We start from the raw sequence: 55,468 nt of genomic DNA, 5'->3' as shown, positions 1-55,468 counted from the left end.
TGCGGTTTAATTTCAGGAACCCCCCCACCATTAGTTGTCCTTAGCCGCAGCAGAAATCTGCCACATCACACCAAATTTATCACTAACCTGCCCATATAACGGGCTCCAAAAAGTCTCCTGGAGCGGCATGTCCACTTTCCCTCCATCCTGAAGCTTAGCGAATATCCCCTTCGTCTGCTCTAATTCATCTGCGATAAGAGCAATCGTCACCTGGGAACCAATTTGGTAAGGCTGGCCAGGAAATGTGTCAGAAAGCATTAAATCCATATTCCCTACCTTCAGGTGAGCGTTCAGTACTCGGTCCTTTACTTCAGGCGGGGAAGGGAATTCCGGGTTGTCAGGCATATCGCCAAACGTCTGGACGGAAACCACTTCTGCATTTAAAGCATCTTTGTAAAAACTCACTGCCTCTTGACCATTCCCGTTCATTACTAAGTACGGATACATCGACTTAATCATCCTCACACCTCTTCACCTAAATTTAATTGGCAGAATCACCATTCTTATATTTCAATAGACTGTTGAAAATACCTTCCTAAAAATTGTTCATTTTAAGAAAGGTATTTCTCCCAAAGCAAATGCTCTATATCTTCCACTCCGCTCACTTCTTTCCTGAACCATTCCATATTTCCAGCAAACTTCGACGAACAAGAAAATTCAATTCTTGCTGCACGATTTCCCTGGATACATCTGATTGTCCCTCTGTAACCGGGCGGCTCCTTCAGACTTTCCTTGTATGTCCCGACACAGGTTACCATTTCATATTGATAGTCGATAGCAAGTGAATCAAAATACTTCTTAGATACAACCTCTTTTATTTGCCTGTATGTAAACTCATCCAATCCCCATCGGATTACACTGTCACCATCAGGAAGCTCTACCTTCAATTTAAGGTATCTTCCAATGTGGTCCTTTGACACATCAAGAATCTGAAAGTTATCTAAGTTCATAAGCAGGGCCGTACCTCCTTCTGCATAATGATTGTTTAAATGGGAAAAATATACTTTCTACTTATTTATTGTCAGCCCAGCCATTGCTGATTGTATGCCACGATTCCAAGTATCACCCCAACACCTGCACCCAATGCTAAACCGATCCCTGCCCACATAACTTCTGTTTTCTTTTTATTAGGATCCAACCCAACTTCCTATCTTTATTTACTTTAGGTAAAAATCAGAATACATTTTCACCAGAACTATAGCGGAGGTGTATCTTACGCATCAAGCCATAACTGAATATATTCCTGGATGATCCGATTCTTATCCCAATTCTTTTGGAAAAAAGGAAAGATTTCATTTTGATAGACAGCCAAGCCAAATAATGGCGCAATTCTTTGAACGTTCAGGTACTCTTTGCGCAGGTCTTCCTCTAAACCCCACTCTGCCCAGCAGCTTAAGTACGCTTCCAGCAATTCATCCGCGAACTCTTCAGAAAAAAGTTCGGCTGCCTCATTTAAAAACACAGTGACGCTTAAGAAAGGATGTGACAAAGAGCTGTCTGACCAGTCATAGATAATGGGCAGCCCTTCCTCCAGTATGACGTTTCCTCCAAAAAAGTCTCCGTGCTCCAGCGACAATGGCACCAGCGGAGTTTGTAGCATGCTGCAAATCAAGTTTGCTTCAGAGGTACTTTCCGCCAGCCTTGAAAATTGGCCATCTGAAATGGTGCCGTCTTTTAAAAGTGATTCAACAGCCGTCCTTAGCCCGCTAATCACAACAGAGGCAAGCGGACGAACAGGGATACCTGCTTCCCTAAGCCGCCCTGCCTCTTTGACAGACAGCTTTTGAACCCCGGCCAGGGCAAGGAGCGCCTCCCTCCAATCCTGCTCTTTTCCAGCTCTGCCTAGAAGCTCTCCCTGTATCTCCTTTATAAGCAGCCAGCCTTCGCTGTCATCTGCAGCAATTACGGCCGGAATATATTTTATGCCGGCTTCCCAAAGAAATGTGCTGACGTTCACTTCATGCCTGAAGATCTTTGGCACCGCTTTAAAATAATAATTTTCCTCACCGGTGATTATTTTAAAAAGAACTGAACGTTCCCAGCTTCTGATCTGCTGGAAGTCTATTCTCTCAGTCCGCAGCTTGTTTCTGACCCACCGCTCCATTCCCTCCCGCCAGTCCGGAGAAAACCATGGTACAGAGCGGTCTGCCTGGAGGCTCTTCCATTCGTTTAAAAAATGAGCGTCCTTTGCAGAAAGCAGACTGGCTGCTTCGTGATAAGAAGCCCAGTAAATATCATTTTCCAAGCCTGATTCAAGGATGGACACTGAGTAGACCCTCATACCCCCTTCATCATGGACACACTGCAGGACATTGGCCTTAACCCCAAACTTCTCCTGTAAAAAAGCAGCAATCTCCCCCGTCTCTGCCAGATGTGTCCGGTTAGGACTGAAGCAGGGCAAGGCGAGCCCATGTTTAAAGGTTTCGAGCAATAACCGATCCTGCCAGAAGGCAATTATTTTGTATTGCATATGTTCACTCCCTGCATTTATCGAGCCAAGGGGACAGGTCCCTTGGCCCAGATCCACTAAAAGAAGGATTTTCCCAGCTTTCAGTACCATTTACAAACCTGGGACAGGCCCCTAATTTAGAGTGCTTTTTGAAAAAGAGCTACTTCTCTTGAACCGTTTTATCAGTACTATCGTGTATTTTTTTCAGCGTATTATTGATGTTATTCAGGCTCAACAATATAAAACCAAGCATGATAAAAGTTACAATCTCCCGCGTGAAAAAAGACACAACTCCTAAAATTACGAAATATAAACTATACCACCAGTTGCTCATTAGAAAGCCTCCTCATTTTTGAGCCGAGGGGACAGGTCCCTTGGCTCAGCCCACAGACCTGCACCATATCTCCTGTTGTAATGATTCCTCAGCTTATTAAAGACGCTGCTCCTCAATCAAATCAATATTCCTCTTATGTATGGCATAATCCTGAATTTGCTTTCCTATGTTTGCATAGAGCTGAATATCTCCAAGCCGCGATAATGCTATCCACTTTACGCCCGTCTGATTAGGGTCTGGCTGTTCTGGAAGCCTTGCAGCCGAGCCGCTCAGTTTAGTACATTCAAACATCATCACCAGGGTATGGACCGGCCCATATTTTTCGCCATTCAAATGCGGTGCATATTCATAGACAAAGGCCAATGGGCCGACCTCCACTTCTATGCACGCTTCTTCTTTAGCTTCTCTTTTAACAGCATCTGTTATAGTCTCGCCAGGCTCCACACCTCCTGCAGGAAAATCATACAAGATACCCCTGTTTGGATCGCTATATTCTGTCAGCAGAATTTTGTCCTGCTCGATAATGACTGCACCTGCTTTAACTCTTATATGATAGGACAATCTCTCTGTCTCCTTCCCTTAAACTACCGCACTTCCCCTTGAAAGACATAGGGAGCTGACTGACCCAGCAAATACCTGATCCCATTTTTATGATATGGCATCATTTCATCAGCAGTTTCTAAACTTACCCATCTTACTTCTGCTATCGTTTCAGTATCTTGTATACTGATCTCGCCGCTTATGACTCTTGCTTTGAATGTAATAAAAACGGCATGTTGATCATGATTTATCATCATCGCTTCATTTACAGAAATTATGTCATCAACCTCAATCATCAGGCCTGTTTCTTCTTTAGCTTCCCGAATAGCTGCTTGCGATAGAGTTTCTCCTGCTTCAACCGAACCGCCCGGCAAAGACCAGTTATCATATTTAGAATTCTTAACAACCAATACCTTCTCCTGTTTTTCGTCAAAGATAAATGAATAGACTACATCTACTCTTTCCATGAACACACTCCTTTTTTCTGCCTTACATACCTTCTCTAACACGCAGAACAATTCCTTCTTTTACCAGCTGGCTCCTCTTTCTGGATAAAAGCACAAAGTATGTTATACTTATTATCAATTATTTAAATATGTTGGGAACTACGAGACTTTACTTAGTCACCTCCCCCCATAGTGGAAGGAGGCTGAGACTATATGTCTTTAGATCACATGAGAACAATGTTAACTACCATACAGGAATACCCTAACTGTGAAATTTCATTAACTTTCAATGATGACAACCAGCAGCCGGTATTGTATGTATGCTATAAAGAAAACCTATTTGAAGTCACACATGCCCATACACAGGCTGTTGACACATTTTATACGATAGAATCAACACTCAAAGCGATTGACAAAGAATTGAATTCTGAATTGCAAAAAAACCTCTGATTCAGAGGTTTTTTTGTTTGCCTGCGGGTCGGATAGCCAGTTTTCCTTGTACCCGCCCTTTATAAATGGAACAGTAAAACTGTCCCATTATCTCTTTTTTATATACCCAAAACAATGAAAGCCCTGCCTCTCTTTCATCCTTACGGCTCCGTGTCCGTGCCAGTGTGAATCAGGATTTGCCAAAAACTTTAGGGACAATTTTATCGAGTTGTATGGAGATACTTTGTCGTAGAAATATGAATGATTGAAATGGATGACGGCAGAAATAACAAAAGAGGTTAATTTTCTAATGGTGAGTTGGAGAAGTTGAGTGTCTTGGCAGCCTTACTTTGATTAAGGATATTTTAAGGCTGCTTTAACAGAAACTTTTTATTTGGTTTTCAGTGATTCCTTTCATTAATCCCAGTTCACTGATCAAAATTTCATGTGCGTTATTCAACATTTGTCTTTCGCTTGTGTTAAGTGCTTTTTCTTTCTTCATACGCATTAAATCGCGTACAACTTCCGTACATTCCTGAATTTTCCCTGTTTTTATTTTATCCGTATTCACTTTAAATCGCTGCTTCCAGGGCAGTAATCTATCTGTTTCCCCATTCTGGAAAATATTCATAAGTTGCTTTAATGCAATGATGTCAGTAACAGGACGTATACCTGAATTCACTATCTTACCTGCAGGAATCATAACTTCCATATTGCAGACCAACATTTTAATGACATAATATTGTTGTTTTTCCCCTAAAACTTCCTTTTCTTCTATCGCTTTAATGATCCCTACCCCATGCATCGGATAAACAACATTATCGTCAATTTGAAACAAATAATCCCCTCCATATCGCAACTTCCTTAATCTTATCACATATGTATATTTTAATCAAATTTTTAATAATACCACAAATTATTTTTCACTGTCAATAACTTACCCTTCTAAAATTAAAAAAAGCCAAGGGGACAGGTCCCTTGGCCCATTCCTTTAAAACAGGGACAGCAGACCTGCCCTTATGCCTATAAGCAGGGAGCAGCTTTTACTCAAACTGTATACTTAAATAAAAGCTCTCCATTCTGAGGATCTATTTCGTTCATATCCTCAAAACCGATACTTTTGTATAAACGATAAGCTGTCCTGTTTTCTTCTTTGATACTTAAGTAGATAACATTTACATCATATTGTCTTGAAGCGATATCAATCAGTTTTAACATCGCCAATTTCCCCAGGCCTTTGCCCTGATATCTTTCATCGATCATGATTCTGTCAATCCATGTATCTTTGTTGGGTCCAAAAGAGCCGTACATGGCAAAACCAATCACTTCTTCATCACTATATATAACCACTGGCTGCCATTCACTGTATGTACCTGCTTCTTCCAAACACTCATCAACAGTTTCAATGAATTTTTCCTGTCCGGGCTTTAGTTTGATCTTCCTGACTTCACATTCATTGGAAGCATCCATTTTTCTGATATGCACAATACTCATGAGTTAAGCTGAACCTCCACTCTTGGTAAAAAAAGCTCCCCTGGCTGCTGCTTAAATTCCGTTATTACAATAACATTTTGAGTGAAAGAAAAATGGTTAAAAGTGATATGGCTGTAATAGCATAAGCAAACGTGGATTTTTTGTTGTCTTTGAAGGCCTGGATGCCCAGAATGATCAGATTTAACGACAGTAAGATATAGGCGATGTATATCAGCTCTCTGTATCTATCATTGCTCAATGCGAATAAGACTAATAACACCCCTGGAAAAACGAGCATGGCCCTTAATTTTTTCTCCATCGTATCTCTCCCTCTTAAGATGCCCTTACTATAATATACCAATATTGACCAGACACCTGTACCTTTTCTGAAACAAGAAAAGCCGCCTGGATGGCAGCTGCTTCTGCTTTCAAGTATTCAGACCGGATCAAAATGACTGTATGTAAAGAAGTGTGATTCGTCACATATTCCTCTCGCTATATTTGACACCAATGCCATCTAACCATTCTCTAAGCTTCATTCTGGGCATATATTCTTTTAATGTATAGATAAACGTGTCATTTTCACTTTCAAACTCCAGCTGTTCGGGCTCGCCCTTATCAAGGACGATGACAACCTGATTAATATCATTCCAGCGAGTTACTTTTTCTTTAAATCCCTCCAGCGGTGCAGTGTGAATCCCAGGTTGAATCAATATAGGTGTATGTATGAAGGGCACCAAATATAAGCACAAATGCAATCAATATGGCAAGCACACACCAATAGCCTTTATCCACAATTTCTCAAGCAAGAAAAGCAGAACACCTGCTGTTATAAGCAGACCGCCCACTATATTTACCATATAAGCTTTACTCGGCGTATCCTGAAAATAAACAGTATCCGGGAATACATTTATTTTTTGATAAAACATCAAGACTAAAAAGCCCAGAGGAAGCCAACCTAATCCAAAGATTAACCCTAAAGTAAATATCTTCGGCCTGTTTGAAAATTTAATTTCCAACTATATCCCCCCTAAAAATGTAAATCGCAGACAGAAAAGCTCCCGTCCTAACATGGCGATTAGTATGTATTGGCTCTTATATATGAATATACGAATGAGGCAAGACCAAAGTAACAGTATTTGGTAAAAACAGTCGAGTTTGCGTTAGTAGTTTAACTGACTGCCATAGTAAAGAATGTTAGCCTATACATGAAAGGTGTGTTATGGTTTTAATGAAGGACAAGAGACCTTTCTTAGTCACTCTTTATTAAGGGGGCGAAATTTGAAAAAAATCAATGTATTCTTAGATGACTACAGGAAACCGCCGGATGGATTCGTATATGTGAATACAATTGTGGAATGTTTAGAACTTCTCCGCACCTATGAAATTGGCCATTTATCACTGGACCATGACCTGGAAAGCAAAAGAGAAAACGGTATGCTTCTGGTCAAAATTATGGTCAGGGAAAAACTCTCTGCAGACCAAATAACCGTTCATTCAGCAAATGCGGTTGGCGGAAAAGCTATGTATAAATGCCTTAAGCTGGCACAAAGCAGCCATATTTACTCCTATGACACAACCCTCTCTTTAAGACCCCTGCCCTTGGATTCCTATACTCCCATGATGCTGAAACATTACCAGTAATATAGATTGGCCAAGGGATATGATTCTCTTGGCTTATTATTTTTTCCAGATATTTATAGCAAAAAATTCCCAGACATTACATCATTTCAAGCAATAACGTAATGAGGAGAGACTGTCCAAAACAGATGACTATGTCATTTTGCCAATACGTTTTAGCAAACAAGCTCCAGCTGCCGCCAAATAAACTAAACAGCCTTGCAAACATGAAGGTGAAGATCCATATGCTCATGAATGTAATGAGTAAACCCATTCTATCCCTCCTATAGGTCGCGGATTGCAGTTGGTTTTGAAGATTGCACCAGCTGTCTTAATCTCTTACATCTACAATCTGCTCCCTCATCTGAACGATCCGGTAATACCCCCTGCAGAACACTGCGCCTTTCGGCTTGATTGCTATTAAGAAAGAATTAATGATATCTGCAGCTGAAATGATGAAATTAATCCAGCTTACAAATAAGAAAAGTGTTTGCATTTCTCTTGATACGAAAAGAGCCACTATGGCCGGCACCACTGACAATCCTATAAACGGCAGGCTCATAAAGACCAGGAATCTTCTTTTTGATAGTATGGTATTGGTATTCAGCCAAAAAAATGTTCCGCTGAATGTCAGGCTTATATCACCTTCTTTATATACGGTGATAATATGCAGAAGTTCATGAACAATAAAGACAGCAATTCCAATTAGAATGAGCATATATAGGGGTAATTCAGTAAACAGCCCTCCCATGAGGCCAGGCACCAAAAACATAACAATCTGAAGTAAATAAGCAAATTTCATAAAATGTTCCCGGAACCAGCTGTTCTGTATGAAAGGGGTCCATTCAGAGGAATTCATATGTAATTGGGGCAAGTGGCGGAACCAATGAATCATAGGGGTGCTCCTTTAATTTTTCAGGTTGTCTTCGCAAAAAAAGAGGGTCAATATAGCCTTCCTGCCAAGTTATAAGGATCCATTTCCCAAGTCTCATAAGGAACGATATTCTTCGCTTTCATCGCATCCAGTGTCCGTGATTTCATGTGAGGCCGGGTTATGTATTGGCCAATATTATGTTCATTTAAAAGCACAAACCTGGCTTCGCTTATCTCTTCAGGCGGGATTTTGATTTCCCCTTTGATGTGCCATGCTTTAAAAACAACAGATAATATCTGCTTGGTCGAATTATAATAAACACCTGTGATGCCAACGGGCTTGATATGCAGTCCGGTTTCCTCAAGAACTTCCCTTACGACTGCCTGATCAAGCGGCTCCCCAAGCTCCACCTGGCCCCCGGGCATTTCCCAGGTATCCTTTCTCCATTGGACCTTAACCAGCAGCACTTCATTCTTTTCGTTTTCAATAAGCGCCGAAACCGCAATAATGTGTTTAGGTATTGTGTGCATATCAGGTGCTCCTATAGTTGATTTATATATAGATTCTAGAGAGAATATGAGAATTCCTTTTTTATCCAAATATTGCTGCGGTAAAAAGCTGAAGCTGCTCAGCTTACTTAACGGAACTAACCTGATTGTATATCACTGTTCATAGCGTTTTATAAACGCCAATGTCTTTTCGAACAGCTTCGGCTGGATTTCAGGATAAGTAAGGTTTACGGGTAAATCCTCAAACAGTTTGATCTCATCAATTTCTGAAGCAGGCAGCTGGCCCAATTCCCTTATTACTCCAAGGTATAGCCTTCCGTATTTTTTAACAGCCGTATCGCCTAATGAATAGTCACATATTGGGATCAACTCGCCATCTATACAGCCCGTTTCTTCACATAACTCTCTTTGGGCCGTTCCCTCCATGTTTTCTCCAAATTCTCTATGTCCTCCTGCAATTTCCCATGTGGTTCTATCCTTATGCCTGACATACACCCATTTTCCTTTGTAGATGGCGCTTATTACTGCAAACTTTAACTGCCTCTGGTCCACTATATCCAGTTGGTAAAAGTCAAGTTTCATATAATCGCCTCAGCAGCTTCCGTCCCCTTGACCTGCACTCGCACCTCACTCAAACACCTGCCTAAGTTCAATTTGCCCTTCCCCATTTCCCTGCGGGTCCGGCATCCGCTTAGCCCAACCGATGGCTTCTTCCTTTGACTTCACATCAATCAAAATGAATCCGGCGATCAATTCATTCGTTTCAGCAAATGGACCTTCTGTAATCACCGGATCTTCTCCCGGTTTCGGAAAAGAAATGCGCATCCCATCTGAACTGGGATGAAGGCCTTTCGCCATAACCCTTACACCTGCCTTAACTAGGTCCTCATTGTACTTCGTCATGGCTTCCATTAGTTCAGGGCTGGGAAGATTACGTCCTTCCGAATTCTTTGAGGCTTTGACGATGAGCATAAAGAGCATGAAAACCTCCTCCTTTTTCTCAAATTAGATTTGTCTTTTTTACATTCGACTCCGATAAAAACTAACTATGCCTCCAACTGCCCTGCAGCTTCCGTACATAGACAATCTGCCCAATATGATACGCATTGTGCGTGCATAGATTTCCAATAATAGCCCACCATTCTGCCGATTCAGGAAACCCTTCCACTTCACTTTCCAGCTTTTCCTCGGAAAGCAGATCCTGCCACTGAAATAGCACCTCTAACAGCCGCTCCTTTAAATCACTGAATGTTTTATTTTCCGGTATCCCAAAGCTTTCATCATTGCTCCCAATTGGCGCAACTGCATTGACGTGACCCTTTTGATACCTCTTTTGCCAGGTTTCATTCCAATAAATAAGATGCTGGACCAATTCGGCGATGCTGTTGCTCTCCTCATTCGGCTTCCAAAAAGCATCTTTTTCTGATAAGTCTTCAACAGCTTCTGAAAAAGGAACATACCAGCTCGGATCATTCGCATTTGCTGACAACTGGTCGGCCAGCAGATCAATAGCATGAGGCATACTTGCCACACTCCTTTGATAAGATAATGACTAATTCGCCGCAATTTCCTGACTTCCTGCCTTATGATAAACGAGCATAACAGAAACCTTGATCAGAACACCATTCATTATTTTCCAGTAAAATACATAAACAGAAGTATATGCAGGCAACAAATGTTAATATATAGAAAAAGGAGGTGGGCGTAATGCCTTTATGGATCATATTGCTGGCAATCGGAGCCTTTTTCTTAGGTTTGGGGAAATTAATTGATTTTCACTACAGCAGGGAAGGGCGCAGTATAAACACCTCAGCATTAAAGGAAAGTACGAAGGATAATTTAGGCGGGAGCGTTTATTTTCAATAAATAAATTTCAGGCGGCCACACCCTGGAAGGCAATTGAAAAAGAATAAAAAGGGGCTGAGACATATGGGAACGATGCACACTGAATATCAAGGCATAAAAATAACAGCCCCTGCAGATTGTGGAAATGCACCTAAAAAGAAGTTTCTATATGATTTCATAATGGCTGCTGCTACTAACGATTTTCATTTTATTTCTGAACACGCAAGTGACGATATTTGCTGGAATATAGTAAATGATAATTCAATACAAGGTCTTGAAGAGCTCGCTAACACTTTGAAGGCTGCTCCAAAAATAACTGAGGTGGAAATATTAAATATCATTACACATGGTAAAACAGCATCCGTTAATGGAACTGTGAAATTTGAAGATCATCATACAGACTCTTTTTGTAACGTTTACACTTTTGTTAGTGCTGGAAATAACACAATAAAAGAGATTATTTCCTATATAATCAAAATGGATTAATCCAAATTGCCCTTGGCTGCTTTAGGGCAGCACCTATTCACCTTGCATGTCTGCTTCTCGACTAATATGCTTTATTCAATTGTTTGCACGCATAAAAAGAACCCTAATATTGATTAGGGTCCCAGTAATTTTATATATTATCATTCAGGCCGCTCAATCGTAAAAACTTCCCCAATCTTAGCATAATCATTCCCAGCCAGTCTGCTGACGGCAGCAAGCCCCTTCTGGTCGATACGTCCCTTGTCATATAGATCTTCTTCTATATGGAATTGTACAACCTTGCCGATGATAAAGTCGGTACCAGGTAAGTCTGTACCGCCTAACTCCAGGGCATGTTCCAGCACGCACTCCATCCGGATTTTTGCTTCCTTTACGCCAGGTACTGCTATTTTTTCGCTTGCCTCTGCTGTAAAACCTGCTGCCTCTATTTCGCTCTGGTCAGGAGGAAGGCTGGCCGCTGTCTGATTGACCTTTTCGACATTGAGCTCATCAACGATGTGAACCACAAATTCCTTTGACTCGAGAATGTTTCTGGCTGTATCCTTCTGCCTTCCCTGCGCACGCTGGATGGATAGGGATATCATGGGCGGGTTGGCCGAGACAATGTTGAAATAGCTGAATGGTGCACCGTTCACCACATCATCCTTTGAGAGGGTAGTCACAAAAGCAATGGGCCTAGGGATGATGCTGCCGATGAGAAATTTGTAATTCTCTCTTTCCGGCAGGCTGACAGGATCGATGGAAAGCATTTGAATCATTCCTTTGCAAGTTAATCTAATTCTCTTACACTAATCGGGATTAGACTATGTTCTAACTGCTCTCTGAACTGCTCATACTTCTCGGGAAGCATCAGCTTCTCTCCCATTGTAGCCTGTGATTCATCATGTGCAAAGCCTGGAGGATCTGTCGCTATCTCAAATAAAATTTCCCCATGCTCCCTGAAGTAAATCGCGTTGAAATAATTTCGGTCTTTTACTGGGGTGACAGCATATCCATTCTCAGCAATATAATTTCTCCAGCTCAGCTGATCTTCGTCATCACTTGCCCGCCAGGCGATATGGTGCACCGTTCCGACACCCATCTGGCCGCGGCCGGCCGGAGTCAATTTCAGGTCGATGATATTGCCGATATCAGCGGAAGAGCGGAAGCGGGCAATATCCTCTTCCACACCAACTCTTTCAAGCCCCATAACATTCTCCAGGAGGTCAGCAGTTTTTGCAGGCTCCGCCGATAACAGCGTCGCGCCCCCAAAGCCCTTGATCGCCACTTCAGGAGTAATGCCGCCGAATTCCCATGTATTCGCTTCCCCTTCTTCTCTTTCCACAATTTCAAGATGCAGCCCATGAGGGTCATCAAATGCCAAGTATTGCTCACCAAAGCGCTCAATTTTTGTGAAAGGAACTTCAAACTTCTGGAGCCTTTCTGCCCAGAACCTCATGGCACCCTTTGGAACCATATATGATGTCACACCAACCTGACCATCCCCAATAACCCCTTGGCGGGCACCGGCCCATGGGAAGAAGGTGATGATAGTCCCAGGTTTCCCGCCATCATCTCCAAAATAAAGATGATATGTGCCCGGATCGTCAAAATTCACTGTCTGTTTGACCAGGCGCAAGCCCAGCACCCCTGCGTAAAAATCTAGATTCTCCTGCGGATGCCCTACAATCGCCGTAATATGATGAATACCCATTGTCTCTTTTTTCATATATATTCTCCTTTCAGTTTGAGCCAGGGGGACAGGTCCCTCGGCCCACTTGGGCCATGGAACCTGTCCCCTTGGCTCCCCTTTGCGCCGTATAACTTCTGAGCACATCGATCAATTAACTTGATCAGGATCTGCTCAACCTTTATACCCCTTTTTTTATATTTAGGATATATACAGGTGCATGAAGCTGCACCTGTATATAATAGACTCTGCCGCCGCTTAGCGGATTGTGGAAAGAGCTGTTGACCAAGGGATCAGTTGATCCAGCATTTGATTGACTGAATCCTCTTGTACTTCTTTTGGTTTGAACTGATTGCCATTTTCAAAGTCTGTGAATAAAGACAGTGCCGGATGTACGCGGACATCAGCTACTGACAATTCACCCAGAATGCCGCGCAAGTGTTCTGCAGCTCGCGCCCCGCCTACTGAACCGTAAGAAACGATTCCGGCTGCTTTATTGTTCCACTCAACACGCAGGTAATCCAGTGCATTTTTCAGTGCGCCTGTGATAGAGTGGTTGTATTCCTGCACAATGAAAATGAATCCGTCCTGGGCAGCAACGATTTCTGACCATGCAGCAGCCCCAGAAGCATCTGCGCCCGCTTCGCCAAGCAATGGAAGCTTGTAGTCAGCGATATCAATGATGGTATAGTTCGCGTCACCGCGCTTGTCAGCTACTTCTTTCACCCACGCACCTACTTGCGGGCTTACCCGCCCTTCACGTGTAGAACCTAGAATGATACCAATGTTTAATTTTGTCATTGTTTCTTCCTCCTCTTTTTTTGTTCCAAATAGTTTATTTAGAAAACCCATAGAATAGCTCCCCTTCCAACATATCTCCAGAGCCTGGGGGACAGGTACCTCGGCTCATTTGGGCCAATATGTCTGTCCCCTTGGCTCAACATATCTCGAATTCGAGATATGTTTTCAAAAAAAAATTAAATGCGTTCTGCCCTGCAGCCAATTTTTTTCATTAAATCAATCGTTTGATTGACTTCATCCGCACTTAACTCATCGAACACCTCACCCATTTTGCTTTCATGCCGGGGAAAGACATGATCCATCAAAGCCTTCCCCTCAGCTGTCAGCACCGCATATATGACCCGGCGGTCTTCTGGGCACCCCTGGCGCCTCACATAATTTTTCTGCTCTAATTTATCCACCACATAAGTAATGCTGCTGCTCGAGATCAAAACTTTCCTGCCAATCATCTGAATAGGCTGATCACCCTTATGGTATAAGAGCTCAAGAACAGAGAATTCCGTAGGATTCAAGTCGTAGTTGGCTGCATCTTTGCGAATCGCTTCTTGAATGGCTTGGGAAGCACGTAGTATGACCGTTACAGCTTTCAACTTATCATTCATACGTTTTTCTCCTTTAACCGGCAGCTCTTCCATTTCAACTCTTAATTATGCTGCTGGATTTACTTCTAGTTCCACTTTGATTTTAATATCCTTGCCTACAAGTACGCCTCCAGTTTCAAGTGCTGCGTTCCAAGTCAGGCCGAATTCTTCACGGTTGATTTTTGCTGCTGCTTCAAAGCCGTATACTTCAACGCCCCAAGGGTTTGTTCCTTTGCCGCCGTATTCTACATCAAAAGTGACCGGCTTTGTCACGCCCTTGATAGTTAAATCGCCTGTTACTTTAAAATCATCGCCGTCTTTTACGATGTTTGTTGATTTGAAATCAATCGTCGGGTAGTTTTCAACATCAAAGAAATCAGCTGACTTCAGGTGGTTCTCACGGTCCTCGCTGCGTGTATTAATGCTTGCAACATCGAATGTGAATGCGATTGAAGCTGTTGTCAGATCTGTCAAATCTGCTGCTTCCACATCTGCTGTATAAGAATCAAAAGAACCCTTCACCTTTGAAACCATCATGTGCTTCACTTCAAAACCTACTGCTGAATGCGATTGATCTACTGTCCACTTTGCCATTTAAAATCTCCTCCAAAATATAATTTTTATTTATCTCGAATTCGAGACATGTTGTCAAAAAAATAAGCTGCGATGTTTATTCCGAAATAAATTATCTTTAATTCGAGATAAATTTATCATATATTGGGAATGGAAGTCAACAACTATTTAGAAGATTTTTTTTTGAGCCATGGGGACAGGTCCCTTGGCCCACTGTTAGCGCTGAGAAGGCCAGGTTCCTTGCATCTTCCTTAATTGAATAATCTGCCCGGTATGGTAAGCATCGTGCAGCATGATGTCTAAGAGTTTTTCTTCAAGGTCATTTTGTTCAAGCCTTTCAGGCGTAATCCGGATGATTGCTTTCCTTACGCTGTGATGGGCCAGTTCTGCCCGTTCTATGACTGCTTTCCATACCTTTTCATCATTTACTTGGCCGGTGAGAGAAAAAGTTTCATCACCATCAAGATTTCGAGTCCACTCCCGTCCCGCTAGATTTGCCGCAAGTCTCTCTTTGTAATAGATAAGATGGTTTACATTCTCCCATATGGATTTTACCGCAGCCCCTTCCGGCTTCCAGCTGGCCTGTTCAGCGGATAGCCCTTCTATGGCAGGCTTCAATGGCGCATACCAGTTCTCCTTGTTGAAGGTAGTATCAAGCATCCTTAACAGAAATTCAGTTCGGTTCATTCCTGTCCTCCTTTTAAAGGCTGATTCAGTATAGAATTTCACCAAAACGTTAATAAGTCCTGCTTAAATAGCAGACAAGGCGAAAGGTCACTTCCCTTGCTCCTCTTCATTTTCTTTTTTCTTTTCTGACATCAAGTAAGCAAATGTCACCCCTACCGCAATAAGGGAAACAATCACAGAATAGCGGAATATAGTAAAGAAGTATTCTGCGTATGGCGTTTCGATAGTTGAAGTGTATCCCTCCAAATTGGTTCTTTCATCTACCCTTTTCATAAAAGCCACCAATATAAAAAATGGAATAATAAATGAATAGATTCCTGTTTTCACTAAGATTTTTTCCATGGAAATCCCCTCTCTTTTGTTCTTTATTTCTCCCTAAGTTGACCGGCCGGCATGAAATTGTGATCACCTTTTGGCCCAGCAGCAGCCATGAACCTTAAGGCTGCTTCTTAATCCGCCTGCCTGCTTTCAATTTCAACATTCTGTTCAGCAAGCAGCGAATAAAAGGCGCTTCTCTTCACAATAAATTCACTTTGCAGGTCAAATTTGTATGTCCCGGCATCTTTTATATGAAACTCTAATCTGTAGGGAACTCCGTGTTTGCTTATTTGTGTGACTTTTTGAATGCTGTCCCATTCAAAGTTCTGTTCGCGGGCAAAAGGCGCCTTTACCTTTAACCCCTCCTCGGTCAGATAAGAATGGGTTTGAAAGGACTGCCAAAGGAAGAAGACTGCAATCGCAGATAAGAGGATATTGGATAGAATCAGCAGAGGCTTAAACTTTGAATCGGCTATACTTAAAAGTAAAGCCAGAATAACAAAGAGGATGGAATATCCGATGATAAACAGGAGATATGCTGTCTTAGGTGTACTGAAAAACAGATGATAATCAGGCTGAAAATAAAACTTCTGAATTGCATTAACGCCTAAAACACTGATTGGCAAACAACTGACGGCTAATATCAGGCCAAGAGCAAAATACTTCGGCTTTAAATCTTTTGTTTGTATAACTTCCAAAAAAATCACCCGCCTTTTTTCTTTTGACTAATTTATACGGACACAAGCTCTAAAGGTTTCCAATTTTTGGTTCATTTATTTTTCGGTATAAAAAAAAGCCGCCTTGCTGGCAGCAAATGGACAACCCGTAATTTCACCTTTTTTCGCTATCATAATTGCAATCGTCACCCATTGTTCTTCCTTGATTACCAAACAGGCCAATAGCAACAGCTACCCCGATTTCTACAGCATTATCTCGGCTAACCAGCTTATACACTCGCCCGTAAACCTGTTGGGACCTAATGGCCAATCGAATGCAGGATCTGTTTAATATTCATAAGCTCCAACGCAATCATTACACTGGATAAGGCGATAACTGCCAAACAAATTACTTTTATGAGATTGTAAAGTTTATCACTCAATAAATTTCTCTCCCTTCTTTAGACTAGATGCCACATGGATAGGGTTTCTCGGTTCTCAGCAAAATGGGCCACGGGACCTGTCCCCTTGGTTCAGAATGCCAGTTAATCTTTCTGAGCTTAGGAGCCAAGGGGAGCCAAGGGGACAGACCCCCCGGCCCAGTCTCAAAAAGGGCCAAGGGGTCTGTCCCCTTGGCTCATTAATACATATCCTTCTGAGTAAAGTTCCAGAATGCCACAGCCAGGCAGGCAGCCGTCCATACGGCAAGGATGATCAATGAAAATGGCAGTGTCATTCCTTCTATCGGCGGTGCCTGGCCTTCCAGATAGTTGATCAGATCAAAGTTCAGGTTCACCAGATACTTGGAGCTTGTCCAGCTCGACCCGATGGAACTCAACAGGGTGCCGGCGATTAACACCGCCATCATCGCGCCTATTCCAGTCGCTGTGTTTTTCACGAGCACAGAGATCATGAGGCTGATGGTTCCAACCACAGCAGTTACCACCCAGGCAAGCCCGACTGACATGAGCAAGTACTCCCACATCGGCAGGGTATGGATGAATTCTGTTGAAAATTCGCCAGTGGCCGAAACCTGGAATCCGGTTAATATTGGGGCTGTCCATCCGTCATAGCCAAGTATGAGTCCTGACACGGCATAACAGACAATCACCGTTGCCGCCATAAGCAGTGATGTATACAGCAAAACGGTCAGCCATTTGGCCATCAGGATTTTCCACCGTCTGACAGGCCGGGACAGCAAGGTTTTGATGGTGCCGTCATTGTACTCCCCGCTCACGATATCAGCCATGATGATAATAATGAATAATGGCAGGACAAGTGTAAGTCCCTGTGAGAAGAAGATTCGTATAAACGTAGGGGCCCCGGGATAGTTCGGGTTGATATCATTGTCGAGATAATATTGCTTTTGCTTGAGGTCAAATTCCAGGAACTGCCTGAACTCGTCCTGGATTCCGCTTGATGCCAGCCGGTTTTGCCGGTCGACAATCTCCTGCTGCAGGTCCACCCTCCAGTCCAGAGTGCCCTGCTTTTCAATTTTCTCCTGTATCTCCCGGTATTGTGCGTATGTAAACATGGAGACCAGAATGATCAAAATAAGTATGACAACCGGCAAGCGTTTTTTGGAGGCGATTTTCATTACTTCATTGCGGACCAGGCCCGCCATATTCGGATTAGACAATATGATCGCCTCCTGTCAAACTAATAAATAGGTCTTCCAATGTCTGCACTTTTCTTTCGATTGTCCATACCTCAATACCAGCTTTCAATAAGGCTTCATTCAGAATGAAAGTTTTACTTTCGTCCATAAGCGTGTGGATTGTATGGTCATCGTACAGCTCTGCAGCCTGGACATGGGGAGACTCATTCAAAATGGCGAGCGCCCGGAAAGAATCACTGACTCTCCAGTCCACACCTGATGACAGGGAATTGACCAGATCGCTTACGCTGCCGGTCTTTACAATCTTCCCGTGGCTCATTATCGCCACACGATCGGCCAGCAGTTCAATCTCACTTAAAATATGACTCGATACAAGAACGGAAAGACCTGTTTCATCGACCAGCTTCCTGATGAATGTGCGAAGATCTTTTATTCCCATAGGGTCCAAGCCATTAGTAGGCTCATCCAGTATAAGGACATCAGGACGGCCTAACAGGGCTTGTGCAATTCCCAGGCGCTGCCGCATACCCAGCGAATAGGTCCGCACCTGATCATCAACCCTCGCTGTCAGATCAACCAGGTCAATGACTACCTGTATCCGTTCTTCATCGACTCCAGGCAGCATCCGCGCAAAGATCTGCAGGTTTTCGCGGCCGCTTAAATACTTATACAGTTCTGGATTTTCGACGATGGAACCGAGGCGCTGCATCGCCTTCACAAATTGCTTTCTGACATCAAAGCCGCAGATCTCAACCTTCCCGGACGTTGGCTTGATGAGTCCGACAAGCATCCGGATGGTAGTCGTTTTTCCGGCGCCATTTGGACCCAGGAACCCAAATACTTCCCCCGGATAAATCTCAAATGATATTTGATCAATAATCGTCTTCTTTCCTATGATTTTCGTTACATTTTCCAATCTAACAGTTGGTTTTACGCTCATAGCATCACCCTAAGTTCTATTTTAGCGAAAAAATCAGGCAGTGACTCTTTTGAATACTCAATAAAGGAAAAGATTGATACAATCACGATAGAAGGAGAGGTCAAACGATGAAAAAATGGAAATGGCCGCTGTTTATCACACTATCCCTTGGCTTGACAGTTCTGTTTGGCTACGGCCTTGTCAGCGCCTATATGGATATTACCAATCCTCCCCAGGCGCAGATATTGGCGAAATCAGAAGAAGCGCCTGCTACCCCGGGCGACACTTATATTGCACTCGGAGATTCATTAACAAGAGGTGTTGGCTCATCAAAAGGTGAAGGCTTTGTCTCGCTGACCGGGAATCAGCTCAAAGAGAATAACCTCGTTGAACGCTATCAGAACCTTGGCATAAGAGGCGCCAGAATCGAGGACCTGCTGGAGCAGCTGGAACAAAAGGAAGTCCAGAGAACGCTTAAAGAGGCCAAAATCATTACTATTACAATCGGGGGAAACAACCTGTTTAACAGCGGGGAAATCTTCAGCAATTATTCAGAAGAGACCGCGCTCGGCATCCTGGAAACCGAAATCCCCAACCTGGAAAAAGTCTTTAAAAACATTCGCGAAATCAATCCGGATGCCGTCACCCTCTATACGGGGCTGTATAATCCATTCAAGCAATCACCAGACGGAGAATCATTCGATTCTATCATACAAAAATGGAATGAATCAGCCCGCACACTAGGCTTGAAATACGGCATTCAAGTCGTCGATACCTTCAATCTCGTCATTGATGCCAAACGCGACCTGTCCAGCGATGTCTTCCATCCGAATGACACTACTTATCAGCAGATAGCAGATAGTACGTATCTTATCATTGAAAAAAGCATTGTTGAATGAGCCAGGGGGACAGGTCCCATGGCCCAGCTTCACAAAGGGCCAAGGGACCTGTCCCCTTGGTTTTTTATTAACTCTATAGATTGTAAATCTCCGTAGCCTGCGGTTGGGAAAAGTTCAACCAGCCTTATTAGCAATTCTTTTGTTGATAGATCTTTATGTTTATAAAATACTTTACTACTGCATTGTCACGTTCAGCATTTCTGTGTATATGTTTATCGCTTGATACATAACCGATAAGTCGCCAGATGGTTTAGTATGCCGGATTAGCACCTCATTGTATGCCGAATAATATGGACCTAAATTCAGTTCAATCTGATTGACCTTAAATTCATCCTCACGGAAACAACAGGGCCACAGGGACAGGTCCCGCGGCTCAAATGAAAAAAGAGCCAAGGGACCTGTCCCCTTGGCTCATGTTTTAGGAAATGTAAATCCTTCACCGAACACATCCCGCACATCATGCACCACGACGAAGGCTTTTTCATCGATCTGCTGGATCATCTTCTTGAGAAGGAAGAGCTCCTGCTTGTTTATGACCACGTAGAGTATGTCCTTGGATTCTTTGGAGTAGTGGCCCCGTGCATTAATGATGGTGGCTCCCCGGTCCATTTCGGCGCTGACTCTTTCAGCAATGCTCTCAGTATAGGGGGAGATGATGGTGACGGCTTTCCGGGTGTCAAAGCCGTCGATTAGATAATCAAGAATTTTGGTGCTGATGTAGATGGAGATCCCGGTGTACATGGTATTTTCAATCCCAATGACAAAGGCCGATCCGAGAACAACGAGAATGTCGAACACGAACATGGTCGTGCTCACGGCCCAGCCGAATCGCTGGTTGAGCATGCGGGCAACAATGGTCGACCCGCCCGTCGTACCGCCGGATCGGAGCACGATTCCAAGGCCGATGCCAATGAATACACCAGCGAATACCGTACCCAGCATGATATCCAGCGAGCGCCCCATATCTTCTGTGAAGTGCAGGAATACAGATGTAAAGAAGATGGCAAGCAAGGTGTACCACGTCACCCGCTTATTAAGCACTTTATAGCCGATGGCAAGCAGAATCCCGTTCATCACAAAGTTCGTGTAGCCCGGGGACCAGTCCAATACATAAAAGAGGGTCATGGAGATCCCCGTCACGCCGCCCTCGCCCAGCTCATTTGGGATTGCGAACAGATTCACCCCAAGTGCAAAGAACAGGGATCCGATAATAATCAAGATAATTTCTTTTGCTGTCGAATTCATACGATCACTCCGTTCCTTTAGAATACCAGAATACTATAGCATAAAGGAAAGGCCGCGGTGGAGCCAAGGGGACAGGTCCCTTGGCCCATCCTCAAAAAGAGCCAAGGGACCTGTCCCCCTGGCTCTTCTTATTTTGGTGTTCAAGTAATATACTGTTATCACAAATCTAAAATAAGAGGTGTATCCGTATGAGTGACAAAAAAGCTGTCTTAGATCACGGACCTTTTTTTCATGGCACGAAAGCAGCCTTAAAAATTGGAGATTTATTAGAACCGCAGCACATATCAAATTACCAGGATAAAAAATCAAATTATATATACTTTACTGCAACATTGGATGCTGCCAAATGGGGCGCTGAATTAGCAGCATCCTCTTCAAAAGAAAGAATTTATATTGTAGAACCATTAGGTGAGTTTGAAAATGATCCAAACTTAACTGACAAAAGATTTCCCGGCAATCCGACTCGCTCTTACAGGTCTAAATCCCCTTTGAAAATAACAGCAGAACTAAGCACATGGGAAAGACATTCCGACGAAGAAATAAATCATATGCTAGCCTCTTTAAAAAAGCTGCGTGAACAAGGAAAAGCTGTTATTTACGATTAAAACAAAGGCCACGGGGACAGTCCCGTGGCCAAGCTTCAAAAAGAGCCATGGGGTCTGTCCCCGTGGTTCTCCACCATAAAGGTAATAACGACAAATAATAAAAATGCCAGCAGGAGCAGTGTGCCGCCCACGATGAAAAAGACCATGACAAATGTTTCATTCAGCTGAAAGGGATTTAAGTTGTACATCCACATGCCTGCGGTCAATCCCAATGCTCCCGCCATTCCCAGCATACTATGGATGGCTACCAGCTTTTTATATTTAATCTTATAAGCTTTATAGAATATTCCCCATGCGAATACGGAAAGCCAGCCGACCAGCAGAATGTGCGCATGGACCGGCCTGAGGGCATAATCCATCTGACCTGCCATATGAGACCCCAAATAAGTGCCAATGACGCCAAAGATGGCAGCAAATCGAATTAACCGCAGACTCCAGATTTGTTCCATTTTCCTCTCCCCCACTATGCTTTTTTATATAACTGGAAGGGTGATTGTGAAAACCGTCCCCTCACCAGGCTTGCTCGCAACACTGATTTTCCCATCATGCAGGTCGATGATCTGCTTGACGATCGAGAGACCGAGGCCGGTCCCTCCTTTCTTCCTCGCTGAATCAACACGATAAAAACGGTCAAAGATCTGATCCATCTCTTTCTCCGACATCCCTGCCCCCGTGTCTTTAAATGTAATCACAAGGTCTGTTTCTCTTTTCTCCAAACCAATCCACATGCTGTCTCCCGGACTGCTGTACTTGATGGCATTGGTCATGAGATTATCCCATACATTCGTCATCAGCTCGGCATCATATTTGAATACACAATGTTCGAGATTATACGAGACTTCTATTTCTTTTTCCTCTATCAGCCATTGATACCTGCGGATTGCCTGTTTAATCTGCTTATCTGCCCGCACCTCTGATACCTTCATAGGGTACGCGTTTTGATCCAAAGAGGTCATAATCAATAATTGTTTGGTCAAATGAGAAAGCCGCTTTGATTCATCATTGATGATCTCCAAATACTGTACCCGTTCAGTCTCATTCACATCTGACTTCAAAAGTTCGGCATATCCCTGAATATTCATAAGCGGTGACTGGAAATCATGGGATACATTGCTGATGAAGGATTTCCGGGCTTCATCATTATGCTGTAATTGCCTCTGCATGGTGGTGAAGCTTTGTGCAAGCTGGCCAATTTCATCCCGGCGATTGATCGTCAGGTCATAATGGAAGTTTTCACGGGTCAACTCTTTGACCGCCTCTGTCAGCTGTGTAATCGGCTGGATCAGATGCTTGGCAAACCAAATCATTCCGATGATGCTGACGACCGAAACAGCCAGAATGAACCAGGCAAGAATCATATGGATATCAGAGAAAAGCAGTTTGTTATTTGGGCGGATAAACAATGCGAACTGCTGGCCATCAGAAGTAAACGGCACCCCGACCGTATTCCCTACATCATTAGAAAAGTGGCCCATCATAAAGGATTGGCTGGAATCGTCACTCATCCCGTGATAAATCTCTTTTTTATCCAATACTTTCCGGGCTTCCCCTGGAAGATCTGTCTTCGAAAACGCCTCTCCAAAAAACTGTTTTTCCCCTTCCTCATTCAACACGAGCACTTGATATCCCAGCTTCCCTACCGATTCCAAATAGGATATCAGGGCAGTTTGGTGGCCTGGCATTCCTTCGATGCTCGAGACGATCTCCTCTGCAATCTCGACATTCTGGCTGTCGATCTTCTGCTTGGTCGTGGCCGTGTATACCCAGTTTGCCAGGAAGAAACCGGTGATAATACTGATAGCCAGGATCGAGAGGGCAGCAGCGACAAACTTCCGGTACAGCGTCCTCATCCGATAGCCTCCAGCTTATAGCCAATCCCTCTCACGGTTTGAATCTCAACCGTCGCCCCATGTTTCCTGAGGCGATCCCGGATCCGGTTGATATGGGTATTCAGTGTTTGTTCGCTTCCTTCATAATCAATTCCCCATACCTGCTCAATCAATAAGGCCCGCGGGGCAATCTTTGGAATGCGGGAAGCAAGAATACTCAGCAATTCAAATTCTTTCAGCGGAAAAAGAATCGTCTCCTGATTGATCATCACCTCAAAGTTCTTGCGATCCAGCACCATATTCCCCGCCTTGATCACTGTTTCCATTGCCCGCTCCATCCTCCGCAGGACAACAGCTACACGATACAACAGCTCCTTCACCTCGAAGGGCTTAACAATATAATCTTCTGATCCGGACAAGAAGCCCCGCTCCTTATCATCCAGCTGTCCCTTTGCCGTCAAAAGAATCACAGGTATATCATAATCCTCTGACAAAATCTTCGTCAGTTCGAACCCGTCCATTCCCGGCATCATCACATCGACCACCGCTAAATCAACGTTCATCCCTTCTAATATCTTCAAAGCTTCTTCTCCATCATTCGCTTTGACTACCTGGTACCCTTTCCGGCTCAAATGGATGGAAACAAGCTTTTGAATATGGACATCATCATCTACAACCATGATTTTCATGAACGGACCTCCTATTGGCGAATAATGCGGACTGCCTTCGCCATTGTGCTATTGATTATTATGAGAGGTCTGATGATCTTTCTCAAATGCTAATATCAAAGCTGGCAGCAGCACTCCCCGAACCAGGAAAGTATCCATCAGGATACCGACTGCGACCATAAAGCCAAATACGAATAAATCAGCAATCGGCATCGTGGTCAGGGCCGCAAAGGTGGCAGCCAGGATAATACCAGCAGATGAAATCACTCCGCCCGTATTGGTCATGGCAATTTCCAGGGCCTTTTTTACACCATGGGCCTTTCTTTCCTCCATAAAACGGGAAACAAGAATGATATTATAATCCACTCCCAATGCCACCAGGAAGATAAAGGCATAAACAGGCACGCGGGTGCTTATCGCATCGAAACCGAACAGAACATCTACCAGGAAGCTTCCAAGACCCAATGCAGAAACATATGACAGCAGGATAGTCCCCACCATATAAATAGGCATTTTAATAGAACGGGTAAGGGCTATTAGGAGACCCAGAATTAAGACCGTTTCAAGGATCATGATCATCACAATATCTTTATTATTTACATTTCTCTCATCAACCAGCTTTGCCGTAACTCCTCCATAATACGCTTCCCCGTCAATAGAAAGATTCCGGAGCATTTCTGGTGATGACTCCTGGAGATTCTCCATAAAATCAATTGCCTCTCTTGAATAGGGATTCATCGATAAAGCCACACTCAACTTTAAAGCATTGCCATCCTCAGTTTGTCCATCCTTCCGGACTGATGCGATGCCGTCCAGACTTTCCAATTCTGCTTTGATTTCGTCCGTCTTTTCCTTCGACAGGGACTCACTGCTTTCAATGAGCAAAGTAGAAGGAGCAAGCTCTCCCTTATCAAACTGGGACTCCACAATTTCATATCCGGCTCGGGACGGCAAATCTTCAGGGAACTTCTTCACTGTATCGAATTCAAACTCAATGTTCATCACATTGATTGCTGTCACAACCAGGAAAATCCCTGTCAAACCGCCGCTAATCCATGGTTTTCTGACCACCAGCCTTGCAATCGATTTCCAAAACGTGTGTTTCAGACCCTCTTTATCCCCATATTTCGGCACCTTCGGCCAAAACGCCTTACGTCCAAATAGGGTAAATAACGCAGGTACAAGCGTAATGGAAGCAAGCATAATAAAGAACAGGGCCAGCCCGAATACCGGGGCAAAGTTCTGATAATCACGGAAATTAGCGAAAAATAAGACCAGCATGGCGGCCATCACTGTACCGCCCGCGAAAAAGACTGGCTCACCCGTAGCGCGCATGGCATTTTTCATCGCCGTATATTTACTCTCCACTTCATTAAGCCCTTCACGATAACGGGAAAACACAAATAAAGAATAATCAATAACAGCCGCGAAGAGCAGGATGCTCATAATGGAAGTCGTCGAGTTATTGATTTCCAGCCCGGCAGCCCCCATCAGTGCAACACTCTGATTTACCACCTGGTAGACGATGATCGTAGCCAGAAGCGGGATGAACGCAAGCAGCGGCGAACGATAAATGACAACCAGCAGCACCAATACAATCACAATCGTTGCTAGCAGCAACACGACATCTGCCTGTTCAAACAGCTTCGTCGCATCTCCTGCAATTCCCGCTGGCCCTGTAATATAGAATTTTGTGCTTTCTAATGTATCCGCAATTTCATTGCCGATTTTTGATGCTCTATCGTTAATTTCTGAATAATCCTTGCTTCCAAGACCTTTTTCCAATTCCACCGGGACAATTACCGTTGATTCATCTACGGAAATGAACCCTTCCATTGCCTGGGGAGGAAGCTTGCTGATATCAACGATTCGATCAATCCCTTTAATATCTTCTGCAAGAATTCCTTTCACAATCTCATTGACTTCATCTAATTGAATATCACCGGATTTATTATGAAAAACAAGGATTCCAGGGGTTCCCTGCTCATTTGGAAATAACTCCTCTATCTTATTCTCAGCAATTATCGATGCCGCCTCATCAGGGAGTGATTGGAAATTACTCACTTTATAGTCACCAAGCTTTGGCCCGGCACTTAAAGCTATCATCAGTACCAGCCAGACTATGATTGTGATCCACATCCCCCGTTTTGTTGATACCCAGTCTGTAATAGGGGTCAGCCATCTTTTCATTACATAGCCTCCTTTTTATTATTTGCTCCCCATTATAAATTTCTAATATAAATTCAATATCAACTTTTGTTTACAAAAAAGGCGCCTGGCCCCTCATACTTCAAAGAGGGACCAGGCCCCTTTTTATAAAATTACTCTTCAAGCTAAATACGGAGATCGAAACTCCTCAACAAACAGCCCCGCCTCCAGGACATTCCTCCGGGCTTGGGGGCAATCCTTATTCGTACCAATAAACATATAATAGTCATAACCAAAATGAACAAAAAACTCTTTTCTGAAGCTTAATTTACACCAGACAGCTTCCCTCAAGGTTAACCTCGCCATTTCCGTGATTTCTTCTTTCCGGACGGCTTTCCCTATCCAGATATCTGAGAGGAAAAGCAGTTTCTCCTGGACCGCTGCCGCTTCCGTCCACATCTCAAGAGCATTAACATAAAGTCTGTCCACTCCCGCCTCATCCATAAAAGCAGTGATGGCTTGAATGTAGTTTGTTTCAGTACGCAAGTATTCCTCTTCACCGACCTTGGTGCCTACCTCTGAAAAACTAGTCCATTCGCTGTCATCGAGATAATTGCCGTATGCATCCCTTTTTTGAGGATCATATTTTGTCACTCTATAATAATTCACTATGCACCTTCCTAACGTTGGGGTATGGGGAAAGTGCCAAGGGGTCAGGTCCCCTGGCCCTACTTCAAAAAGTGAGCCAAGGGTCCTGTCCCCCTGGCTCCTTCAATCTTGTATGGTGATGCCGGGACATCGCTTTTTTAACTCAGCAATAAACTCCCTTTTCTCTTTTGGAGAAATTTTTATACTTCCGAAGGCTGTTGTTTTGTTGAAAATTTCAAGGGCATCCCTCGATGACAGTATTCTGTATCCAGTAAAAATATCATTTGCAGGAGATACCTTTATTATATTTTCGTAAGAAATCCTGCTTCTAAACGGCCCGCCTTTTATAAATAAATAATCTTTATAGAAAATATATTTAACCGAAAAAGCAGTCCATAAAATAAAACCCGTCACTATCAGGAATGTTGAAGCAAGTATCAGAACCGCTGGCAATTGAGTGCCGCCTTCAATGAATAATGGGAAGAATGAGCCAAAAGCAATCACGAGCGCAGCCAGAATTAAACTAGTAAAAAAAGCATCTATTTTTGAACGAAACACCATAAAAAGCACCTCCCATAAATAAATATCTTATTATATACGTTTTAATAAAATGAAAGTTTCAGACTTGGTGGGTGACCCAAGAGGCCGGGGGGACAGGTCAGTGGCTCAGCCTTAAAAGTGAGCCAAGGGACCTGTCCCCTTGGCCCAAGGAGGCAGTGGGCCCACCCGGCAGCCCAGCCCACCCCCGGCCCCTATCTCCCATCCGCCACGATATGGATGTCTATGTTGGATGTTTCTCTCATGATCATGTTGACGATGGATCCTTTTTTGATTTCCTCCCATCGGGTCCTGGCTGACTGGCCTAAGAGTATTTGGGTGACATTCAGTTTTTTTGCTACTTCAATGATGACAGCTGCAGGTTTTCTGCTGCGTTTCTCTTCTAATATTATTGTCGCGTTAAACTGTTCTGCGAGCATTTGCCATTCTTTTATTTTCTGCTCATTAACCGGACTGCTATCACTGCGTTTTTCTGCGGTTACATTCAGGATGTATAGTTCAGCTTTCATCCTATGGGCCATCCGCCAGCCCCGCCTTATTAATTTTTCGGCAGTGGGGCCGTATTGGACGCAGACAAGTATTTTCTCGTTCACACCGATAGGGCCGTTTTCGAGGCTGCCGCTGATCTGCTCGATCCTTTCATCAACATCGTTGGCAATCTCCCTTAGAGACAATTCACGCAGGGCTGATAGATTATTAATCGTAAAGAAATGGGACAGGCTTTGTTCGATTTTCTCTGGTGCATAAATCTTTCCGTCCGAGAGTCTCTTCCGCAATGTTTCCGGCGGGATATCAATCAGCTGAATTTCATAGGCCTTTTGCACAAAGGTGTCCGGGACCCGCTCTCTTACCTTAACCCCTGTAATTTGCTGGACGATATCATTGACGCTCTCGAGATGCTGAATATTCACGGCAGAAAAAACATCAATCCCGGCATCGAGGATAAGGGAAACATCCATATACCTTTTTGGATTTTCAGATCCGGGGATGTTAGCATGAGCCAGCTCATCGACAATGACAAGATCTGGTTTCCGTTCTATGATGGCCTCTACATTCAGTTCATAAAACTTCTTCCCCTTATAGGGAATAAATTTTATAGGAACCTGTTCAAGGTCTTTGATTTGCTCCTCCGTCTCTATACGGCCATGGGTCTCTATGAAGCCAATGACCACATCTTTGCCCTCTTTCTTCAAATCTGAAGCATCTTGCAGCATTTTATAAGATTTGCCGACTCCAGGGGCTGCCCCTACATATAATTTAAGTTTTCCGCGGCTGGATTCAGTGATTTCATGAAGAATCTCTTCAGGTGTTCTTCTTCTAAAATAAAGATGATTTTGTTTCATTCCCGTCACCTCGATTCAAGATCCGCATACGCAAAAGGCACCCTAACCAATATGATTAGGGAGCTTTTTCACTACTGCAATAATTTATCCAAGCCAAGATTAAGCATCAGAACATTAACACGTTCTTCACCAAACATGCCCAGCTCTTTGCCTTGGGTGTTTTCTTGGATCAGCTTTGTTAATTGGTCTTCCGATAGCCCCGTTTCATCTATGATTCTGTTAACCTGGGCCAGCGCTCCCTCTACTGAGATATGGGGATCCAGCCCTGAACCTGAGTCAGTAACCAGATCGACCGGCACCTCACTGATTGGCGTATCAGGATTAGCTGTTTTCCAGGAATCTATTGACTCTTCCACCCGCTGGAGCAGATCTCCATTGGAAGGGGCATAGTTATTGGAACCGGATCCTGCCCCGTTATATTCAATAGCTGAAACCCTTCCATGGAAGTATTTCGGATTTGTAAAATTTTGTCCAATCAATTCAGATCCAACCACTTCATTCTGTTCGTTATAAATCAAGCTTCCATCTGCTTGATCCGGCATGATGGCCTGTGCCATTCCAGTTGTCGCAATAGGATATATCAGGCCGGCGAGGATCATGATGGTAAAGCTGGACCTGATGATTGGACCCGCAATCTTTTGTTTGTTTTCCATCAGTAGCTTCCTTCTTTCATATAAAATTTAGATAAAAATTGAGACGAGCATATCTATTAGCTTGATTCCGATGAACGGTACAAGGACACCGCCCAGTCCATATATGGTTAAGTTTCGTTTCAATAAGCTGTTGGAGCTCATCGGTTTGTATGCGACCCCTTTCATAGCAAGCGGGATCAGCAATGGAATGATGACTGCATTGAAGATCAAGGCCGAAAGGATGGCAGACAATGGCGTTGACAGCCCCATGATGTTCAAAGCAGACATCTCGGGAATGGCCAGCATGAACATGGCCGGGATGATGGCAAAATATTTCGCGATATCATTGGCGATACTGAACGTCGTCAGTGCTCCGCGGGTCATAAGCAATTGCTTTCCTATGGAAACCACTTCAATGATCTTGGTTGGATTGGAATCGAGATCCACCATATTGGCGGCTTCTTTGGCTGCTGTTGTACCGCTGTTCATCGCAAGGCCCACATCTGCCTGGGCCAGCGCAGGTGCATCATTGGTGCCGTCGCCTGTCATGGCCACTAGCTTCCCTTGGGATTGCTCATACTTGATCACTTCAATCTTATCTTCCGGTTTACACTCAGCGATGAACTCATCCACACCCGCTTCCTTCGCTATGGTGGCAGCGGTCAGAGGATTATCGCCAGTTGCCATGATTGTTTTAATGCCCATTTTCCGTAGCTGGTCAAAGCGTTCTTTCATTCCAGGCTTCACTGTGTCCTTCAGATAAATCAGGCCAAAGATTTTTCCTTCCATCGCAACGGCCAAAGGTGTACCGCCTTCACGGGCAATTTCCTTTGCTTCTTCATCCAGATCAGCCGGAATCTTTCCTCCCTGGGCCCTTACCCAGCTTTTGACTGAATCGACTGCCCCTTTCCTCACCTGGCGGCCATCCTTCAGATCGATCCCGCTCATTCTGGTCTCTGCCCTGAACTCAATGACCTGGCCTTCTGCAGCCACCGAACCATCGAGTCTGCTGCCTTTTTCCTTCAGCAATTCTATGGTGGAGCGCCCTTCAGGTGTTTCATCATGCAGGGAGCTGATCCCTGTCCAGTAGTGGAGCTCTTCTAAAGAAGCATCTCCCACTGGGATGAAATTGCTCGCCATCCGGTTCCCAAATGTAATCGTACCTGTCTTATCCAGAATAATTGTATTGATGTCCCCTGCAGCTTCTACTGCTTTCCCTGACATGGCAAGAACATTGAACTGGGTAACACGGTCCATCCCCGCAATGCCGATTGCCGACAGCAGTCCCCCGATCGTCGTCGGGATCAGGCAGACAAGCAGTGAAATCAGTACAGGTATTGCAAGCGAGAACCCAAGGTAATTCGTGAAAAATGGAAGTGTGACAACCACGATCATGAAAGTTAACGTCAAGCTTGTGAGCACAGTGTTCAAAGCAATTTCGTTAGGCGTTTTCTGGCGTTCTGCTCCTTCTACTAATGAAATCATCCGATCTAAGAAAGACTCGCCAGGATTGCTGGTGATTTTCACTATAATCTGGTCACTGACCACCCTTGTTCCGCCCGTAACAGAATTGAAATCACCGCCAGCTTCCTTGATGACAGGAGCCGATTCACCCGTGATGGCTGATTCATCCACAGACGCCAGGCCTTCGATGACCTCACCGTCGCCGGGAATCATTTCACCCTGTGAAACCACGACTATGTCGCCTTTCTTGAGAGATGTTGAAGCCGTTTTTACTGTTTTTCCATTGGCTTGCAAAAGGTTTGCTGTAATTTCCTGTTTCGATTTTTTCAAAGAATCAGCCTGCGCTTTTCCGCGTCCTTCTGCCAGTGCTTCAGCAAAATTTGCAGATAATACAGTAAACAGCAGGATCAGGGCCACGGTGATATTGAACCACGGTTCAACCTCGCTTCTGCCAAAGGCATCAGGCGTAAAGCATAAGATCAGTGTAATGATGAAACCGATCTCCACCACGAACATAATCGGATTCTTCACCATTTTTCTCGGGTCAAGCTTCGTAAAAGACTCCTTAAGCGCCTGAACCACCATCGCTTTATCCATCATTTTATTTTCATCCTTATTGTCTTTATGGTTAGGCTGCTGGGGAACATGGGGCTGAAAAGATTTTTTGTCCTCTTTGCCATGCAGCCCTGCAGCTTGATTTGCTTCTTTTAACACATGATTAGCCATGATTATTCACTCCCACCTACAATGTCAGATATTCTGCGACTGGCCCCAATACAAGTGCCGGGAAGAATGTCAGTGCACCTACAATAAAGAAAGTACCGACCAGAATCACTCCGAAAAGAGGGGTATCTGTGCGGAAAGTCCCGATTGTCTCGGGAACAATCTTCTTCGATGATAGTGAACCAGCGACAGCCAGCATGGTGACAAGCCCAAAGAATCTTCCTGCATACATGACGATGCCTGTTGAAATATTCCAAAATGGTGTTGCATCCCCAAGCCCTTCAAAACCGGATCCGTTATTGGCAGCGGAAGAGGTATATTCATACACAACCTGTGAGATTCCATGGAAGCCGCTGTTTGAGATGGCTCCGGCACCAAGCGGCGTATACAAGGCAATTGCAGATGCACCCAGTATCAAAAGAGGATGCATAAGCATTGTTAAGGCGATGAGCTTCATTTCCCGCCCTTCTATTTTCTTGCCCAGGAATTCAGGTGTACGGCCCACCATCAGCCCTGAGAGGAATACGGCAATCATGGCATACATGATTACATTGATGAATCCTGCTCCAACCCCGCCGAATACTGTATTTAAGAGCATGTTGGAAAGGGCCAGCATTCCGCCTATAGGTGTCAGCGTATCATGCATCGTGTTGACGGCACCTGTTTCAGAGGCTGTTGTGACAAGCGCATAGAAGATGGATTGGCCTGTGCCGAACCGGACTTCCTTCCCTTCCATGCTGCCTTGATCTGTATTAATTCCCAGTGCATTCAATGCAGGATTGCCTTGATATTCATAGAACAGGGCAGTGCCAAGGAATACAGTGAAGACCATCAGCATTGATACAAACAAGACACGTCCCTGTTTGGCATTTCCGAGCATTTTTCCATATGCAAACGGCAAAGCAGTCGGCAATAGGAACATCAGCAATATTTGAATGATGTTGCTGATAGCATTCGGATTTTCAAACGGATGAGCTGAATTGACTCCAAAAAAACCGCCGCCATTATTGCCAAGTTCTTTGATGGATAAAAATGTCCCGACAGGTCCGCGCGCGATCTCCTGGGCAGTCCCCTCGATCGTATTGACTGTTACAGTAGGCTCCAATGTCTGCGGAACCCCCAATGCGACCAGAATTAATCCTGACACAATGGCGATTGGCATCAAAACACGCGTAATCGCTCTGAATAAATCAACAAGGAAGTTTCCAATTTCTTTTCCAGACAGCGCCCTGACAAATGCGATGGCAGCTGCCAAAGCCGTTCCCGGCGCCGCAAACATCATAAACAGAATTCCAATCATCTGCCCGAGATAGGAAAGGCCCGACTCACCGCTGTAATGCTGCAGATTGGTGTTGGTCATAAAGCTGATGGCTGTGTTAAAGGCCAAGGTTGGATCCATGCCAGGATTCCCGCTCGGATTCAAAGGCAGGATGCCCTGCAGCCGGAAAACCATATAGACTAGGAGAATCATAAATCCATTGGCTAAAACAAGCGTCATGGCATACTGCTTCCATGTTTGGTTTATCTTTTTGATACCGCTGATTTTAAAGAGAATGTTTTCGATCGGGCCGAACACTTTATCCAGCCCTGTTTGGCTATAATCAAAAGCCTTTGCCAGATAGATGCCGGCAGGCTTTGCTATCAGAATCACCGCCGCCATAGTGACAATGATTGAAAGAATCGTCGTAATCACCTTTTTTTACCCCCAAGTAGTTAAAATTTCTCCGGATTAAGTAATACATAGAATAAGTACAATGTAGTAAACGCCGTAATGCCAAGCAGCAGAACCATTATTTATTTTCACTTCCTTGCTCTACGGCTTCAGCGGACCAACTGGCAAGTCCGAGCATTAAAGCCGGCAGGATGATGAAAAGGCTGACCATGATAATGTCCGACATTTTGATAACCTCCTGATTTCTAACTTAATAGACATGAAATATTGCTGCTTTTGGAATACACCACATATTTTGCTCCATATGTGCAATAAAGGCGCATTGGATAGCCATGAACCGTGGCAGCGACAATGATAGGTGCACAAGTGCTGTTCCTGATGACCTTCAGCAGGGTGCATGTTTCTGCAATCTCACTTTCAAAGACAATCACCTTCATGAACCGTCCCTGGAGAATCAAGTACTCATCTTTGAGGCCGAACTCCACCACACGCTGATGGCCCCTGCTTTTTAAAGCTCTGATCACTTGAGGATCAGATGAAACAAGGCAGCATGAATGCGAATCGCTCAAATGGCTTTGTACCCGCAGGAGCACTTCTTCATTTGGAATGCAGACAAGTATGGCATCCTCTGTTTGAGGCAGTGTCAACACAGTTACCTCCCTTCTTTTTTAAAGCCCTGATTTACTCGTTGCTCAGAGATCATCAAAAAGCATTATCATGCCTGAAAAGTTGTGAAAGCGTTTGTTCTCAGCTGAAATACTGGAAATAAAAACCATATTCTGAATACAAAAAGAGACCAATGATTACTTCTCCCCCAATATGAATCCAAGAGCACAGATCATCCGCATCTTTGTCCAGATGCAAAAAACTGCATAGAAAAATCTCTTGTTCATTTGGAGAAAAAGCACCCATTGGTCTACTTAACACCCAGCCGGCTGGCATCAGCCCTCTATGTGTTCTGTCTTCCATGTTCACTTTTTCAAGATAGGCATAATAAAAAGACCTTCTTATCACTCAAGCTGCCCTGTCCGTTGTTTGACACAACAAAAAGGGCCCCCTGAAAAGGCGGTCTCTATGACCTCCTTCGCTTTAGCCGACGAAGTTAGCTGACGGGTAGGATGGCGAAAGAGTTTGAATCTCATCCCTTCTGCAATAGCAGAATTAACCCCTGTTGATTGGTTCCTCCGTTCTCGTTTCCGAGACTAGGCCGAATATTGAGTTGTTTGATTGCTGTTTACGAAAGCAATCGTACTCCTGCTCAAGGAAAATGTAAATCTTAAAAAAATGCCATATTTGGCTGTTTTTTTTGATATTGAGGATTTTTCTTTAGTTTTTCTCTTAAATGCTGACTAATTAGCTGTTTTTCGATGTTTTTTGAAATTCATATTTTTATTGACTTTAGCAGTGCCTCTCACTAACATAAACCTTGAAATTCGCTATAACTTTGAAAATCTCAGGGAGGAACTGGAATTGCAATCTTCTAAACGACGATTAGAGGCTGAATTAAGTGAAGCATTCATCAAGCTGCAAAGGGAGCTGATCGGCCGCGGGCCGCAGGAGACCAGGACATATATTGTGGAGGATATGGTCATTGCCAGATTCAAAGGTGTCCTGACTGTGGAAGAAAAGCACCTGGTTGAACATGAAACCGGCAGGCAGCTTGTCAAAAAGATGCGGCAGGTTCTAAGAGAAATGTACAGCACGAACATTGAGGAGATAGTCGAAAAACATACCAAATGCAAAGTCCTTTCAAGCCACAGTGACATCAGCACCAAAATGGGAGAACGCATGGAAGTGTTTGTGCTCGATAGAAACCTGGAAAAATGCCTTGAGTAAAAAAGTTGTATTTCTTTAAAAAAGAGAGCATTTTCGAGAAAAGTGGATTTTTCTAAAGAAATTCAATCCTAATTTCTTATTTTCCGGGTTTTTCCTTTATGCGAGTGGAGATTATCATAAATCCTAATTCTGACCTGATCCGCTGAATCCATACAGAACGGAGGACCCAACTGATTATTCCAGAATAATTATGGGGTGAAGCCGAAAGGCCGGGGGACTTCTGCCTTCCGAACCCGTCAGCTAACTTCGTAAGCGTTGCAGGAGAGAGGAGCGATATCCATCCAGCCTGATTACAATTAAATGGCACTGAAACGCTGAATCTTATTGAGCGGGGGAACCAACTTTTGACTGCATGCTGCAGTCTTGGGGTGAAGCCATGAATGGCAGGGAGACTCTTACCTTCCTAATCCGACAGCTAACTCCGTAAGCGTTGTTTAAGAGAGTGATCGTTGCCATACAAGCAAACGTTTGTTTACCTGTGCCTAAGCTGCGGAGAATACTCTCCGCAGCTTTTTTAATTTTAGTAAAAGGGGATCGTGCCGATGACTCAGGTATCAGAGCAAAACAAAAATTATATTAAAATAAAAGAAGCCCAGAAAAAATATCATATAGAACTTCTTCATCTTCAATTTGTTGATTTAGAAGGAGTCCTTAAGCATGTGACCATTACCTTTGATCAGCTGGACGATGCCTTAGAGGGGAAAATCATGTTCGATGGCTCCTCCATACAAGGTTTCAGCCCTATCAACCAATCAGACTTATACCTTAAGCCGGACATAAACACTTTTTCCGTCATTCCATGGTCGATAGAAGAAGGATATAGTGAAGCCAGGCTTTTGTGCAGCGTGGCCAATCCTGATGGCACCCCATTCGAGGGTGACCCCCGCAATGTACTGAAGAGGACGGTCGAGAAAGCGGCAAGCTATGATTATTCAATCAGCATCGGTCCGGAACTGGAATTCTTTTTATTTGGGATGGATGAGAGTGGCAATCCTACGACAGTTCCTCAGGATAGCGGAGGATATTTCGAACCGGCCCATGACCTGGGTGAAAAAGTCCGCCTGGAAATCTACCGGACCTTAAAGGCCATGGGATTCAAGATTGAGGCCTCCCACCATGAGGTCGCAATGGGCCAGCATGAAATTAACTTTAAGTTCATGGATGCCCTGGCATCAGCCGACAATGCCACCACATATAAATGGATCGTGAAAAATATCGCCAAAAACTTCAACCTGCACGCCTCCTTCATGCCGAAGCCAGTCCAGGGATTGAACGGTTCCGGCATGCATGTGAATATTTCAATGTTTAAAGACGGGCAGAATGTATTTTTTAACGAAAATGATCCAAACGGACTCTCGGAAGATACTTATTATTTCATAAACGGCCTGATGAAAAACATTGCGACTCTTACAGCCATCACCAATCCAACAGTCAATTCCTATAAGAGGCTTGTCCCGGGGTTTGAAGCGCCTTGCTATATGGCCTGGTCCACATGCAACCGGTCGACCCTGATCAGAATTCCCTCATCACGGGGAGCCGCAACCAGAGTGGAAGCACGCCATCCCGATCCATGTGCAAACCCTTACCTGGCTTTTTCGGTGATTGCAGAAGCAGGGCTGGAAGGAATCCGATTAAAGCAAAGGCCTGCCGATCCCATTAATGAAGACATATACAGCATGCCCGAATCCAAAAGAGAATTACTCCGGATCAGCCACTTACCGGACAATCTGGAAACAGCACTCGATTTATTGGCAGACAGCCCTCTCGCAAGAAAAATTCTCGGCGATCACATTTTCAGGAAGTTCATTTCTCTAAAAAGAGCTGAGTGGAAGGAATACCGGAACACAGTGCACGACTGGGAGCTTAAGAGGTATCAGATGAAGTTTTGAAGATGTGGGGCCGGGGGGTCAGACCCCTTGGCCCAGTCTCAAAAAGAGCCAGGGGGTCTGGCCCCTTAGCTCTTTTTCTGTAAAAAATTGGTGATTACGAGACTCCAATTGATTAAAATAAAAGATAGATTGAGAGCGGGGAGGAATCTAATATTAAATCGCTGATTGGGAGAATAATCTCAGCAACAGGCATACTGTTTTTCATTTCTTTGCCACTTACCATCTTTTTGGTCCTATTCTTAACTGTTATGTCCACAGACTCAGATGAAAAAGGAGCCATAACATTTAGCCTGCTGCTGCTGGCTGCCTATATCATCCTTGTTTTAATTTACATAGTCCTTGTTTCCCTTAAGCAGTTTCTCTGGAACAAGTACCAGCTACGGCAGAAAATACTTAATAATTGGGAAAAGTACAAGATTGTCTTGATTATAGCAGGCATTCTTTTAATCTTGCTATTCCGCGGTCCACTGATCGCTATTCTTAGTATATGGTTCATTGATTGGGTTTCTGAAAGAATGAAGAATTGGAAAGCATTTTGGGTCTGGTTCTTTGCGCTTACTCCATTCTTACTGCTGTTTATTTATATCTTATTAATTGTAGGCATGGTTGGCTAAAAGGGCCGGGGGGACAGACCCCTTGGCCCAGTCTCAAAAAGAGCCAAGGGGTCTGTCCCCCTGGCTCTTCGTCCTATCTTCCCAAAACGTGATCCCGCTGATCCTTCCTGACAGCTAAAAATAAAGCTGCAAACCAACCTATCACACTCCACCCTAAGAATAAATTTATAAAGTATATTGCTACTCTGTTAGACTTATTTTTTCTCTTGGCTATGATGCTTGGGATAAAATAAAAAGCTATCCCGATAAGTAAAGGTATAATTTCTATTAAAACTCTCCCCCTTCATTTTGTTTGGGAACGCAGATACTCGGGGACAGGCCCCTTGGCCCAGCTTCAAAATGAGCCGTGTGATCTGTCTTCCTGGTTCTTACCCAGCCGCTATTACAATATAAACTCCATTCTCCTGCTCTTCGTCGTCATCCCGATTGACCTGTAAAATTCAATGGCAGGAGCGTTTTCCTCAGATACTCCCAATTCAATACTATCAACTTGAAGGCTTCTTCCAAAATCAAAAACGTATTCAGTAAGTTTTTTTCCGATACCTTTCTTTCTATGTGCTTCAGCCACACATAAACTCTTTATATATAATATCTTCCTCGCCTTTACAAAAGTATTTTCAATTACTTCTTCTTCCTTTGCCACTGTCACGCCGACTATATCCTTAGAAAAAGCGGCCACAAAAATATGGTGTTCTCCATCAGTTAATTGGCTTTCAAAAAACGCCCTTTCGACTGGAGTGGAATTTTCTTTGTACAAATCCGGTCTTACATCAACATGGAATTCATGAACCTGCCTAAATAAAGGCAGCAATGACTCATAATCACTTTGATTGGCATTTCGAATAAGTATGTCCATATTGTTCACCTCAATCTTTTTAAAGGTTACCAGCCCTATTCTTGTATAACGTGGATCAGCAGCTGTTCTAAGATATAATCACCCATTTTATCATCGCAGAGGGCTGACCCTTTAATTTAATAATAGAATCAGGCATAAATTGGACTTACCCCTGCACTGCCCGTTATCTGTTACTAAAAACCAAACTATTATCAATAAAGACCTTGCAGTTTACTGTAAAGATACCGCCAAGGGTCACCTTTATGTTTTTGGTTAAATTATCATTGCTTTTAAGTACACCTTCCAGAGTTGCTCTAATTGCGACCCCTAAATTCTCATCCTGCAATTTACCATCAACATATAACTTCTCACCAAAAAACCAGGAATTAACCACTTGAATATGATGTCCCTCATAATTAAAATCAAACACTTTCTTCATAGTGAATTCCTCCTCTCCTTTTAAAGTATACGAGTTGAGACACAATAAGTTCCAAAGAGCCAGGGGGACAGACCCCTTGGCCCATCTTTAAAAAAAGCCGAGGGATCTGTCCCCCTGGCCCGAAATGGCTTAAAATATCAACTCATGAGTTTGCCCTGTAACAAACATGTACAGTCCAAATATAGATAGAATGATTCCCAAATAAAACGTCCAGCGGTTATCTTCTTTGTCTTTGTCAAAAGTAAAAAAGGTTATGGAACAAAAGATAAGATTTATAACAGGAATAAAGCCGTATTGAGGTCCAATAGCAAACGCAACGCCTCCCATTATCAGCCCAATAATTCCATACGGATTCTGCCCTTTAATTCTTTCAATATAATCCTTCTCTTGTTCCGACAAATCCTCATCCCTATCACCCAAAATGTCCATATGCTTCATCCTTCAGGAAATGAATCAATTTACCAAATGTCATATTCTCACCTGCTTTAAGAAGGCCGCAGGGACAGGTCCCTTGGTCCAGTCTAAAAAAGAGCCAAGTTACCTGTCCCCCTGGTTCTTACCTATGCCCATCTTTGCGCGCCTGTATATATCCATAATAAGCACAGGTGCCATTCTGGGATAAATCTTTCACTTCAAAACCGCAGGTCTCATAGAATTTGAAATTGTTTGCTGAGGTATGTGCGAACCAATCACCATAGGGAAGCTTCTGTACACAGAGTTCAACAAGTTTTTTTCCTATGCCCCTTCCGCGATATTCTGATAGAACAGCCAAATCCATTATATTTGCAGCCATAATCTGGTCAGAAATCACTCGTACCATTGCAATCATTCTATTTTGATCCCAAACTGTAAATGCCCAGGTTGAGTTTTGAAATATCAAAGTAAACTTCTCTTTCTGCCAGGATGGCGTATTCCTTGCCCATCCGGCATCTTCGAAAAGCCTCAACCTGATCAGCAGGAACACCCTCAGTGCATTCCCTAATGACCAATCCATTGAAATATTGATACATGTGTATTCCCCCTTTATAAGGCTTAACCTGATTTATTCTCGATGCTGGGTGAAATCCCCTTTATTTTTAAGTGGGCCAGGGGGACAGACCCCTTGGCCCACTCTCAAAAAGAGCCAGGGGACCTGTCCCCCTGGCTCACATTGGAAATGAATTGCCACAATGTGTAAAATACAGAAAAAGAGATTAAAAGGAGTTTTTCTATGAGACTATTAGTGCGCGGTGAGAGAGCAAAGCTTAATGACTCTAGTTCTTCTAAACAATTTGAGGTTGCGGTGGAAGTCCAGTCCGGGATGGAGGTTGATGTTACATGTTTCGGCCTGGATGGAGATAAGAAGCTTTCGGATGACAGATATATGATCTTTTATAATCAGCTTCAGTCACCTGGCGGGGAAATCAGCATGAAAGCCCACAGCAGCGGAGCTGGTACATATGAAATCGATCTGGACAAGCTGCATCCATCCGTAAAGAACCTAGTGTTTACGGCAGCAATTGATGGAGAAGGTACCATGTCGTTGGTTTCATCCGGTACCCTCACTGTGAAAGCGGACGGGCAGCCCATTTTGCAGTATAGCTTCACAGGCAGCGATTTTCAAAATGAAAAAGCAATCATAATTGGCGAGTTATACTTGAAGGACATTTGGCGGATTGCCTCGGTGGGAAAAGGATTTGATGGAGGCCTGGCCGCACTCCTTCAGCATTTTGGCGGAGAAGTGGCCGAAGACGAGAGCGGACCGGCGAAGCAGCCTGTGCCAGAAATAGCACCAGCCCAGCGTTACGTCCAGCAAACAGCGCCAGTCCAACCTGCTCCGGCCAACAGCAAGAAAGTCATGCTGGAAAAAAAGATGGAACAGAAGGCGCCAAAAATTCTCGATCTCTCAAAAAAAGTGAAAGTGTCCCTTGAAAAGGCAGGCCTTCAGGACCATAGCGCCAAGGTGGCATTATGCCTCGATATTTCCGGCTCCATGGCAGGCCTGTACCGTTCAGGGAAGATCCAGGAATTTGCCGAGCGGATTTTGGCACTTGGCACAAGGTTTGATGACGATGGCTCGATTGATATCTTCCTGTTCGGCCAAAATGCCCATCATGCCGATGAGCTGACCATTGATAATTTTGATGGCTTTGTAAAAAGGCTGAACCAGGCTTATCCGCTAGAAGGCGGTACTTATTACGGGAAAGTAATGAAAGAAATTCGCCAGCATTATTTCGGATCTGCGGGAAAACGCTCCAGTCCGGAAGCCCGTAATATGCCGGTATACGTCATGTTTGTAACCGATGGCGCCACGTTTGATGAACGTGAAACGCGGAATCATATCCAGAACTCTTCCTACGATCCGATCTTCTGGCAATTCATGGCCATCGGCAAATCCAACCGGGACGCAAGCAAAAAGAAAGGCAGGCGCGGATTCTTCAAGGCCATGTTCCAATCAGATTTCACCTTCCTCGAAAAACTGGATAACATGGACGGACGCTACCTCGACAATGCCGACTTCTTCAGCGTCGAAGACCCGAAGGCGATAGCGGAAGAAGAGCTTTATGACTTACTGATGGAGGAGTATCCGGAATGGGTGAAGAAGGCGAGGAGCGAGGGATTGATTCGGTAACAGGACCTTTTGGAGATAACTCACGAAAAAAAGTGCCTGACACCCAAGAACTAGAGGTGAAAATATGATTAGAATTCTTATCGTCACTTACACGGAAAACACGCTAAGTGCACTAGTACAGCAATTGAATGAGATTGGGCTGCAGGAGCATTTTGAGATTGATGCCCGGACGGTGGATAAACTTGATCATTCGATGATTTCGACCTATTCGCTTGTTTTGGTGTCGAGTCATATTGTTTATACAATGGCAAAGCCGTACTTGCCTGCAGATATGCCTTATATTATTACAAAAAGAACCATCAATTACGGTAAAATCCGTGAGCTGCTGACAATCCCAAAAGGCAGTAAAGTATACTTGGTGAGCGATTTAAAGCAATCTGCAGAGGAAACGATTGATGTTTTGAAAGAAGCGGGTATTGAACTGGATTTCTATCCATTTTATTCTCAGGAAGAGCCTCGCAGTAATGTTGACGTTGCTATTACAGCCGGTGAACCGCAAATTGTACCTAAAAAGATAAGAAAAATTATTAATATTGGTAGCCGGCATATTGATATATCTACGCTTGTAGAAATCTTTCATCATTTTAAATTGTCGCCTTTTACTTCTACACCCCGTTTGTCTGCACGATTCATGCAGTCTCTGGTTGACCTGACAAAGGATTTGAGTGATGAAATCCTGAAGTCTAAAGTCTTGCAAAAAAGCTTGGAGAGCATGGTTCAGCATATGGATGATGCCGTGCTCTCATATAACAATGAAAAGAGAATTGAACATTATAATAAGAAAGCAGCAGATATACTGAATCTTTCAGATGAATATCCCGAACATCCATTTTTGCATGATATTCCTTCTTCTTACTATGAAGCAATGATGGGAATGGCTGTCGGCCAGGAAAACTTTGTCGAAATCAATGATATTGCCTATTATATGAGGAAAAAGCGGATCATCATTGATGAGCAAGTGTACGCCACCCTTATTATTTTCGGGAAAGTAGAGGAATATCAAAAGATTGAGCATGATTACCGGTTCAAAGCAAAGCAGAAAAATCTAGTGGCTCGTTATACCTTTGATGACATGAAAACGGGAAGCAAACCTGTGCTTGACATGATAAAAATTGCCGGGAAACTGGCCAGAAGCGATTCCACAATCCTAATCCTTGGAGAAACCGGGACCGGAAAAGAAGTATTGGCACAGGCAATTCATAATGCTTCCCAGAGAAGTTATCAGCCGTTTATCGGGGTTAACTTTGCCGCTATTTCTGAAAGCCTGATGGAAAGTGAGCTTTTCGGCTATGAATCCGGGGCGTTTACAGGTGCCAGAAAAAATGGCCATATCGGAATGTTTGAACAAGCCCATAAAGGGAGCATTTTCCTTGATGAAATCGGCGATGCATCACCTGTCATACAAAACCGCCTTCTAAGAGTTCTTCAGGAAAGGCAAATCATGAGGGTGGGGGGTGACCGGATGATCCCGCTTGATGTAAGGGTAATTGCTGCCACCAATAAAGATCTGAATAAGCTCATTGAAGAAGGAAGCTTTAGGGAGGATTTGTATTACAGGCTGAATGTGTTGCCGCTAAGGCTCCTGCCGCTCAGGGAAAGAAAGCAGGATATTTCCCTCCTCATCAACATGTTTATAAAAGAATTTCAGGAAAAACTCGGCAGAACGGGATTCAATTTTTCCAGTGAAGCCTTGAAAGTCTGCGAAAACTATCATTGGCCGGGTAACATACGTGAACTGCGAAACGTCGTGGAATATGCAGCCCATATTTGCTGTGAAACCGTCTATAAGGAAGAATTGCCTATATGGGAATCGGGTGACCCACCTTTTGAACAGGAGAATGACAGTTCAGTACTTGCCTTTATTCAAAAAGAGTTGATGGAAAAAGGGTTTCTCGAAGAATCACTGGTGATGCTGGATTACTTGAATTCCAAAGAAATCCGGTCAGCCGGCAGACCGGCATTGTGCCGCCATCTAAAGGAAAGCGGCCTCCTGCTGAGCGATCAGCAGCTGAGATACCGCCAAAAGCTTTTGAGCCAGCATAATCTCATTACAATTGAGAAAGGAAGAGCTGGTAGTTCAATAACAGAAAAAGGCATGAGGTTCCTAGAACTTGAAAAAATAAACTAATATGCCCTGCGAGGAAATAACGCCATCCAAAAGCCGGCAATATGGTATAAGCAAAGAGCAAGCGCCAATATCGCTTGCTCTTTTGTGCTAAATTTTTGCTAGACTGTAAATGGCTCTTGCATAAATGCTGGCTGCCTTCAGCAGATCAGCTATCTCTGCATATTCGTTTCGCTGGTGTGCAGTGTTATCCTTCCCAGGGAAAACAGCACCGAAAGCAACGCCATTTGTTATGAAACGTGCATATGTTGCGCCGCCTGTCGTTAGAAGGCCGGCATAGTGACCGGTTTCCTCCTCGTATGCCTGCTGCAATGCCTTTATAACAGGCCTATCTTTATCAACATAATGAGGCTTTTTCTCCCGTACTTCTTCTATCTTGAAACCATAGTTGGCAGCTGTATCACTGAGCTTTTCAATCGTTCGCAAATAAGGTGTTTCAACAGGGCAGCGGATATTTAGAGCGATGGACTCTTCATTCTCTTTCAAGCGGAATATACCCGGATTTACAGTTAAAGGGCCGGTTACTTCATCTGAAAAGGATATCTCGAGCTTTTCTCCATGAAAATCTTCATCCAAGCAATCAGCAGCAAATCTAAGGAACGGACTACTTAATTTGCCGTTTAAAAAGCAGGCCAGCTTTGTTGCCGCATTTATACCTTTATCCGGTTCCATGCCATGTGCGGATTTTCCGTATAAAATAAACCGGATTGAATCTCCTTCATTATGTGATTCAACTTGCAGGCCAGCGCGCTGGCCGTATTGTATAAACTCATCCCTCAATAGATCTAAATTTACCCCATTAATAATAACTTCCGCTCTGTCCGGAACCATATTTCCTTTTTCACCTGCGTAAAAGCTGCTTAGAATGTAATTGCCTGCTTCTACTGGCTTACCTGCCTTCCTTATTAAGGTGGCATTTATTTGCCCTTTTTCTGCATGAATAATCGGGAACTCAGCATCAGGTGCAAATCCTGTAAGAGCTTCAGGCTCTGTTTGTGTATACCTTTTCATACAAGACATTCCGCTTTCCTCATCTGTCCCGAAAATGATTCTTACGCGGTGCTTTAAGGCAAGCCCGCTTTCTTTTACGGCCTTCATCGCATAATAGGCAGCCATTGTTGGTCCTTTATCATCAATAGCGCCGCGTGCATAGAGCCTCCCATTTCTGATTTCCGGTGTGAATGGGTCGGAATCCCATTCACCTGTTGCGGGAACAACATCCAAATGGCAAAGAATCGCAATATAATCGGTGGCGTTTTTCGGCCCCATTTCTGCAAATCCGGCATATCCGTCTATATTCTTAGTCCGAAACCCATCTTCCCTGGCTATATCCAGCATAAAGGACAAAGCTTTATGAATGTTTTCCCCCATTGGCGCCCCGTCGGATTTTGAAGCGTCATCTTTTACACTTTCAATGGAAAGCAGCTGACTCAAATCTTCAATCATTTGCTCCTGTCTGACTATTATTTCTTTTTTCCAGTCCATTATATCCCCTCCCGATAACCTTTTTATGCAAGTAACATACCAAAATGTAATAAAGAAAGATGACGCTTATCAACGTTTTATTGGTTAACCTTTTTTTCGAAAAATTAATAGTTTAAACACATTTGGTTAACCAACTTATATTTATATTTTCAGATTATTTTAATAATTACAATAAAACTTTAGTAATAGCAAACTGGCACACAACTTGCATGAAATTAAACGAGAAAAAAATAGGGGGTTAAAAAATGAAGAATGCATGGTCAAAAAAGCTATCCATTATTTTAATGGCACTGATTATCCTTCTCACAGGCTGCAACTTCAGTGGTAAATCTTCCTCTGAGACGGGAGCAGAAAAAGAGGGGGAAAACCCATCAGAACAGTCTGATGGAAAGGGAGAAAACGTTTTAAATCTGAGTCTTGATAATGATATTCCAGATTTGAACCAGGTCAAGACGACGGATGCTATTTCTTTCGCTGTGCTGAATAACGTCATGGAAGGGCTCTTCCGTTTAGATGAAAATAACGAGCCCCAACCGGCAATGGCTGATAGTTTTGAAAAGTCCGAGGATGGACTAACTTATACATTCAAGCTAAAAGACGGTATTAATTGGAGTAACGGAGATCCTGTTACAGCCAATGATTTTAAGTATTCATGGCTGCGCTCCATGCACCCAGACACTGCCGGTGCTTATTCAAGCATCCTGACAGATTATATTAAAGGCGGGGCAGAATTTGCAGCAGGTGAATCTAATGCTGATGCTGTTGCAATTGAAGTGAAAGATGATAAAACACTTGTTGTGGAACTCGTACAGCCGACACCGTTTTTCTTAGGCTTGACTGCGTTCGTCACCTATTTCCCTCTTAATGAGAAGTTTGTAACAGAGCAGGCGGATCAATTCGCATTATCAAAGGATGCCATTCTTTATAATGGCCCTTACGTCCTGACAGATTATGATCAGGCAAAGGGAGTTTCTATGGAAAAGAATCCGGAATACTGGGATAAAGATAAGGTTGCTGTCGAAAAAGTCAATATGAAGGTCATCAAAGAACAAAGTACAGCCCTTAACCTGTATGAGGCAGGTGAGCTGGATAAAGTTTACCTTTCCTCTGCTGATGTGGATACTTACAAAGATAGCCCAGAATTCGCGTCCGAAACCGAATTCAGGACATATTTTATTCAATTTAACATTGGAAAAGAGCCTTTTAATAACGAAAATATCCGTAAAGCTCTCCAGCTGGCATATGATCCTGAAGTTTTAACCAGTGTCATCCTGAACAACGGCTCTGAACCTGCATATGGGCTGGTTGCTCCTGAAATGGCTGGAGTGGACGGGGAATCATTCAGAGAACTACAGGGAGAGTTAATAAAGCCAGATGCTGAAAAAGCAATGGAGCTTTGGGAAAAAGGAGTCGAAGAGCTCGGAAAGACCCCAGTAATTGAATTGCTGATTTCTGATGACACGGTTTCGAAAGATACAGGAACATTCCTGCAAAGTGAATTTAAAAAGAATCTTGGCATTGACGTTACGCTTGCCACTCAGCCATACAGCGGCCGCCTTGATACGATGAGGGCTGGCGATTATCAAATGGCTGTCAACCGCTGGGGAGCTGACTTCAATGATTCGATGACTTACCTGGATTTATGGGAAAGTCCGTCGAACCCACACTTCCGAGGAAATTACATCAGTGCAGAATATGACGAATTGGTCAATGCTGCGAAAATAGAGGCTGATGATAAAGTTCGTATTGATAACCTGCTTGAAGCAGAAAAACTGATTCTTGAAGATGGAATATTGGGGCCGCTTTACTATGATGGGCTTTCTTACTTACAAAAGCCTTACCTGAAAGGACTAGTCACTCATCCATACGGGGCTTCACCGGATTTAAAATGGACAACAGTCCAATAAAGATGCTGGTTCAGGGAGGAAACATAGTTTCTCTCCCTGACTTTAAAAAGGAAAGACCCTGCAATAGGTGGAGGTGGAGAAAATGAAGAAGTATCTTTTTGTCAGGATCATCAATATCCTGATTACTTTATACATAATTGCAACGGCAACATTCTTCCTGATGAAGCAGCTGCCGGGATCACCTTTTGATGAGGAGCGGCTGGCCAATTTATCTGAAGAACAAAGAATGGATTTTTATGCTAAGTATGGCTTGGACAAATCCTTATCAGGCCAATATGTTCTTTATTTAAAAAATCTTGTCCAAGGTGATTTGGGAGATTCTTTTTATTTTAAAGGACAGGATGTTACAGGTCTGATTGCCGGACGAATCGGCCCCTCGGCACTGCTTGGTTTTCAGGCTGTACTGCTGGGGTTCACCATAGGAATCGTCCTGGGGATTATTGCGGCTTTCAAGCATAACACAATGTGGGATTTTTCCACGATGCTCATTGCAGTTCTCGGTGTATCTGTTCCTAATTTCGTATTTGCGGCCCTGCTGCAATATTATGTTGGCTTAAAATTGGGAATCCTGCCAGTCGCTTTTTGGGAATCTTATTCAAGCTCGATCATGCCAACCCTGGCCTTATCTCTTATTGTCATTGCGCTAATCGCCCGCTTTACACGGAATGAAATGCTCGAAGTCCTTCAGCAGGACTATATGCTGACGGCAAGGGCGAAAGGGCTCAGCCAGTTTAAGGTCATTTATAAGCACGCTATCCGGAATGCCCTTATTCCAGTTGTAACCATTCTGGGCCCGATTGTCGTTAGTCTGCTGACTGGTTCCCTCGTCATCGAGAACATTTTTGGAGTTCCAGGGATCGGAAGCCTGTTTGTCGACTCCATTAAAGTCAATGATTACACCACTATTATGGGCTTGACCCTTTTTTACAGTGCATTTTTCGTACTGACCATGCTTGTAATCGATCTCATGTATGGGGTAATTGACCCGAGAATTCGCATCAGCGGGGCAAAGGAGTTGTGAATGTTATGAAGCAAGCTGAACCGGTTTTGAACGAAGAAGAACTAACGGATGATTTATTTGAGATTACCGGCCGGAGAACGGAAGACAGCGAGAGAATCAACCGTCCGCCTTTATCGGCTTTCAAAGACAGCTGGATCAGGCTCAGGAAAAATAAAGGTGCAATCGTCAGTCTGGCAGTTTTATCTATAATCCTTCTGCTTGCTGTTATTGGGCCATATATGAACGAATACAAATATTATGAAACAGACTATTCTGTTGCTTACCAGCCTCCAAGCGGGGAACATTGGCTTGGCACAGATAAATTCGGACGTGATCAATGGACCAGGATTTGGGAAGGTACTCGGATTTCGATGTATATTGCAGTCCTGGCTGCTTTTCTTGATTTGCTGATTGGTGTTACCTACGGGGCTGTTTCGGCGATGAAGGGCGGAAAAGTAGATAATTATATGCAACGGGTCATTGAGATTTTAGTAGGAATTCCGAACCTTATCATTATCATCCTATTAATCATGCTATTGAAGCCAGGGATTTTTACGATCACAGTGGCGATGGTCATTACAGGCTGGGTAAATATGGCCAGGCTTGTAAGGGCACAAATTTTCAAATTGAAGGAACAGGAGTTTGTACTTGCAGCAAAATCACTTGGTTCAACAAATAATCGGCTGATTTTACATCATCTTATTCCAAATGTCATGGGGCTGATAGTGATTAATATGATGTTCACTATTCCCTCTGCCATTTTTACAGAGGCCTTTCTAAGCTTTATAGGTCTGGGCTTACAAGAGCCGCTTGCTTCATTGGGAGTACTGATCAATGATGGATTCAGGGGCATGAGGAATCATTTCTACCTGCTCCTTTACCCGGCAATCATAATTGTAGGCATCATGGTAAGCTTTAATATTTTGGCTGACGGTCTTCGGGATGCACTGGATCCGAAAATGCGAAAATAAATAGTTCTAAAGAGAGGTTAGACATATGGCAAGTCCAATTCATGTTTATCGTGGAAGTTATTTAGAAAGTGTACATGAGATTCATGTAGCTGTCGTCAATGCTGCGGGAGAGGTTCTTTATTCATATGGGGATCCGGGCAGGCTGACTTTTCCAAGATCATCTATGAAGCCTTTTCAGGCAGTTGCAGTAGTTCAAACAGGAGCAATAGACCATTTCGGATATGAAGATGCAGATCTTTCGCTCATTTGTGCTTCTCATAGCGGAGAAGGATTTCACAGAAGCCGTGTAATGAATATCCTGGATAGAATTAACCTTGAGGAAAAAGCCCTGCAATGCGGAACCCATATTCCCCATGATATTGAGGGCTACAATAAATTGATTCGGAACGGCGGAGAGCTGACCCCCGTATTCAGCAACTGCTCAGGAAAGCATTCTGGAATGCTGACCGCGGCAGTCCATATGCATGAGGATATTCATAGCTATAGGGAATTTACCCACCCTCATCAGCAGCGGATCCTTGAAGTAATTGAAGATGTCTGCGGCTTTCCGAAGCAGGAGATTGAATTAAGCTTGGACGGATGCGGTGTGCCTGTCCACCGATTGCCTTTAAAAAATGCCGCCTTGGGATTTGCCAGACTGGCAAAACCATTTTCATGGCGGGATGGAGAGCGCTCCCAATTTCTTGAGCGAATTCGTTCAGCCATGACAAAGCATCCGGAAATGGTTGGTGGAACTGACCGATTTGATACAGATTTAATGAGGGAATTTAATGGGAGAATTGTTGCTAAAGCCGGTGCTGAAGGGATTCAATGCCTCGGGGATGCTGAAACCGGCATAGGGGTTGCCATCAAAGTTGCTGATGGAAATGCACGTGCAGCGAGTGTCGCCACAATGGAGATATTGAAACAGCTGGGAATTGGGGATGAGGCGATTTATGAGCGGCTGGACGAATATATAAAGGCTCCTGTCCTGAATGCCAGAAAAGATAGGATAGGACATATAGAAGCAAATTTTCAGCTTGCTGCTGGAGAAAGAGTTCTAACAAGAAGCTGATAGTAAGGGGTGAAAAACTGTGGAAAAACTGCTTGAATTAAAAGATCTCCATGTTTCCTTCCGTACATATGCTGGCAAGGTACAAGCCGTCAGAGGCGTAAACCTCTTTTTGAAAAAAGGGGAGACCCTGGCGATCGTCGGAGAATCCGGATCGGGCAAATCGGTCACTTCCAAAACAATCATGAAGCTGCTTCCGGGAAATTCGGCCAGTATAGAAGATGGAGAGATCCTTTTCGAAGGAAAAAATCTTATTCAATACTCGGAAAAAGAAATGCAGAAAATCAGGGGATCGGAAATCTCAATGATTTTTCAAGACCCGATGACTGCACTGAATCCGACTATGACAATTGGGAAGCAAATTGCCGAAAGCCTTATGACCCATCAGAGGATCCGAAAAAATGAAGCAGACCAAAAAGCTATTGAATTATTAAGGCTGGTCGGCATTCCGAATCCCGAAAACCGTATTAGACAATACCCACATCAGTTTTCCGGGGGGATGCGGCAGCGTGTTGTCATCGCGATTGCCTTAGCTTGTAACCCTAAAGTGCTTATCGCGGACGAACCCACAACTGCTCTCGATGTAACAATCCAGGCGCAAATTCTGGATTTAATGAAAGATATCCAAAAGAAAATGGGAACATCCATCATTATCATTACACATGATCTGGGAGTGGTTGCAAACATTGCGGACCGGGTCGCCGTGATGTATGCGGGCAAGATAGTGGAAACAGGGACTGCGGAAGAAGTGTTTTACAATCCGCAGCACCCTTATACTTGGGGTCTTCTTGGCTCCATGCCGAATATGGATACAAGAGAAGAACTGGTTGCCATTCCAGGAACACCGCCAGATTTGCTTAATCCTCCACAGGGAGATGCTTTCGCTGAGAGAAACGAGTTTGCCATGAAGGTCGATTACCTGCGAGAGCCTCCGATGTTCAAGCTTTCGGACACCCACTATGCTGCAACCTGGCTGCTTCACGGGAAGGCACCTAAAGTGGAAAGGCCTGTATTTAATAAAAAGCGGCTTGTTGTTCCGAAGCCTCACTTAAAAGCGGTGTCTAATAAAAAGCCAGCCAAAGAGCCCCTTATGGAAATCAGAAATCTGAAAAAATATTTCCATACAGGGAAGGATGAAGTGCTGAAGGCTGTGGATAATATTTCATTTACTATTTATAAGGGAGAGACGCTCGGCCTTGTCGGGGAATCAGGCTGCGGGAAATCGACTACAGGCAGGACACTCATGCGATTGTATGATGCCACAGATGGAGAAGTATTTTTTCAAAATGAAAAAGTGCACGACAAGAAAAGTCCAGCCGAGTTAAAAGAGTTTAACCGCAAAGTCCAGATGATCTTTCAAGATCCGTACGCTTCCCTTAATCCAAGGAAAACAGTGGCCGACATTATAGCAGAAGGAATTGATATTCACGGCCTGGCTTCATCTAAGGAAGAGCGCAGGCAAAAAGTATACGAGCTGCTTGAAACGGTCGGTCTGAACAAGGATCATGCCAACCGATATCCGCATGAATTCTCAGGCGGACAGCGCCAAAGAATCGGAATAGCTCGGGCGCTGGCTGTAGAACCGGAATTCATCATTGCCGACGAGCCTATCAGCGCATTGGATGTTTCAATTCAGGCACAAGTGGTCAATTTGATGAAAAAACTGCAGAAGGATCGTAACCTCACCTATTTGTTCATCGCCCATGACCTCTCGATGGTCAAGCACATCAGCGATCGGGTAGGGGTAATGTACCTTGGAAACATGGTCGAACTGGCTGAATCGGATGAGCTATATGACGAACCACTGCATCCCTATACACAAGCACTTTTATCAGCTGTACCAATCCCTGACCCTGCCAAGGAAAAATCAAGAAAACGCATCATTTTAGAAGGAGACCTGCCAAGCCCAAGCAACCCGCCAAGCGGCTGCCGATTCCGCACCCGCTGTCCGCACGCCACAGAACTCTGCGCAGAAAAAGTACCTGAATGGAAAGAAGCAAAGCCGAACCATTGGGTTGCCTGCCATTTATTTTGAAAGGCCAGGGGGACAGGTCCCTTGGCTCATCTGTAAAATATAATAGGTGCTTGCCCCCACATGCTAAGATACAGCACATGTGGGGCAGGCACTTTTCCAATCTATCACTCTTCTTTCCTACCCTTCACAATACCCTTCATCCTCTCTGTCCCAACAGCTCCCACATTCAATACATTCTCATCTAACCAATAACCAATCCCAAAAGATGAGCCATCCTTAAGGTGAATTCTCAAAAACACTCTCCTGTCACCTTTAATCTTCTTAAAGACCTTATTAAAACCGACATACTCCAGCGAAAGAAAATCTCCAATAAACTCCGTTGTTTCCTTCTCTGTAAAATCGGAGATATGGCTGCCATCATAATCACTTTCCAGACTCATCTTCGCTACCTTCCCTTTTATATCCAATAGATCAGAGAGTATTTTTGCTTTGTTGTTTTCACTTACTTGATACACTTGATTGCCCGCAAGCACTCTGAAATCGGACCTGTACCCGGCAATTTCATAAATCTCTGTTCCAACAGGCAGAAAGGCAGCATCTCCATTTTTCAGTTTATGACCTAAGCAGGCATTATCTGCTAATGTGTATGTTACTTCACCAATTTTTTTACCCTTCTCCGGCGCTTCACCTTCTGATAAGCCTTCATCTCCCCCCTCGTATTTAATTCCATTCACCATTAATACATCTACCCACTCTATCACTGCATTAGGTGGACAATCACTTTCAATACTTCCTATGTTGGAACAAGCAGCCAATATGAAAATCACTATAATGGAAATGAGACCAAATTTTTTAAGCAAACCCTCACTCCTTGATATATGAGCTTTAAAAATAAAGACAGATCATACTGATTAGACGAAGGTCCGGCCTTAAAGGATACATATCTTGCGTGATAAAAAGAGCCAAGGGACCTGTCCCCTTGGCTCCAATCCAACTAATTTTTGATCTCTGAGGGTTTCTTTAAGAGGGCCGTAGATACAAATGTGACCAGCAGTCCCAAGCTATAAGTGAAGCTGGATACAAAGAGAGCACCTTGCTGGTCGTTCATGCTTGCCAATATGACCATTTCTTGACCGTGGCGAAAGGATAAAGCCCCCAGCAGCAAAAAGAGAATTAAAACTATTACTGTTCCTTTTGCTATGCGGGAATTTGCAGGCTTATGAAATGCCTGGAAAATTGTCTCTCTTTTTATTAATGCATAAAGAATCATTAATGCATAAACTGCAAATGTAACCCAAAATAACGGAATGCCATGAGTAATCCTTAACAGCGGAAAAACCATAAAAAGTCCCACCGTCATACAAAGCAAAAAGGCTGTTAAAGAGTTGTATCGTACCAATTTCATGCCTCTTCTCCACCAAATCCAAGCTATGACTGTCTCTACAAGAGTAATAGCCATGAAGAGAAGAAAAATGTTAAGTGATACAGACGGTACTAAACTAGATAAAGTCCCCATCAATAAGTTTGATCCTATTAAGCCGAATGCATTTCCAACAATAAAATCTTTAAAGTTTCTATCTCTCCCAGCCAAAAAACCACCTGATTTCCGCCCATCAGTCACAGGCCTTCTTTAAATCCCTTATTCTCCCAGTATAACTATTATTAAATAGATTATGAAAGCCTTCCCTGGATTTTATCAACGTTTTATATACAAATTTATTTTATCCTGTTGTTTATCTTGGAACCTTATAACAATTTGATATTCGTCTTCCTAATATGTCACGGAATTAATAGTACCAACTAAAAATGAAACTACATCATTTTCAATATTAGTATTCATCTCCCCAATTTCCCCTGTAATCAACCCGTCTCTGCTTTTAAATTTTATACCAATATTATTTATATCTTCCTTTGACAGATCTAAATCTTTCAATTATATGTGAACCCAGTTTACTTTTCTTTCATCATACATTTCTGGTTTGTATATATAGCTAACGTTCCAATATTCTCCTTCACCATAAAAAGTTACTTCATCCGAAACAACTGTTTGTGTGGATGATGAACAAGCCGTTAATATTATGATAGTAAAAAAATAGAACAACACTTTCATTCTCAATAGTAAAACCCTTTTTTAGCCTGGCAAACAAGAAATGCCGCTTGGTCGCCTAATGGTTGAGCCATGTGGACAGGTCCCATGCCACGCTCTTAGAAAGAGCCAAGGGACCTGTCCACATGGCCCAAAGCCTTCCCGCTATTCCTCAATCCCTTTCCTGCCAAGCACAATTTCTTTCATTTCCTCTGTCCCAAAAGCACCCGTATTCAATACGTTTTCTTCCGGCCAATAAACGAAGCTAAAAGACGAACCATCCTTAAGGTGGATCCTCAAAAACACTCTATTTTCACTGTTAATTTTCTTGTGAACTTTATCATAACCTACATACTCCAGCGCAAGAAAGCCTTCCATAAAATCCTCTGTTTCCTGCTCTGTAAAATCAGATACATGACTCCCATCATAGTCGCTTTCAAGGCTCATCTTCTTCACCTTGCCTTCTATATCTAATAGTTCTGAGATTGTCTTCGCTTTCTTGTTTTCACTGACTTGATAAACTTTATTGCCCGCAAGCACTCTGAAATCAGATCTGTACCCGGCAATTTCAAAAATTTCTGTCCCAACAGGAAGAAATGCAGCATCACCATTTCTCAGCTTATGATTGGAACAGGCGTTGTCTGCTAACATATACCTGACTTCGCCTATTTTTTGCCCTTTTTCTGGAGCTTCTCCTTCCGATAACCCTTCATCTTCACCCTCGTATTTAATGCCATTTATCATCACTACATCTACCCAGGATATCTCTGCATCCGGACATCCGCCGACTGCATTCTTGAAGCTAGAACACGCAGATAATACGAAAACCAGTAAAATGAACAAAACGCTAAGCTTTTTGGCCAAACAACCACCCCTTTAACGATACGTTGCCTTTATTTATACAGAAAAACCTATAGCATCCCCTTTAGTCTGAATACAAACTTTCACCTTCAACTTTTAATTTTGTAAGATAAGGAACCAGCAGTGAACCTAAAAAGGCCAGCAGAATTCCACAGCCGAGGTCTAAATAAATGTTGTCAAAGGGAGCTATGATACCGGCAAAAATAGTCAATGACCCTATTGCCAAAAAAGTATTTACCAGCCTTCCCCCTAATGTTACATAGTGTTCAGAGCCACAGTTGTCACATATTACTGGCTGGTTTACTTCTCTCCATAAAATACGATATTTTTTCCGCCAGTTGAATGGAGCATGGCATTTCTTACAGTTTTGCAAATAGCTAACACCCATACTTTAACCTCCACTATCCATCTGCAATTCCTTCTGAGCGTTCGAAGCTGTTGTGAGCCAGGGGGTCAGGTCCCATGGCCTGACTCGAGCCAAGGGGTCAGGTCCCTAGACCCAACCTCAAAAAGAGCCAAGGG

The 55,468-nt window shown here is 43.6% G+C and carries 66 protein-coding genes, 3 pseudogenes and 3 riboswitches; of the genes and pseudogenes, 16 read left to right on the top strand and 53 right to left on the bottom strand.

Annotated elements, in window-relative coordinates; translation table 11 throughout:
• Window positions 1-30: 30 nt before the first annotated feature.
• The 6 genes from CYJ37_RS06590 to CYJ37_RS06570 form a co-directional block, all read right to left on the bottom strand.
• Window positions 31-459 (bottom strand): VOC family protein, encoded by a 429-nt coding sequence (locus CYJ37_RS06590; RefSeq protein WP_101548653.1) that lies wholly within the window; start codon window positions 457-459, stop codon window positions 31-33.
• Window positions 460-551: 92 nt separating this feature from the next.
• Window positions 552-950: a hypothetical protein gene (locus CYJ37_RS06585; protein ID WP_009794565.1), complete on the bottom strand. Its 399-nt coding sequence runs from the start codon at window positions 948-950 to the stop codon at window positions 552-554.
• Window positions 951-1,213: 263 nt separating this feature from the next.
• Window positions 1,214-2,470, bottom strand: a complete 1,257-nt coding sequence (locus CYJ37_RS06580; RefSeq protein ID WP_157638554.1) for an aminoglycoside phosphotransferase family protein — start codon at window positions 2,468-2,470, stop codon at window positions 1,214-1,216.
• A gap of 139 nt (window positions 2,471-2,609) precedes the next feature.
• Window positions 2,610-2,783 carry a hypothetical protein gene (locus CYJ37_RS27075; protein ID WP_180827273.1) on the bottom strand — a complete coding sequence of 58 codons (174 nt, stop codon included), beginning with the start codon at window positions 2,781-2,783 and terminating at the stop codon, window positions 2,610-2,612.
• A 96-nt stretch (window positions 2,784-2,879) separates the two neighbouring features.
• A complete protein-coding gene (locus tag CYJ37_RS06575) occupies window positions 2,880-3,344 on the bottom strand; it encodes an NUDIX domain-containing protein (protein ID WP_101548649.1) in 465 nt (154 codons plus the stop codon).
• 23 nt (window positions 3,345-3,367) lie between these two features.
• On the bottom strand, window positions 3,368-3,790 hold the full coding sequence (locus CYJ37_RS06570; protein ID WP_101548647.1) for an NUDIX hydrolase: 423 nt from the start codon (window positions 3,788-3,790) through the stop codon (window positions 3,368-3,370).
• A 192-nt stretch (window positions 3,791-3,982) separates the two neighbouring features.
• Between CYJ37_RS06570 and CYJ37_RS06565 the strand changes: the two genes are divergently transcribed.
• The gene (locus CYJ37_RS06565) at window positions 3,983-4,219 is read left to right on the top strand and encodes a hypothetical protein (RefSeq protein WP_022544585.1); all 237 of its coding nucleotides are present in this window, start codon (window positions 3,983-3,985) and stop codon (window positions 4,217-4,219) included.
• 355 nt (window positions 4,220-4,574) lie between these two features.
• On the opposite strand, the gene CYJ37_RS06560 is transcribed toward CYJ37_RS06565, so the two are convergent.
• The 6 genes from CYJ37_RS06560 to CYJ37_RS27660 form a co-directional block, all read right to left on the bottom strand.
• Window positions 4,575-5,036: a CarD family transcriptional regulator gene (locus CYJ37_RS06560; RefSeq protein ID WP_142385232.1), complete on the bottom strand. Its 462-nt coding sequence runs from the start codon at window positions 5,034-5,036 to the stop codon at window positions 4,575-4,577.
• A 209-nt stretch (window positions 5,037-5,245) separates the two neighbouring features.
• Entirely contained in the window at window positions 5,246-5,692 is a 447-nt protein-coding gene (locus tag CYJ37_RS06555; RefSeq protein ID WP_009794573.1) for a GNAT family N-acetyltransferase, read from the bottom strand.
• Between the two features lie 64 nt (window positions 5,693-5,756).
• On the bottom strand, window positions 5,757-5,990 hold the full coding sequence (locus tag CYJ37_RS06550; RefSeq protein WP_009794574.1) for a hypothetical protein: 234 nt from the start codon (window positions 5,988-5,990) through the stop codon (window positions 5,757-5,759).
• Window positions 5,991-6,004: 14 nt separating this feature from the next.
• Window positions 6,005-6,154: a hypothetical protein gene (locus CYJ37_RS27070; protein WP_022544587.1), complete on the bottom strand. Its 150-nt coding sequence runs from the start codon at window positions 6,152-6,154 to the stop codon at window positions 6,005-6,007.
• Complete coding sequence (locus tag CYJ37_RS27665) at window positions 6,151-6,384, bottom strand: hypothetical protein (RefSeq protein WP_257964192.1); 234 nt, start codon at window positions 6,382-6,384, stop codon at window positions 6,151-6,153. The genes CYJ37_RS27070 and CYJ37_RS27665 overlap by 4 nt, the downstream gene beginning before the upstream one ends.
• A gap of 45 nt (window positions 6,385-6,429) precedes the next feature.
• Window positions 6,430-6,690, bottom strand: a complete 261-nt coding sequence (locus CYJ37_RS27660; RefSeq protein ID WP_257964191.1) for a hypothetical protein — start codon at window positions 6,688-6,690, stop codon at window positions 6,430-6,432.
• A 262-nt stretch (window positions 6,691-6,952) separates the two neighbouring features.
• Here CYJ37_RS27660 and CYJ37_RS06540 point away from each other — a divergent pair, with 262 nt between their 5' ends.
• On the top strand, window positions 6,953-7,315 hold the full coding sequence (locus CYJ37_RS06540; protein ID WP_101548643.1) for a cyclic-phosphate processing receiver domain-containing protein: 363 nt from the start codon (window positions 6,953-6,955) through the stop codon (window positions 7,313-7,315).
• Between the two features lie 76 nt (window positions 7,316-7,391).
• Here CYJ37_RS06540 and CYJ37_RS27065 read toward each other — a convergent pair whose 3' ends face one another.
• From CYJ37_RS27065 to CYJ37_RS06515, 6 genes are all read right to left on the bottom strand, one after another.
• On the bottom strand, window positions 7,392-7,565 hold the full coding sequence (locus CYJ37_RS27065) for a hypothetical protein (protein ID WP_180827272.1): 174 nt from the start codon (window positions 7,563-7,565) through the stop codon (window positions 7,392-7,394).
• Window positions 7,566-7,622: 57 nt separating this feature from the next.
• A complete protein-coding gene (locus CYJ37_RS06535) occupies window positions 7,623-8,186 on the bottom strand; it encodes a DUF3267 domain-containing protein (RefSeq protein WP_180827271.1) in 564 nt (187 codons plus the stop codon).
• A 47-nt stretch (window positions 8,187-8,233) separates the two neighbouring features.
• Window positions 8,234-8,695: an NUDIX hydrolase gene (locus tag CYJ37_RS06530; protein ID WP_101548641.1), complete on the bottom strand. Its 462-nt coding sequence runs from the start codon at window positions 8,693-8,695 to the stop codon at window positions 8,234-8,236.
• 132 nt (window positions 8,696-8,827) lie between these two features.
• On the bottom strand, window positions 8,828-9,256 hold the full coding sequence (locus tag CYJ37_RS06525) for an NUDIX hydrolase (RefSeq protein ID WP_101548639.1): 429 nt from the start codon (window positions 9,254-9,256) through the stop codon (window positions 8,828-8,830).
• Window positions 9,257-9,301: 45 nt separating this feature from the next.
• On the bottom strand, window positions 9,302-9,655 hold the full coding sequence (locus CYJ37_RS06520) for a YciI family protein (RefSeq protein ID WP_101548637.1): 354 nt from the start codon (window positions 9,653-9,655) through the stop codon (window positions 9,302-9,304).
• 61 nt (window positions 9,656-9,716) lie between these two features.
• A complete protein-coding gene (locus tag CYJ37_RS06515; protein WP_101548634.1) occupies window positions 9,717-10,196 on the bottom strand; it encodes a DinB family protein in 480 nt (159 codons plus the stop codon).
• A gap of 185 nt (window positions 10,197-10,381) precedes the next feature.
• On the opposite strand from CYJ37_RS06515, the gene CYJ37_RS27060 reads away from it, so the two are divergent.
• Together CYJ37_RS27060 and CYJ37_RS06510 are read left to right on the top strand one after the other, a co-directional pair.
• Complete coding sequence (locus CYJ37_RS27060; RefSeq protein WP_165352622.1) at window positions 10,382-10,540, top strand: hypothetical protein; 159 nt, start codon at window positions 10,382-10,384, stop codon at window positions 10,538-10,540.
• Between the two features lie 63 nt (window positions 10,541-10,603).
• A complete protein-coding gene (locus CYJ37_RS06510; RefSeq protein WP_101548632.1) occupies window positions 10,604-11,005 on the top strand; it encodes a hypothetical protein in 402 nt (133 codons plus the stop codon).
• A 140-nt stretch (window positions 11,006-11,145) separates the two neighbouring features.
• Here CYJ37_RS06510 and CYJ37_RS06505 read toward each other — a convergent pair whose 3' ends face one another.
• From CYJ37_RS06505 to CYJ37_RS06460, 10 genes are all read right to left on the bottom strand, one after another.
• A complete protein-coding gene (locus CYJ37_RS06505) occupies window positions 11,146-11,754 on the bottom strand; it encodes a flavin reductase family protein (protein WP_101548631.1) in 609 nt (202 codons plus the stop codon).
• A gap of 20 nt (window positions 11,755-11,774) precedes the next feature.
• The gene (locus CYJ37_RS06500) at window positions 11,775-12,713 is read right to left on the bottom strand and encodes a ring-cleaving dioxygenase (RefSeq protein WP_101548629.1); all 939 of its coding nucleotides are present in this window, start codon (window positions 12,711-12,713) and stop codon (window positions 11,775-11,777) included.
• A gap of 219 nt (window positions 12,714-12,932) precedes the next feature.
• Entirely contained in the window at window positions 12,933-13,526 is a 594-nt protein-coding gene (locus CYJ37_RS06495) for an NADPH-dependent FMN reductase (protein WP_009794591.1), read from the bottom strand.
• Between the two features lie 125 nt (window positions 13,527-13,651).
• Complete coding sequence (locus CYJ37_RS06490) at window positions 13,652-14,077, bottom strand: MarR family winged helix-turn-helix transcriptional regulator (RefSeq protein ID WP_009794592.1); 426 nt, start codon at window positions 14,075-14,077, stop codon at window positions 13,652-13,654.
• Between the two features lie 45 nt (window positions 14,078-14,122).
• The gene (locus CYJ37_RS06485) at window positions 14,123-14,650 is read right to left on the bottom strand and encodes a YceI family protein (protein WP_009794593.1); all 528 of its coding nucleotides are present in this window, start codon (window positions 14,648-14,650) and stop codon (window positions 14,123-14,125) included.
• Between the two features lie 195 nt (window positions 14,651-14,845).
• Window positions 14,846-15,316 (bottom strand): DinB family protein, encoded by a 471-nt coding sequence (locus tag CYJ37_RS06480; RefSeq protein ID WP_101548627.1) that lies wholly within the window; start codon window positions 15,314-15,316, stop codon window positions 14,846-14,848.
• 87 nt (window positions 15,317-15,403) lie between these two features.
• Window positions 15,404-15,658 (bottom strand): hypothetical protein, encoded by a 255-nt coding sequence (locus CYJ37_RS06475; protein ID WP_094767857.1) that lies wholly within the window; start codon window positions 15,656-15,658, stop codon window positions 15,404-15,406.
• A gap of 107 nt (window positions 15,659-15,765) precedes the next feature.
• Entirely contained in the window at window positions 15,766-16,332 is a 567-nt protein-coding gene (locus CYJ37_RS06470; protein WP_101548626.1) for a hypothetical protein, read from the bottom strand.
• 598 nt (window positions 16,333-16,930) lie between these two features.
• Complete coding sequence (locus CYJ37_RS06465) at window positions 16,931-17,929, bottom strand: ABC transporter permease (protein ID WP_101548624.1); 999 nt, start codon at window positions 17,927-17,929, stop codon at window positions 16,931-16,933.
• Entirely contained in the window at window positions 17,922-18,848 is a 927-nt protein-coding gene (locus tag CYJ37_RS06460) for an ABC transporter ATP-binding protein (protein ID WP_101548622.1), read from the bottom strand. Before CYJ37_RS06460 ends, CYJ37_RS06465 begins: the two co-directional genes overlap by 8 nt.
• A gap of 107 nt (window positions 18,849-18,955) precedes the next feature.
• On the opposite strand from CYJ37_RS06460, the gene CYJ37_RS06455 reads away from it, so the two are divergent.
• Window positions 18,956-19,726, top strand: a complete 771-nt coding sequence (locus CYJ37_RS06455; RefSeq protein ID WP_009794601.1) for an SGNH/GDSL hydrolase family protein — start codon at window positions 18,956-18,958, stop codon at window positions 19,724-19,726.
• 29 nt (window positions 19,727-19,755) lie between these two features.
• Here the strand turns inward: CYJ37_RS06455 and CYJ37_RS27655 are convergent.
• Window positions 19,756-20,068: pseudogene (locus tag CYJ37_RS27655) on the bottom strand (hypothetical protein); the annotation flags it as partial.
• A gap of 69 nt (window positions 20,069-20,137) precedes the next feature.
• Window positions 20,138-20,971, bottom strand: coding sequence for a YitT family protein (locus CYJ37_RS06445; RefSeq protein ID WP_009794602.1), 834 nt, complete (start codon window positions 20,969-20,971; stop codon window positions 20,138-20,140).
• A 188-nt stretch (window positions 20,972-21,159) separates the two neighbouring features.
• Here CYJ37_RS06445 and arr point away from each other — a divergent pair, with 188 nt between their 5' ends.
• Window positions 21,160-21,576 carry an NAD(+)--rifampin ADP-ribosyltransferase gene (gene arr, locus CYJ37_RS06440; protein WP_009794603.1) on the top strand — a complete coding sequence of 139 codons (417 nt, stop codon included), beginning with the start codon at window positions 21,160-21,162 and terminating at the stop codon, window positions 21,574-21,576.
• Between the two features lie 35 nt (window positions 21,577-21,611).
• Here the strand turns inward: arr and CYJ37_RS06435 are convergent, their stop codons facing one another.
• The 13 genes from CYJ37_RS06435 to CYJ37_RS06380 form a co-directional block, all read right to left on the bottom strand.
• Entirely contained in the window at window positions 21,612-22,025 is a 414-nt protein-coding gene (locus tag CYJ37_RS06435; protein WP_022544600.1) for a hypothetical protein, read from the bottom strand.
• 24 nt (window positions 22,026-22,049) lie between these two features.
• Window positions 22,050-23,426, bottom strand: coding sequence for a sensor histidine kinase (locus tag CYJ37_RS06430; RefSeq protein WP_094767851.1), 1,377 nt, complete (start codon window positions 23,424-23,426; stop codon window positions 22,050-22,052).
• Entirely contained in the window at window positions 23,423-24,094 is a 672-nt protein-coding gene (locus tag CYJ37_RS06425) for a response regulator transcription factor (RefSeq protein WP_094767850.1), read from the bottom strand. The genes CYJ37_RS06430 and CYJ37_RS06425 overlap by 4 nt, the downstream gene beginning before the upstream one ends.
• A 48-nt stretch (window positions 24,095-24,142) precedes the next feature.
• Window positions 24,143-26,263 carry an MMPL family transporter gene (locus CYJ37_RS06420; protein WP_101548620.1) on the bottom strand — a complete coding sequence of 707 codons (2,121 nt, stop codon included), beginning with the start codon at window positions 26,261-26,263 and terminating at the stop codon, window positions 24,143-24,145.
• A gap of 138 nt (window positions 26,264-26,401) precedes the next feature.
• Window positions 26,402-26,890, bottom strand: coding sequence for a hypothetical protein (locus CYJ37_RS06415; protein ID WP_022544601.1), 489 nt, complete (start codon window positions 26,888-26,890; stop codon window positions 26,402-26,404).
• A gap of 102 nt (window positions 26,891-26,992) precedes the next feature.
• The gene (locus CYJ37_RS06410) at window positions 26,993-27,430 is read right to left on the bottom strand and encodes a PH domain-containing protein (protein ID WP_101548618.1); all 438 of its coding nucleotides are present in this window, start codon (window positions 27,428-27,430) and stop codon (window positions 26,993-26,995) included.
• A gap of 191 nt (window positions 27,431-27,621) precedes the next feature.
• The gene (gene kdpDN / locus CYJ37_RS06405) at window positions 27,622-28,770 is read right to left on the bottom strand and encodes a KdpD-like non-kinase potassium sensor (RefSeq protein ID WP_101548616.1); all 1,149 of its coding nucleotides are present in this window, start codon (window positions 28,768-28,770) and stop codon (window positions 27,622-27,624) included.
• Window positions 28,771-28,841: 71 nt separating this feature from the next.
• The gene (gene kdpC, locus CYJ37_RS06400; protein ID WP_101548614.1) at window positions 28,842-29,423 is read right to left on the bottom strand and encodes a potassium-transporting ATPase subunit KdpC; all 582 of its coding nucleotides are present in this window, start codon (window positions 29,421-29,423) and stop codon (window positions 28,842-28,844) included.
• Window positions 29,424-29,450: 27 nt separating this feature from the next.
• The gene (gene kdpB, locus CYJ37_RS06395; protein WP_101548612.1) at window positions 29,451-31,592 is read right to left on the bottom strand and encodes a potassium-transporting ATPase subunit KdpB; all 2,142 of its coding nucleotides are present in this window, start codon (window positions 31,590-31,592) and stop codon (window positions 29,451-29,453) included.
• A gap of 16 nt (window positions 31,593-31,608) precedes the next feature.
• Window positions 31,609-33,270, bottom strand: coding sequence for a potassium-transporting ATPase subunit KdpA (kdpA, locus tag CYJ37_RS06390; RefSeq protein WP_374703154.1), 1,662 nt, complete (start codon window positions 33,268-33,270; stop codon window positions 31,609-31,611).
• A 32-nt stretch (window positions 33,271-33,302) separates the two neighbouring features.
• Window positions 33,303-33,380, bottom strand: coding sequence for a potassium-transporting ATPase subunit F (locus tag CYJ37_RS27995; RefSeq protein ID WP_083783119.1), 78 nt, complete (start codon window positions 33,378-33,380; stop codon window positions 33,303-33,305).
• A complete protein-coding gene (locus CYJ37_RS27990) occupies window positions 33,380-33,487 on the bottom strand; it encodes a hypothetical protein (RefSeq protein WP_009794614.1) in 108 nt (35 codons plus the stop codon). The genes CYJ37_RS27995 and CYJ37_RS27990 overlap by 1 nt, the downstream gene beginning before the upstream one ends.
• Window positions 33,488-33,506: 19 nt before the next feature.
• Window positions 33,507-33,908 (bottom strand): hypothetical protein, encoded by a 402-nt coding sequence (locus CYJ37_RS06380; protein ID WP_009794615.1) that lies wholly within the window; start codon window positions 33,906-33,908, stop codon window positions 33,507-33,509.
• Window positions 33,909-34,337: 429 nt separating this feature from the next.
• Window positions 34,338-34,480, bottom strand: a riboswitch (cyclic di-AMP (ydaO/yuaA leader).
• Window positions 34,481-34,692: 212 nt separating this feature from the next.
• Between CYJ37_RS06380 and CYJ37_RS06370 the strand changes: the two genes are divergently transcribed.
• Together CYJ37_RS06370 and glnA are read left to right on the top strand one after the other, a co-directional pair.
• Complete coding sequence (locus tag CYJ37_RS06370) at window positions 34,693-35,097, top strand: DUF2294 domain-containing protein (protein ID WP_374703153.1); 405 nt, start codon at window positions 34,693-34,695, stop codon at window positions 35,095-35,097.
• 130 nt (window positions 35,098-35,227) lie between these two features.
• Window positions 35,228-35,367: riboswitch (cyclic di-AMP (ydaO/yuaA leader) on the top strand.
• A 32-nt stretch (window positions 35,368-35,399) separates the two neighbouring features.
• Window positions 35,400-35,543: riboswitch (cyclic di-AMP (ydaO/yuaA leader) on the top strand.
• A gap of 96 nt (window positions 35,544-35,639) precedes the next feature.
• The gene (gene glnA, locus CYJ37_RS06365) at window positions 35,640-36,986 is read left to right on the top strand and encodes a type I glutamate--ammonia ligase (protein ID WP_101548608.1); all 1,347 of its coding nucleotides are present in this window, start codon (window positions 35,640-35,642) and stop codon (window positions 36,984-36,986) included.
• A 687-nt stretch (window positions 36,987-37,673) separates the two neighbouring features.
• Here the strand turns inward: glnA and CYJ37_RS06355 are convergent.
• The 5 genes and pseudogenes from CYJ37_RS06355 to CYJ37_RS06335 all read right to left on the bottom strand — a co-directional run bounded on the left by CYJ37_RS06355 (window position 37,674) and on the right by CYJ37_RS06335 (window position 39,884).
• Entirely contained in the window at window positions 37,674-37,826 is a 153-nt protein-coding gene (locus CYJ37_RS06355; protein ID WP_257964215.1) for a superinfection immunity protein, read from the bottom strand.
• 156 nt (window positions 37,827-37,982) lie between these two features.
• A complete protein-coding gene (locus CYJ37_RS06350; RefSeq protein WP_101548604.1) occupies window positions 37,983-38,456 on the bottom strand; it encodes a GNAT family N-acetyltransferase in 474 nt (157 codons plus the stop codon).
• 163 nt (window positions 38,457-38,619) lie between these two features.
• Window positions 38,620-38,874: a hypothetical protein gene (locus CYJ37_RS06345; protein WP_101548602.1), complete on the bottom strand. Its 255-nt coding sequence runs from the start codon at window positions 38,872-38,874 to the stop codon at window positions 38,620-38,622.
• A 129-nt stretch (window positions 38,875-39,003) separates the two neighbouring features.
• Window positions 39,004-39,303 (bottom strand): cell division protein FtsK, encoded by a 300-nt coding sequence (locus CYJ37_RS06340; protein WP_257964190.1) that lies wholly within the window; start codon window positions 39,301-39,303, stop codon window positions 39,004-39,006.
• 127 nt (window positions 39,304-39,430) lie between these two features.
• Window positions 39,431-39,884 (bottom strand): annotated as a pseudogene (locus CYJ37_RS06335) (GNAT family N-acetyltransferase).
• A 200-nt stretch (window positions 39,885-40,084) separates the two neighbouring features.
• Here CYJ37_RS06335 and CYJ37_RS06330 point away from each other — a divergent pair.
• A complete protein-coding gene (locus CYJ37_RS06330; RefSeq protein ID WP_101548598.1) occupies window positions 40,085-41,485 on the top strand; it encodes a VWA domain-containing protein in 1,401 nt (466 codons plus the stop codon).
• Between the two features lie 64 nt (window positions 41,486-41,549).
• Window positions 41,550-43,613: a sigma-54 interaction domain-containing protein gene (locus tag CYJ37_RS06325; RefSeq protein WP_101548596.1), complete on the top strand. Its 2,064-nt coding sequence runs from the start codon at window positions 41,550-41,552 to the stop codon at window positions 43,611-43,613.
• Between the two features lie 87 nt (window positions 43,614-43,700).
• Here the strand turns inward: CYJ37_RS06325 and pepV are convergent, their stop codons facing one another.
• Complete coding sequence (gene pepV, locus CYJ37_RS06320; protein WP_101548594.1) at window positions 43,701-45,095, bottom strand: dipeptidase PepV; 1,395 nt, start codon at window positions 45,093-45,095, stop codon at window positions 43,701-43,703.
• A 245-nt stretch (window positions 45,096-45,340) separates the two neighbouring features.
• Here pepV and CYJ37_RS06315 point away from each other — a divergent pair, with 245 nt between their 5' ends.
• The 6 genes and pseudogenes from CYJ37_RS06315 to CYJ37_RS27645 all read left to right on the top strand — a co-directional run bounded on the left by CYJ37_RS06315 (window position 45,341) and on the right by CYJ37_RS27645 (window position 52,059).
• A complete protein-coding gene (locus CYJ37_RS06315) occupies window positions 45,341-47,002 on the top strand; it encodes a peptide ABC transporter substrate-binding protein (RefSeq protein WP_101548591.1) in 1,662 nt (553 codons plus the stop codon).
• Between the two features lie 82 nt (window positions 47,003-47,084).
• Window positions 47,085-48,023, top strand: coding sequence for an ABC transporter permease (locus tag CYJ37_RS06310; RefSeq protein WP_101548589.1), 939 nt, complete (start codon window positions 47,085-47,087; stop codon window positions 48,021-48,023).
• Window positions 48,024-48,028: 5 nt separating this feature from the next.
• Entirely contained in the window at window positions 48,029-48,973 is a 945-nt protein-coding gene (locus tag CYJ37_RS06305; RefSeq protein WP_101548587.1) for an ABC transporter permease, read from the top strand.
• A gap of 25 nt (window positions 48,974-48,998) precedes the next feature.
• Entirely contained in the window at window positions 48,999-50,027 is a 1,029-nt protein-coding gene (locus tag CYJ37_RS06300) for an asparaginase (RefSeq protein ID WP_101548585.1), read from the top strand.
• Between the two features lie 19 nt (window positions 50,028-50,046).
• Window positions 50,047-50,937, top strand: a pseudogene (locus CYJ37_RS27650) (ABC transporter ATP-binding protein); the annotation flags it as partial.
• A gap of 177 nt (window positions 50,938-51,114) precedes the next feature.
• A complete protein-coding gene (locus CYJ37_RS27645) occupies window positions 51,115-52,059 on the top strand; it encodes an ABC transporter ATP-binding protein (protein WP_374703152.1) in 945 nt (314 codons plus the stop codon).
• Window positions 52,060-52,163: 104 nt separating this feature from the next.
• Here the strand turns inward: CYJ37_RS27645 and CYJ37_RS06290 are convergent, their stop codons facing one another.
• The 4 genes from CYJ37_RS06290 to CYJ37_RS06275 all read right to left on the bottom strand — a co-directional run bounded on the left by CYJ37_RS06290 (window position 52,164) and on the right by CYJ37_RS06275 (window position 55,334).
• Entirely contained in the window at window positions 52,164-52,859 is a 696-nt protein-coding gene (locus tag CYJ37_RS06290) for a hypothetical protein (RefSeq protein WP_101548581.1), read from the bottom strand.
• A gap of 134 nt (window positions 52,860-52,993) precedes the next feature.
• Window positions 52,994-53,590, bottom strand: a complete 597-nt coding sequence (locus CYJ37_RS26830; protein ID WP_142385230.1) for a hypothetical protein — start codon at window positions 53,588-53,590, stop codon at window positions 52,994-52,996.
• A 660-nt stretch (window positions 53,591-54,250) separates the two neighbouring features.
• Entirely contained in the window at window positions 54,251-54,949 is a 699-nt protein-coding gene (locus tag CYJ37_RS06280) for a hypothetical protein (protein WP_101548577.1), read from the bottom strand.
• A 61-nt stretch (window positions 54,950-55,010) separates the two neighbouring features.
• Window positions 55,011-55,334, bottom strand: coding sequence for a TIGR04104 family putative zinc finger protein (locus CYJ37_RS06275; protein ID WP_101548576.1), 324 nt, complete (start codon window positions 55,332-55,334; stop codon window positions 55,011-55,013).
• Window positions 55,335-55,468: the final 134 nt, after the last annotated feature.

The organism is Bacillus sp. UMB0728, from assembly GCF_002858875.1.
GTDB lineage: Bacteria > Bacillota > Bacilli > Bacillales > Cytobacillaceae > Bacillus_AB > Bacillus_AB infantis.
This window is presented reverse-complemented; position numbering and strand designations above follow the sequence as displayed.

What these genes read in the sequence shown, in the direction of transcription:
- CYJ37_RS06590 (WP_101548653.1), bottom strand. Translation starts at nt 459, where the DNA reads ATGATTAAGTCGATGTATCCGTACTTAGTAATGAACGGGAATGGTCAA.
- CYJ37_RS06585 (WP_009794565.1), bottom strand. Translation starts at nt 950, where the DNA reads ATGAACTTAGATAACTTTCAGATTCTTGATGTGTCAAAGGACCACATT.
- CYJ37_RS06580 (WP_157638554.1), bottom strand. Translation starts at nt 2,470, where the DNA reads ATGCAATACAAAATAATTGCCTTCTGGCAGGATCGGTTATTGCTCGAA.
- CYJ37_RS27075 (WP_180827273.1), bottom strand. Translation starts at nt 2,783, where the DNA reads ATGAGCAACTGGTGGTATAGTTTATATTTCGTAATTTTAGGAGTTGTG.
- CYJ37_RS06570 (WP_101548647.1), bottom strand. Translation starts at nt 3,790, where the DNA reads ATGGAAAGAGTAGATGTAGTCTATTCATTTATCTTTGACGAAAAACAG.
- CYJ37_RS06565 (WP_022544585.1), top strand. Translation starts at nt 3,983, where the DNA reads ATGTCTTTAGATCACATGAGAACAATGTTAACTACCATACAGGAATAC.
- CYJ37_RS06555 (WP_009794573.1), bottom strand. Translation starts at nt 5,692, where the DNA reads ATGAGTATTGTGCATATCAGAAAAATGGATGCTTCCAATGAATGTGAA.
- CYJ37_RS06550 (WP_009794574.1), bottom strand. Translation starts at nt 5,990, where the DNA reads ATGGAGAAAAAATTAAGGGCCATGCTCGTTTTTCCAGGGGTGTTATTA.
- CYJ37_RS27065 (WP_180827272.1), bottom strand. Translation starts at nt 7,565, where the DNA reads ATGGGTTTACTCATTACATTCATGAGCATATGGATCTTCACCTTCATG.
- CYJ37_RS06535 (WP_180827271.1), bottom strand. Translation starts at nt 8,186, where the DNA reads ATGATTCATTGGTTCCGCCACTTGCCCCAATTACATATGAATTCCTCT.
- CYJ37_RS06530 (WP_101548641.1), bottom strand. Translation starts at nt 8,695, where the DNA reads ATGCACACAATACCTAAACACATTATTGCGGTTTCGGCGCTTATTGAA.
- CYJ37_RS06525 (WP_101548639.1), bottom strand. Translation starts at nt 9,256, where the DNA reads ATGAAACTTGACTTTTACCAACTGGATATAGTGGACCAGAGGCAGTTA.
- CYJ37_RS06520 (WP_101548637.1), bottom strand. Translation starts at nt 9,655, where the DNA reads ATGCTCTTTATGCTCATCGTCAAAGCCTCAAAGAATTCGGAAGGACGT.
- CYJ37_RS06515 (WP_101548634.1), bottom strand. Translation starts at nt 10,196, where the DNA reads ATGCCTCATGCTATTGATCTGCTGGCCGACCAGTTGTCAGCAAATGCG.
- CYJ37_RS27060 (WP_165352622.1), top strand. Translation starts at nt 10,382, where the DNA reads ATGCCTTTATGGATCATATTGCTGGCAATCGGAGCCTTTTTCTTAGGT.
- CYJ37_RS06510 (WP_101548632.1), top strand. Translation starts at nt 10,604, where the DNA reads ATGGGAACGATGCACACTGAATATCAAGGCATAAAAATAACAGCCCCT.
- CYJ37_RS06505 (WP_101548631.1), bottom strand. Translation starts at nt 11,754, where the DNA reads ATGCTTTCCATCGATCCTGTCAGCCTGCCGGAAAGAGAGAATTACAAA.
- CYJ37_RS06500 (WP_101548629.1), bottom strand. Translation starts at nt 12,713, where the DNA reads ATGAAAAAAGAGACAATGGGTATTCATCATATTACGGCGATTGTAGGG.
- CYJ37_RS06495 (WP_009794591.1), bottom strand. Translation starts at nt 13,526, where the DNA reads ATGGGTTTTCTAAATAAACTATTTGGAACAAAAAAAGAGGAGGAAGAA.
- CYJ37_RS06490 (WP_009794592.1), bottom strand. Translation starts at nt 14,077, where the DNA reads ATGAATGATAAGTTGAAAGCTGTAACGGTCATACTACGTGCTTCCCAA.
- CYJ37_RS06485 (WP_009794593.1), bottom strand. Translation starts at nt 14,650, where the DNA reads ATGGCAAAGTGGACAGTAGATCAATCGCATTCAGCAGTAGGTTTTGAA.
- CYJ37_RS06480 (WP_101548627.1), bottom strand. Translation starts at nt 15,316, where the DNA reads ATGAACCGAACTGAATTTCTGTTAAGGATGCTTGATACTACCTTCAAC.
- CYJ37_RS06475 (WP_094767857.1), bottom strand. Translation starts at nt 15,658, where the DNA reads ATGGAAAAAATCTTAGTGAAAACAGGAATCTATTCATTTATTATTCCA.
- CYJ37_RS06460 (WP_101548622.1), bottom strand. Translation starts at nt 18,848, where the DNA reads ATGAGCGTAAAACCAACTGTTAGATTGGAAAATGTAACGAAAATCATA.
- CYJ37_RS06455 (WP_009794601.1), top strand. Translation starts at nt 18,956, where the DNA reads ATGAAAAAATGGAAATGGCCGCTGTTTATCACACTATCCCTTGGCTTG.
- CYJ37_RS06445 (WP_009794602.1), bottom strand. Translation starts at nt 20,971, where the DNA reads ATGAATTCGACAGCAAAAGAAATTATCTTGATTATTATCGGATCCCTG.
- arr (WP_009794603.1), top strand. Translation starts at nt 21,160, where the DNA reads ATGAGTGACAAAAAAGCTGTCTTAGATCACGGACCTTTTTTTCATGGC.
- CYJ37_RS06435 (WP_022544600.1), bottom strand. Translation starts at nt 22,025, where the DNA reads ATGGAACAAATCTGGAGTCTGCGGTTAATTCGATTTGCTGCCATCTTT.
- CYJ37_RS06430 (WP_094767851.1), bottom strand. Translation starts at nt 23,426, where the DNA reads ATGAGGACGCTGTACCGGAAGTTTGTCGCTGCTGCCCTCTCGATCCTG.
- CYJ37_RS06425 (WP_094767850.1), bottom strand. Translation starts at nt 24,094, where the DNA reads ATGAAAATCATGGTTGTAGATGATGATGTCCATATTCAAAAGCTTGTT.
- CYJ37_RS06420 (WP_101548620.1), bottom strand. Translation starts at nt 26,263, where the DNA reads ATGAAAAGATGGCTGACCCCTATTACAGACTGGGTATCAACAAAACGG.
- CYJ37_RS06410 (WP_101548618.1), bottom strand. Translation starts at nt 27,430, where the DNA reads ATGGTGTTTCGTTCAAAAATAGATGCTTTTTTTACTAGTTTAATTCTG.
- kdpDN (WP_101548616.1), bottom strand. Translation starts at nt 28,770, where the DNA reads ATGAAACAAAATCATCTTTATTTTAGAAGAAGAACACCTGAAGAGATT.
- kdpC (WP_101548614.1), bottom strand. Translation starts at nt 29,423, where the DNA reads ATGGAAAACAAACAAAAGATTGCGGGTCCAATCATCAGGTCCAGCTTT.
- kdpB (WP_101548612.1), bottom strand. Translation starts at nt 31,592, where the DNA reads ATGGCTAATCATGTGTTAAAAGAAGCAAATCAAGCTGCAGGGCTGCAT.
- CYJ37_RS27995 (WP_083783119.1), bottom strand. Translation starts at nt 33,380, where the DNA reads ATGGTTCTGCTGCTTGGCATTACGGCGTTTACTACATTGTACTTATTC.
- CYJ37_RS27990 (WP_009794614.1), bottom strand. Translation starts at nt 33,487, where the DNA reads ATGTCGGACATTATCATGGTCAGCCTTTTCATCATCCTGCCGGCTTTA.
- glnA (WP_101548608.1), top strand. Translation starts at nt 35,640, where the DNA reads ATGACTCAGGTATCAGAGCAAAACAAAAATTATATTAAAATAAAAGAA.
- CYJ37_RS06350 (WP_101548604.1), bottom strand. Translation starts at nt 38,456, where the DNA reads ATGGACATACTTATTCGAAATGCCAATCAAAGTGATTATGAGTCATTG.
- CYJ37_RS06345 (WP_101548602.1), bottom strand. Translation starts at nt 38,874, where the DNA reads ATGAAGAAAGTGTTTGATTTTAATTATGAGGGACATCATATTCAAGTG.
- CYJ37_RS06340 (WP_257964190.1), bottom strand. Translation starts at nt 39,303, where the DNA reads ATGGACATTTTGGGTGATAGGGATGAGGATTTGTCGGAACAAGAGAAG.
- CYJ37_RS06330 (WP_101548598.1), top strand. Translation starts at nt 40,085, where the DNA reads ATGAGACTATTAGTGCGCGGTGAGAGAGCAAAGCTTAATGACTCTAGT.
- CYJ37_RS06325 (WP_101548596.1), top strand. Translation starts at nt 41,550, where the DNA reads ATGATTAGAATTCTTATCGTCACTTACACGGAAAACACGCTAAGTGCA.
- pepV (WP_101548594.1), bottom strand. Translation starts at nt 45,095, where the DNA reads ATGGACTGGAAAAAAGAAATAATAGTCAGACAGGAGCAAATGATTGAA.
- CYJ37_RS06315 (WP_101548591.1), top strand. Translation starts at nt 45,341, where the DNA reads ATGAAGAATGCATGGTCAAAAAAGCTATCCATTATTTTAATGGCACTG.
- CYJ37_RS06310 (WP_101548589.1), top strand. Translation starts at nt 47,085, where the DNA reads ATGAAGAAGTATCTTTTTGTCAGGATCATCAATATCCTGATTACTTTA.
- CYJ37_RS06305 (WP_101548587.1), top strand. Translation starts at nt 48,029, where the DNA reads ATGAAGCAAGCTGAACCGGTTTTGAACGAAGAAGAACTAACGGATGAT.
- CYJ37_RS06300 (WP_101548585.1), top strand. Translation starts at nt 48,999, where the DNA reads ATGGCAAGTCCAATTCATGTTTATCGTGGAAGTTATTTAGAAAGTGTA.
- CYJ37_RS27645 (WP_374703152.1), top strand. Translation starts at nt 51,115, where the DNA reads ATGGAAATCAGAAATCTGAAAAAATATTTCCATACAGGGAAGGATGAA.
- CYJ37_RS06275 (WP_101548576.1), bottom strand. Translation starts at nt 55,334, where the DNA reads ATGGGTGTTAGCTATTTGCAAAACTGTAAGAAATGCCATGCTCCATTC.